The 55,225-nt window shown below is 72.2% G+C and carries 58 protein-coding genes and 2 pseudogenes (1 of these 60 cut by a window edge); 38 read left to right on the top strand and 22 right to left on the bottom strand.

Annotated features, from left to right (window positions below):
* The 5 genes in view from ABD52_RS08825 to ABD52_RS08805 are tightly spaced (at most 36 nt apart) and all read left to right on the top strand, a layout consistent with a single transcriptional unit that may run on beyond the window.
* Positions 1-396, top strand: the 3' portion of a protein-coding gene (locus ABD52_RS08825) for a YbaB/EbfC family nucleoid-associated protein (RefSeq protein ID WP_013283785.1). The gene continues 21 nt to the left of window position 1, outside the view; only the last 396 of its 417 coding nucleotides appear in the window; its start codon lies off the left edge, out of view; it ends in the stop codon at positions 394-396.
* Positions 396-719, top strand: coding sequence for a hypothetical protein (locus ABD52_RS08820; protein ID WP_013473788.1), 324 nt, complete (start codon positions 396-398; stop codon positions 717-719). Before ABD52_RS08825 ends, ABD52_RS08820 begins: the two co-directional genes overlap by 1 nt.
* A gap of 2 nt (positions 720-721) precedes the next feature.
* Positions 722-1,216, top strand: coding sequence for a hypothetical protein (locus tag ABD52_RS08815; RefSeq protein WP_047891481.1), 495 nt, complete (start codon positions 722-724; stop codon positions 1,214-1,216).
* Between the two features lie 36 nt (positions 1,217-1,252).
* Complete coding sequence (locus ABD52_RS08810; RefSeq protein WP_013283788.1) at positions 1,253-1,732, top strand: EndoU domain-containing protein; 480 nt, start codon at positions 1,253-1,255, stop codon at positions 1,730-1,732.
* A 15-nt stretch (positions 1,733-1,747) separates the two neighbouring features.
* Positions 1,748-2,191: a hypothetical protein gene (locus tag ABD52_RS08805; RefSeq protein WP_047891480.1), complete on the top strand. Its 444-nt coding sequence runs from the start codon at positions 1,748-1,750 to the stop codon at positions 2,189-2,191.
* A gap of 10 nt (positions 2,192-2,201) precedes the next feature.
* Here the strand turns inward: ABD52_RS08805 and ABD52_RS08800 are convergent, their stop codons facing one another.
* The 3 genes from ABD52_RS08800 to ABD52_RS08790 form a co-directional block, all read right to left on the bottom strand.
* Positions 2,202-3,461 (bottom strand): RNA polymerase sigma factor, encoded by a 1,260-nt coding sequence (locus tag ABD52_RS08800; protein WP_013283790.1) that lies wholly within the window; start codon positions 3,459-3,461, stop codon positions 2,202-2,204.
* Positions 3,458-3,820 carry a YciI family protein gene (locus ABD52_RS08795; RefSeq protein WP_221489463.1) on the bottom strand — a complete coding sequence of 121 codons (363 nt, stop codon included), beginning with the start codon at positions 3,818-3,820 and terminating at the stop codon, positions 3,458-3,460. The genes ABD52_RS08800 and ABD52_RS08795 overlap by 4 nt, the downstream gene beginning before the upstream one ends.
* Before the next feature lie 101 nt (positions 3,821-3,921).
* A complete protein-coding gene (locus tag ABD52_RS08790; protein WP_047891479.1) occupies positions 3,922-5,112 on the bottom strand; it encodes a DUF2786 domain-containing protein in 1,191 nt (396 codons plus the stop codon).
* Positions 5,113-5,251: 139 nt separating this feature from the next.
* Here ABD52_RS08790 and ABD52_RS08785 point away from each other — a divergent pair, with 139 nt between their 5' ends.
* The gene (locus ABD52_RS08785) at positions 5,252-6,097 is read left to right on the top strand and encodes a DUF3152 domain-containing protein (RefSeq protein WP_047891478.1); all 846 of its coding nucleotides are present in this window, start codon (positions 5,252-5,254) and stop codon (positions 6,095-6,097) included.
* 20 nt (positions 6,098-6,117) lie between these two features.
* Here the strand turns inward: ABD52_RS08785 and ABD52_RS08780 are convergent, their stop codons facing one another.
* Together ABD52_RS08780 and ABD52_RS08775 are read right to left on the bottom strand one after the other, a co-directional pair.
* The gene (locus ABD52_RS08780) at positions 6,118-6,540 is read right to left on the bottom strand and encodes an ATP-binding protein (RefSeq protein WP_047891477.1); all 423 of its coding nucleotides are present in this window, start codon (positions 6,538-6,540) and stop codon (positions 6,118-6,120) included.
* Between the two features lie 38 nt (positions 6,541-6,578).
* Complete coding sequence (locus tag ABD52_RS08775; RefSeq protein ID WP_013473792.1) at positions 6,579-7,334, bottom strand: cyclopropane-fatty-acyl-phospholipid synthase family protein; 756 nt, start codon at positions 7,332-7,334, stop codon at positions 6,579-6,581.
* Positions 7,335-7,418: 84 nt separating this feature from the next.
* On the opposite strand from ABD52_RS08775, the gene ABD52_RS08770 reads away from it, so the two are divergent.
* The gene (locus tag ABD52_RS08770) at positions 7,419-7,637 is read left to right on the top strand and encodes a hypothetical protein (protein WP_013283796.1); all 219 of its coding nucleotides are present in this window, start codon (positions 7,419-7,421) and stop codon (positions 7,635-7,637) included.
* An 8-nt stretch (positions 7,638-7,645) separates the two neighbouring features.
* Here the strand turns inward: ABD52_RS08770 and ABD52_RS08765 are convergent, their stop codons facing one another.
* On the bottom strand, positions 7,646-8,356 hold the full coding sequence (locus ABD52_RS08765; protein ID WP_013283797.1) for a GAF and ANTAR domain-containing protein: 711 nt from the start codon (positions 8,354-8,356) through the stop codon (positions 7,646-7,648).
* A gap of 179 nt (positions 8,357-8,535) precedes the next feature.
* Positions 8,536-8,985 carry an STAS domain-containing protein gene (locus tag ABD52_RS08760; RefSeq protein WP_047891476.1) on the bottom strand — a complete coding sequence of 150 codons (450 nt, stop codon included), beginning with the start codon at positions 8,983-8,985 and terminating at the stop codon, positions 8,536-8,538.
* 197 nt (positions 8,986-9,182) lie between these two features.
* Between ABD52_RS08760 and ABD52_RS08755 the strand changes: the two genes are divergently transcribed.
* The 11 genes from ABD52_RS08755 to ABD52_RS08705 all read left to right on the top strand — a co-directional run bounded on the left by ABD52_RS08755 (position 9,183) and on the right by ABD52_RS08705 (position 21,072).
* Positions 9,183-9,887 carry a GAF and ANTAR domain-containing protein gene (locus ABD52_RS08755; RefSeq protein ID WP_013283799.1) on the top strand — a complete coding sequence of 235 codons (705 nt, stop codon included), beginning with the start codon at positions 9,183-9,185 and terminating at the stop codon, positions 9,885-9,887.
* A 22-nt stretch (positions 9,888-9,909) separates the two neighbouring features.
* Positions 9,910-10,167: a hypothetical protein gene (locus tag ABD52_RS08750; RefSeq protein WP_047891475.1), complete on the top strand. Its 258-nt coding sequence runs from the start codon at positions 9,910-9,912 to the stop codon at positions 10,165-10,167.
* A 184-nt stretch (positions 10,168-10,351) separates the two neighbouring features.
* Entirely contained in the window at positions 10,352-10,441 is a 90-nt protein-coding gene (kdpF, locus tag ABD52_RS08745; RefSeq protein ID WP_036311210.1) for a K(+)-transporting ATPase subunit F, read from the top strand.
* Complete coding sequence (kdpA, locus tag ABD52_RS08740) at positions 10,441-12,096, top strand: potassium-transporting ATPase subunit KdpA (RefSeq protein WP_047891474.1); 1,656 nt, start codon at positions 10,441-10,443, stop codon at positions 12,094-12,096. The genes kdpF and kdpA overlap by 1 nt, the downstream gene beginning before the upstream one ends.
* 20 nt (positions 12,097-12,116) lie before the next feature.
* Positions 12,117-14,291: a potassium-transporting ATPase subunit KdpB gene (gene kdpB, locus ABD52_RS08735; protein ID WP_030272858.1), complete on the top strand. Its 2,175-nt coding sequence runs from the start codon at positions 12,117-12,119 to the stop codon at positions 14,289-14,291.
* Complete coding sequence (locus ABD52_RS08730; RefSeq protein ID WP_047891473.1) at positions 14,291-15,172, top strand: potassium-transporting ATPase subunit C; 882 nt, start codon at positions 14,291-14,293, stop codon at positions 15,170-15,172. Before kdpB ends, ABD52_RS08730 begins: the two co-directional genes overlap by 1 nt.
* 80 nt (positions 15,173-15,252) lie before the next feature.
* Positions 15,253-17,799 (top strand): DUF4118 domain-containing protein, encoded by a 2,547-nt coding sequence (locus ABD52_RS08725; protein ID WP_047891472.1) that lies wholly within the window; start codon positions 15,253-15,255, stop codon positions 17,797-17,799.
* Complete coding sequence (locus ABD52_RS08720) at positions 17,796-18,476, top strand: response regulator (RefSeq protein ID WP_013473798.1); 681 nt, start codon at positions 17,796-17,798, stop codon at positions 18,474-18,476. The genes ABD52_RS08725 and ABD52_RS08720 overlap by 4 nt, the downstream gene beginning before the upstream one ends.
* Before the next feature lie 58 nt (positions 18,477-18,534).
* Positions 18,535-19,641: a magnesium and cobalt transport protein CorA gene (locus tag ABD52_RS08715; RefSeq protein ID WP_013283806.1), complete on the top strand. Its 1,107-nt coding sequence runs from the start codon at positions 18,535-18,537 to the stop codon at positions 19,639-19,641.
* Positions 19,642-19,713: 72 nt separating this feature from the next.
* Positions 19,714-20,691 carry an ion transporter gene (locus ABD52_RS08710; RefSeq protein WP_114919364.1) on the top strand — a complete coding sequence of 326 codons (978 nt, stop codon included), beginning with the start codon at positions 19,714-19,716 and terminating at the stop codon, positions 20,689-20,691.
* 111 nt (positions 20,692-20,802) lie between these two features.
* Complete coding sequence (locus ABD52_RS08705) at positions 20,803-21,072, top strand: GlsB/YeaQ/YmgE family stress response membrane protein (RefSeq protein WP_047891471.1); 270 nt, start codon at positions 20,803-20,805, stop codon at positions 21,070-21,072.
* Between the two features lie 69 nt (positions 21,073-21,141).
* On the opposite strand, the gene ABD52_RS08700 is transcribed toward ABD52_RS08705, so the two are convergent.
* On the bottom strand, positions 21,142-22,710 hold the full coding sequence (locus ABD52_RS08700; RefSeq protein WP_047891470.1) for a mucoidy inhibitor MuiA family protein: 1,569 nt from the start codon (positions 22,708-22,710) through the stop codon (positions 21,142-21,144).
* Positions 22,711-22,911: 201 nt separating this feature from the next.
* Between ABD52_RS08700 and ABD52_RS08695 the strand changes: the two genes are divergently transcribed.
* Entirely contained in the window at positions 22,912-23,253 is a 342-nt protein-coding gene (locus ABD52_RS08695; RefSeq protein ID WP_230651205.1) for an STAS domain-containing protein, read from the top strand.
* Here the strand turns inward: ABD52_RS08695 and ABD52_RS08690 are convergent.
* Positions 23,233-24,501 (bottom strand): PP2C family protein-serine/threonine phosphatase, encoded by a 1,269-nt coding sequence (locus ABD52_RS08690; protein WP_053065333.1) that lies wholly within the window; start codon positions 24,499-24,501, stop codon positions 23,233-23,235. The genes ABD52_RS08695 and ABD52_RS08690 overlap by 21 nt on opposite strands.
* A gap of 203 nt (positions 24,502-24,704) precedes the next feature.
* Between ABD52_RS08690 and ABD52_RS08685 the strand changes: the two genes are divergently transcribed.
* The 5 genes from ABD52_RS08685 to ABD52_RS08665 are packed head-to-tail and all read left to right on the top strand — an operon-like array spanning position 24,705 to position 29,835.
* On the top strand, positions 24,705-26,303 hold the full coding sequence (locus ABD52_RS08685; protein ID WP_047891486.1) for an ABC transporter substrate-binding protein: 1,599 nt from the start codon (positions 24,705-24,707) through the stop codon (positions 26,301-26,303).
* Complete coding sequence (locus ABD52_RS08680) at positions 26,300-27,304, top strand: ABC transporter permease (RefSeq protein ID WP_047891468.1); 1,005 nt, start codon at positions 26,300-26,302, stop codon at positions 27,302-27,304. Before ABD52_RS08685 ends, ABD52_RS08680 begins: the two co-directional genes overlap by 4 nt.
* Positions 27,297-28,163, top strand: coding sequence for an ABC transporter permease (locus ABD52_RS08675; RefSeq protein ID WP_013283814.1), 867 nt, complete (start codon positions 27,297-27,299; stop codon positions 28,161-28,163). Before ABD52_RS08680 ends, ABD52_RS08675 begins: the two co-directional genes overlap by 8 nt.
* Entirely contained in the window at positions 28,160-29,128 is a 969-nt protein-coding gene (locus tag ABD52_RS08670) for an ABC transporter ATP-binding protein (protein ID WP_047891467.1), read from the top strand. Before ABD52_RS08675 ends, ABD52_RS08670 begins: the two co-directional genes overlap by 4 nt.
* Positions 29,125-29,835: an ABC transporter ATP-binding protein gene (locus ABD52_RS08665; protein WP_047891466.1), complete on the top strand. Its 711-nt coding sequence runs from the start codon at positions 29,125-29,127 to the stop codon at positions 29,833-29,835. The genes ABD52_RS08670 and ABD52_RS08665 overlap by 4 nt, the downstream gene beginning before the upstream one ends.
* Positions 29,836-29,842: 7 nt before the next feature.
* On the opposite strand, the gene ABD52_RS08660 is transcribed toward ABD52_RS08665, so the two are convergent.
* From ABD52_RS08660 to ABD52_RS08650, 3 genes are all read right to left on the bottom strand, one after another.
* Positions 29,843-30,283 carry a hypothetical protein gene (locus tag ABD52_RS08660; RefSeq protein WP_047891465.1) on the bottom strand — a complete coding sequence of 147 codons (441 nt, stop codon included), beginning with the start codon at positions 30,281-30,283 and terminating at the stop codon, positions 29,843-29,845.
* Between the two features lie 122 nt (positions 30,284-30,405).
* Entirely contained in the window at positions 30,406-31,203 is a 798-nt protein-coding gene (locus tag ABD52_RS08655; protein ID WP_030272838.1) for a trypsin-like serine protease, read from the bottom strand.
* A 175-nt stretch (positions 31,204-31,378) separates the two neighbouring features.
* Entirely contained in the window at positions 31,379-32,536 is a 1,158-nt protein-coding gene (locus ABD52_RS08650) for a peptidoglycan DD-metalloendopeptidase family protein (protein ID WP_047891464.1), read from the bottom strand.
* Positions 32,537-32,670: 134 nt separating this feature from the next.
* On the opposite strand from ABD52_RS08650, the gene ABD52_RS08645 reads away from it, so the two are divergent.
* Complete coding sequence (locus ABD52_RS08645) at positions 32,671-33,147, top strand: TspO/MBR family protein (protein WP_047891463.1); 477 nt, start codon at positions 32,671-32,673, stop codon at positions 33,145-33,147.
* A gap of 15 nt (positions 33,148-33,162) precedes the next feature.
* Here ABD52_RS08645 and ABD52_RS08640 read toward each other — a convergent pair whose 3' ends face one another.
* A complete protein-coding gene (locus ABD52_RS08640; RefSeq protein WP_047891462.1) occupies positions 33,163-34,041 on the bottom strand; it encodes a helix-turn-helix transcriptional regulator in 879 nt (292 codons plus the stop codon).
* Positions 34,042-34,174: 133 nt separating this feature from the next.
* Between ABD52_RS08640 and ABD52_RS08635 the strand changes: the two genes are divergently transcribed.
* The 3 genes from ABD52_RS08635 (at position 34,175) to ABD52_RS08625 (ending at position 36,570) form a co-directional block, all read left to right on the top strand.
* A complete protein-coding gene (locus tag ABD52_RS08635) occupies positions 34,175-35,080 on the top strand; it encodes an oxidoreductase (protein ID WP_013283822.1) in 906 nt (301 codons plus the stop codon).
* Between the two features lie 86 nt (positions 35,081-35,166).
* Complete coding sequence (locus tag ABD52_RS08630; protein ID WP_047891461.1) at positions 35,167-36,234, top strand: DUF2855 family protein; 1,068 nt, start codon at positions 35,167-35,169, stop codon at positions 36,232-36,234.
* A gap of 138 nt (positions 36,235-36,372) precedes the next feature.
* The gene (locus tag ABD52_RS08625) at positions 36,373-36,570 is read left to right on the top strand and encodes a hypothetical protein (protein ID WP_013283824.1); all 198 of its coding nucleotides are present in this window, start codon (positions 36,373-36,375) and stop codon (positions 36,568-36,570) included.
* Positions 36,571-36,645: 75 nt separating this feature from the next.
* On the opposite strand, the gene ABD52_RS08620 is transcribed toward ABD52_RS08625, so the two are convergent.
* On the bottom strand, positions 36,646-37,938 hold the full coding sequence (locus ABD52_RS08620; protein ID WP_047891460.1) for a GAF domain-containing protein: 1,293 nt from the start codon (positions 37,936-37,938) through the stop codon (positions 36,646-36,648).
* A 156-nt stretch (positions 37,939-38,094) separates the two neighbouring features.
* Between ABD52_RS08620 and ABD52_RS08615 the strand changes: the two genes are divergently transcribed.
* Both ABD52_RS08615 and ABD52_RS08610 read left to right on the top strand, forming a co-directional pair.
* Positions 38,095-39,480, top strand: a complete 1,386-nt coding sequence (locus tag ABD52_RS08615; RefSeq protein WP_013283826.1) for a glycoside hydrolase family 6 protein — start codon at positions 38,095-38,097, stop codon at positions 39,478-39,480.
* A 401-nt stretch (positions 39,481-39,881) separates the two neighbouring features.
* A complete protein-coding gene (locus tag ABD52_RS08610) occupies positions 39,882-40,913 on the top strand; it encodes a sporulation protein (RefSeq protein ID WP_047891459.1) in 1,032 nt (343 codons plus the stop codon).
* 245 nt (positions 40,914-41,158) lie between these two features.
* Here the strand turns inward: ABD52_RS08610 and ABD52_RS40695 are convergent.
* Positions 41,159-41,527, bottom strand: a pseudogene (locus ABD52_RS40695) (transcriptional regulator); the annotation flags it as partial.
* Positions 41,528-42,185: 658 nt separating this feature from the next.
* Here ABD52_RS40695 and ABD52_RS08600 point away from each other — a divergent pair.
* The 3 genes from ABD52_RS08600 (at position 42,186) to ABD52_RS08590 (ending at position 43,539) form a co-directional block, all read left to right on the top strand.
* Entirely contained in the window at positions 42,186-42,482 is a 297-nt protein-coding gene (locus tag ABD52_RS08600; protein WP_013283829.1) for a helix-turn-helix domain-containing protein, read from the top strand.
* A gap of 248 nt (positions 42,483-42,730) precedes the next feature.
* A complete protein-coding gene (locus tag ABD52_RS08595) occupies positions 42,731-43,195 on the top strand; it encodes an ATP-binding protein (protein WP_047891458.1) in 465 nt (154 codons plus the stop codon).
* Positions 43,192-43,539 carry an STAS domain-containing protein gene (locus tag ABD52_RS08590; RefSeq protein ID WP_235437409.1) on the top strand — a complete coding sequence of 116 codons (348 nt, stop codon included), beginning with the start codon at positions 43,192-43,194 and terminating at the stop codon, positions 43,537-43,539. The genes ABD52_RS08595 and ABD52_RS08590 overlap by 4 nt, the downstream gene beginning before the upstream one ends.
* Before the next feature lie 71 nt (positions 43,540-43,610).
* On the opposite strand, the gene ABD52_RS08585 is transcribed toward ABD52_RS08590, so the two are convergent.
* The 5 genes from ABD52_RS08585 to ABD52_RS08570 form a co-directional block, all read right to left on the bottom strand.
* Positions 43,611-44,804, bottom strand: coding sequence for a PP2C family protein-serine/threonine phosphatase (locus ABD52_RS08585; protein WP_047891457.1), 1,194 nt, complete (start codon positions 44,802-44,804; stop codon positions 43,611-43,613).
* Positions 44,805-45,410: 606 nt separating this feature from the next.
* Positions 45,411-46,058, bottom strand: coding sequence for a nucleotidyl transferase AbiEii/AbiGii toxin family protein (locus ABD52_RS08580; protein ID WP_047891456.1), 648 nt, complete (start codon positions 46,056-46,058; stop codon positions 45,411-45,413).
* 2 nt (positions 46,059-46,060) lie between these two features.
* Positions 46,061-46,627 (bottom strand): hypothetical protein, encoded by a 567-nt coding sequence (locus ABD52_RS08575; protein WP_047891455.1) that lies wholly within the window; start codon positions 46,625-46,627, stop codon positions 46,061-46,063.
* 94 nt (positions 46,628-46,721) lie between these two features.
* Positions 46,722-47,123 (bottom strand): DEAD/DEAH box helicase, encoded by a 402-nt coding sequence (locus tag ABD52_RS40690; protein ID WP_235437408.1) that lies wholly within the window; start codon positions 47,121-47,123, stop codon positions 46,722-46,724.
* On the bottom strand, positions 47,005-49,071 hold the full coding sequence (locus ABD52_RS08570) for a DEAD/DEAH box helicase family protein (protein ID WP_235437407.1): 2,067 nt from the start codon (positions 49,069-49,071) through the stop codon (positions 47,005-47,007). The genes ABD52_RS40690 and ABD52_RS08570 overlap by 119 nt, the downstream gene beginning before the upstream one ends.
* 61 nt (positions 49,072-49,132) lie before the next feature.
* Here ABD52_RS08570 and ABD52_RS08565 point away from each other — a divergent pair, with 61 nt between their 5' ends.
* The 4 genes from ABD52_RS08565 (at position 49,133) to ABD52_RS08550 (ending at position 52,155) form a co-directional block, all read left to right on the top strand.
* On the top strand, positions 49,133-49,444 hold the full coding sequence (locus tag ABD52_RS08565; protein ID WP_225319462.1) for a hypothetical protein: 312 nt from the start codon (positions 49,133-49,135) through the stop codon (positions 49,442-49,444).
* 6 nt (positions 49,445-49,450) lie between these two features.
* Entirely contained in the window at positions 49,451-50,602 is a 1,152-nt protein-coding gene (locus ABD52_RS08560) for a hypothetical protein (RefSeq protein WP_047891453.1), read from the top strand.
* 129 nt (positions 50,603-50,731) lie between these two features.
* Positions 50,732-51,313, top strand: coding sequence for an RNA polymerase sigma factor (locus ABD52_RS08555; protein WP_047891452.1), 582 nt, complete (start codon positions 50,732-50,734; stop codon positions 51,311-51,313).
* Positions 51,310-52,155, top strand: a complete 846-nt coding sequence (locus ABD52_RS08550) for a hypothetical protein (RefSeq protein ID WP_047891451.1) — start codon at positions 51,310-51,312, stop codon at positions 52,153-52,155. Before ABD52_RS08555 ends, ABD52_RS08550 begins: the two co-directional genes overlap by 4 nt.
* Before the next feature lie 88 nt (positions 52,156-52,243).
* Here the strand turns inward: ABD52_RS08550 and ABD52_RS40135 are convergent, their stop codons facing one another.
* Entirely contained in the window at positions 52,244-52,804 is a 561-nt protein-coding gene (locus tag ABD52_RS40135) for a hypothetical protein (RefSeq protein WP_181726474.1), read from the bottom strand.
* A 547-nt stretch (positions 52,805-53,351) separates the two neighbouring features.
* Between ABD52_RS40135 and ABD52_RS08540 the strand changes: the two genes are divergently transcribed.
* The gene (locus ABD52_RS08540; RefSeq protein ID WP_047891450.1) at positions 53,352-54,542 is read left to right on the top strand and encodes an IS110 family transposase; all 1,191 of its coding nucleotides are present in this window, start codon (positions 53,352-53,354) and stop codon (positions 54,540-54,542) included.
* Between the two features lie 244 nt (positions 54,543-54,786).
* Here the strand turns inward: ABD52_RS08540 and ABD52_RS08535 are convergent.
* Positions 54,787-55,035 (bottom strand): annotated as a pseudogene (locus tag ABD52_RS08535) (transposase family protein); the annotation flags it as partial.
* Between the last annotated feature and the right edge of the window lie 190 nt (positions 55,036-55,225).

Below are 55,225 nucleotides of genomic sequence, written 5' to 3'. Positions count from 1 at the left end.
TCCGGCTTCGGCCGGGTGCTGTCCGAAACCATGGCCGCGCTCCAGCGGCAGACCGATGCGGGCGAGCAGGTGGCACCGCCGGAAGGCGTCGGTGAGGCCGCAGACGGCCTGATCCGGGTCACCGCCGGCCCACCCGGACAGGTCACCGGGCTGACGCTCGACCCCCGTGTGATGCGGATGGCCAGCGAGGCCCTCGCCGAGGAGATCGAAGCTGCGGTCAACGCCGCGCTCGCCGACCTGCGGGAGCAGGCCGCCACCGCCCCCGGCGAGGTCGACCTGGGCTCGCTCGGTGAGCAACTGCGCCGCATCCAGGCGGACGCGGGGCGCCAGTTCAGCATGTTCACCGACGCTCTGATGCAGGCCCAGGACCGGCTCGCCCGCCAGGACGGGCGCTGATGCCGGTCGAGGTCGATCCGGAGCGGCTGGGTGCCTCCGGGTCGGCGCTGGACGGCGTCGCCACCCGGTTCGGTGCGGCGTTGACCGCCTTCCGGGCCGAGCTGGCCGGCTTCGGCCGTCCCTGGGGGGCCGACGACATCGGCTCACTGATCGGCGCCGCCCACGACGAGGTCTCCGCGTTCGCGTTCGAGTGCTTCGACAGCGCGCTCGACGAGATCGCCGCCGCCGGCGCCGACCTCGGCAGGATGGCCGTCCGCTACGCCGAGACCGAGGCGGCCATCACCCGCAACCTCGACGGCCTGCGGCGGAAGCTGGGAGGCTGAGCATGGGCATGGAGCTACCCGGCGAGTTGCGGTCGCTGCTCGGCGTCCTCGGCTACACCTGGCCCGAGGCGGACGAGACCAAACTCTTCGAGATGGGCAACGCCTGGATCGGGTTCTCCGGCACCCTCTCCGGCGTGGTCACCGAGGCGAACACCGGTGCGGCGACGGTCTGGACCCAGCACACCGGTCAGGACATCACCGCGTTCCAGACCTGGTGGAACAAGGAGGACAGCCCGGCCGACAGCCTGCGCGACGGCGTCACTGCAGCCGTGCTGACCGGGACCGGGCTGATCATCTGCGGCGCGATCGTGCTCGCCCTCAAGGTCGCCGTCATCGTGCAACTGGTCGTCCTGGCCATCCAGATCGCGCAGGCGATCGCCACCGCGGCTGTCACCTTCGGTGCCTCGCTGCTGGAGATCCCGATCTTCCATGCGCTGGCCCGGACCATCGTCGGCAACCTCGTCCAGGAAGCCCTCTGGAAACTCGTCGACGGGTGAGGTGACATGGGCGGGGGTAGAGCAGGCGGCCGGTTGATGCGCGCCGCCTTGCGCTTTCTCAAGCGGACGAAGACGCGTAACCGGCCCGACCGGATGAACCCGCACTTCACCGAGCACGTGATGGGCGGCCACGTGAAGCCGGGCATGCCCAAGGGGTCGGGCTACCACTACCGGCCCGGCGGTGAGGACTTCCCCGGTCGCCGGCTTCAGCCCGGCAGTGTCGTCAAGGATCCCAAGACCGGGGCCTACACCGCCAAACCGGAGTTCTTCGATCCGACGCTGAACCCTCCGCACGGGGCCTGGAAGCCGAAGAAGGGCAACGGCGGGGAAAGCTCGTTCTTCCCCGACGACTGGACGCCGGCCCAGGTCGACAACGCCATCACCGGCGCCTTCCAGAATGCGAAGCCGGTACCCGGCACCAGCATGTGGCGTGGCACTCACAAGGGCCTGGTGATCGAGGGTTTCTACAATGGCTCGGGCGGCTTCACCCACGGATGGCCGGTCGTCATCCCATGATCCAGAGGACTTCCGTTGGCGTTCATCAGTTTCTCCGTCGATGAGTACCGGCTCCCGCTGTTCAACGTGACCGATCAGCGCTATCGGGCTCTCGGCGCGTGGCTGATCACCGACGTCTCCGTCTCCTACTCGGCCTGCCTGGACGCCCTGCAGATGATCGACGACGTGGCGAACGGCCGTCCGCTCGACGAGGGGTGGGACAGCGACAAGTACGAGGTCAGTTTCGCCCCCACCGGCGTCGAGTTCGTCAACGAGTGGGTCGCGGACGACCGGGGCCGCTACTCGCTGGACGAGACCCGCGAGGCGGTCGAGTCCTACTGGCGGTTCCTGGCCGGCCGCCCGGAGAACCGTGAACTGATCCGCGAATACCGGCCCGACCTGCCGCGATGGCAGGCGGAACTGCTCCAGTGGGAGGAGCGGTGGGGCCGGCCGCATCCGTACCGGGGACGGTTGTTCTGATCCGCGCCGGTCAGCCCGGCCGGTCTCCGCTGTCGCCGGCCAGGCGCGCGGCGCGTACCTCTAGATAACGCCGCTCCGGCAGGCTCGTGGTGGCCCGCGCGGCGGCCAGGTACGCGGCCCGGGCCTCCGTACGGTCGCCAGCCATGTCGAGCAGATGCGCGCGGACGGCGGCGAGCCGGTGGTGGCCCGCGGTCCGGTCGTCGGCGTCGAGCGTGGCCAGCAGCGACAGCCCGGCACGCGGGCCGTCCACCATGGCCACGGCGACGGCCTGGTTGAGCGTGACCATCGGGTTCGGCGCGACCCGCGCGAGCACCCGGTAGAGCGCGACGATCTGCCGCCAGTCGGTGTCCTCGGCGGCGGGCGCCTCCGCGTGGACCGCGGCGATGGCCGCCTGCACCTGGTACGGCCCCGGCGCCGACCAGGTGAGCGCCTCGGTCACCAGCGCCACCCCCTCGGCGACGGCGTCCCGGTCCCATCGGCTGCGGTCCTGCTCCGCCAGCGGCACCAGCTCACCGTCCGGCCCGGTACGGGCGGCCCGGTGCGCGTCGGTGAGCAGCATCAGCGCCAGCAACCCGGCCACCTCGCCGTCGTCGGGGAGCAGCCGGCGCAGCTCCCGGGTCAGCCGGATCGCCTCTCCGGTCAGCTCGGCCCGGTGCAGCGCCTCGCCGCTGGACGCGGTGTAACCCTCGTTGAAGACCAGGTAGAGCACCCGCAGCACGGCAGCGAGCCGTTCGTCCCGGTCCGCCGGGGACGGCAGCGTGAAACGCGCGCCGGACGCCTCGATCCGCTGCTTCGCCCTGCGGATCCGCTGGCTCATCGTCGCCTCCGGCACCAGATACGCGCGGGCGATCTCGGCGGTGCTCAACCCGCCCACGGCACGCAGCGTGAGCGCCACCTGCCCGCTGACCGGCAACGCCGGATGGCAGCAGAGGAGCAGCAGCCGCAGCGTGTCGTCCCCGCTGGGCGGATCCTCGTCGGCGGGCGGGGCGACAGTCGCGTACGCGGGCTGCCGGACCGCCACCGCCACCTCGCGTTCCCGGCGGGCGTGCTCGCTGCGCCACTCGTCGGTGAGCCGCCGGGTGGCGACTGTGACCAGCCAGGAGCGGGGACGGTCCGGCAAGCCCTGTTCCGGCCACTGCACGGCGGCGGCGAGCAGCGCCTCCTGCACGGCGTCCTCGCAGGCGTAGAACTGGCCGTGGCGGCGGACGAGCACGCCGAGGACCTGCGGCGCGAGCGTACGCAGCAGGTCCTCGACCACAGTTGCTGTCACATCTCCGTCCCGGCCTGTTCCATCACCGCGCGCACCTCCAGTACGCCGAAACCGTGCCGTACGTCAGGCCAGCGCGCGGCGATCTCGGCGGCCCGCTCCGGGGTCTCGCAGTCGACAGTCAGGTAGCCGGCGAACTGCTCCTTGCTCTCCATGAACGGCCCGTCGGTGACCTCGACGCCGCCACCGGCGGCCGGACGGGCCGTACGGGTCTGCGAGGGGTGAGCGAGCGCCTCGCCGCCGACCAGCTCGCCGGACTCGGTCAGCTCCTTCATGATCTCGTCGACCTCACCGAAGACGGCTGTGCGTTCCGCCTCGGACAGCTCCTCCACGAAGCCGGGCCGGTTCCAGATCAGCAGCATGTACTTCACGGTGCACTCCTCGGGTGCGGGCCACCGGCGGTGGCGCCTCGCAGACGGGTCGGAGCCGGTCCGCCCGATCCGACATCATCCCCCGGGAGAGGTCAGCGGCCCCCGCGCAGCGGACGGCGTGCCGGGCGGCCCGGGTCGAGCGAGGCCCGGTCGGCGGCGCTGGTGCCGGAGACCCAGCCCTGCTCGTCACGCACCTGGAGGCGGTGCCGGGTGGTGCCGGGAAAGAGCTGGTCGACGCGTTCCCGGACGGCATCTGAGCGGGCCGCGAGCACCGGCAGCAGCCGGTCGTCGTCGAGTTCCTCGGCCGCCGCCGCGCTCGCCTCCCGCAGCCGGTCGCCGATGCGCAGCGCGAACGCGTTGAGGAACGACTCGTCGTAGCCCTTGGTGCGCCGCCCGCCGGCCCTGCCGCGCTCGCCCCGGCCGCGCAGCATCGCGGCGGTGGCCTGCACGAGCAGCGAGGTGTGCAGCAGCTCGACAGCCGCCAGGTCGGCCGGGAAACCGAGCACTGTGGCGAAGCCCAGGTCGTCCGACCACACCGACTCGCACCGGTTCGCCGCCGCCACCTCCTGGATCAGCAGTGCCTTCGCGGCCGCGTACGGGGCGTCGACGCCGATCCGCACGCCGCCCGGGCCGCCGGACCGCTCGGCCCCGGCGTCGAGCAGCGCCGCGTCGATGCTGTGCCGGGCCATCAGCTCCTGCGCCTTCGCGGTGAACGCCTCCGCCTCGGCCGGGTAGCCGGTCGACTCGGCCTTCGCCAGCAGTGCGCGTACCCGGTCGAGCATCCGGGAACCGCTCGGTGTCGCGGCGGCGAGTGCGGTGCCCGCCGAGCCGGGCGGCGGCCGGAGCGCCGCGACCGGCGGAAGCCCCGCCACCAGGACGGCCGCGTCGACCGCGTCCCGCAGCGCGGTGATCCGGTCCCCGTCGGCGCGCCGGTCCAGCCAGCCCGCGTCGTCGTCCCAGCGGGCGCCCGTGTCGGTGAGCTGGTCGTCGAACCAGGCCGGTACCGGCGTGGGCAGGGTGCGCCGCTGCGCGGCCATGACGTCGCGCAGCAGCCGGGCGCCGCGCGGCGTGAGCCGCCGGGTGGCGAGCCGGTCCAGGTCGGCGGGCTGCCAGCCCCGCGGCCAGAGCCAGCCCACGTCGCGCGTGAGCCGGGCGAGCAGCGCCGCGTCCACCGCCGCGCCGTCGGCCACGACGAGCCCGTCGAGGGCTCGCTCGGCAGCGCGTACGTCGGTGCCGCGCGCGGTCGCGACGGCGGCGTCGAGCAGTCGCTCGGCTGGTGACACGGGTGGCTCTCCCTGGACTCCGACAGGCGGCAGGTCGCCCACCCCGGCACCGACGGTACCCGGCCCGCCCGTTCAACCGTCCGGGCCCGGCGTCCGTACTCCTGCCCGGAGCGGGGCGGCGCGACGGACGGAGATCGACGTGGGCGGGCACGAGCGGGGGCTGCACCGGCGGCGGAGATCGCGATCAGGGCGGTTCCTGGCGGTGGTCCTGGTCGGGGCCGCGCTCGCCGCCGGCGGGTACGCCGCGCGGCACCCGGACCTGCTGGACCGCATCGAGGTGCGGCGGACCGTGCCGGCGGCGGCACCGGGCGCGCCCGCGCCGGACGCGCGTCCCACGCCGACGGCCGCGCCCACACCGGTCCCGGCGGCCGGCCGGGTGGCCCCCGGCATCGGCTATCCGGCCCGGGGCGACGGCACCTTCCGCACCGCCGACACGGTCGGCGCGGTCGCCGGCCGCTCCGGTGAGCTGCTGCGCTATCGGGTCGCGGTGGAGGACGGCATCCGCAACGTGGACGTGGAGCGGTTCGCCCGGGACGTCGCCGCCACCCTCGCCGACCGGCGCGGCTGGACCGGCGACGGCCGGTGGCGGCTGCAACGGGTGGGCCGCGACGACCTGGCCGACTTCACGGTGCTGCTCACCACGCCTGTCACCCGGGGGCGGCTCTGCGGCGACCCGAGCGACCGCTACACGTCCTGCCGCAACGGCGACCAGGTGGTGATCAACGTGGCCCGCTGGGTGTACGGGGTGCCGCACGTGACCGATCTCTCCCGCTACCGGCAGTACCTGCTCAACCACGAGATCGGCCACCGGCTGGGCCGCGGGCACGAGCGCTGCCCCCGGGCCGGCGGCCCGGCGCCGGTCATGGTGCAGCAGACGCTCGGCCTGCACGGCTGCACCCCGAACCCGTGGCCGCTGGTGGGCGGCGAACCGCTGGCCGGGCCGTCCGGCCAGTACGACGACCCGATCCCGGCCGGGGACCGCTGAGCGACCGGTCGGCCGGGTCGTCACCGGGAGAACGAGGCCCAGAAGTTCTTGGTCTTCTCGGTGCCGTACCAGCCGACGTCGAGCGAGACCGACTGGGCCAGGAACAGCCCTCGCCCGCCCGAGTCCATCGGGTGGATGTCGGTCAGCTCCGGCACCGAACTGACGTCGTGGTCGGCCACGTCGAGCAGGAACCGGTCGTCGGTGGCGAGCAGCGTGATGATGGTGGGCGGGCGACCGTGCCGCAGCGCGTTGCTGGCCAGCTCGGTGGCGACCAGCACGACCAGGTGCGGCACCTCGTCGAGGTCCGCACCCTGCACCAGGCCGTGCCGGTTCAGCGCGTCGCGTAGGGAGGCGCGCAGGCCGCGCAGATCCTCGGGACTGTCCAGCACCCACCGCTCCAGCTCTGTGGCCTGCGGCGGCGGCGAGGTGCGCAACTGTCCCATGATCTGTCTTTACCCTGCGTAGCCGTTCGCTAAGCAGGTCAGCGCCGCAGCAGTGCGAACACGCCCCACCCCAGATACTCGCGCTGGAAACGGACGTACCGCACCGGGTCCTCGGTCAGCTCCCGCCGCAGCTCCGGGGCCAGTTCGTCGTCCGGATTGGCGTCCAGCCAGCGGCGTAGGTTCAGCCAGTGCGAGGCGGCGTACCGGTCCCAGCTGTCCTGGTCGGCGAGGACCATCTCGACCAGGTCCCAGCCGCACTCTCCGAACGACTCGACCAGGCCGGGCAGATCCTTGAACTCGTCGCGGGACCGGGCGTGCGAGCCCGTGACGGCCTCGTCGTCGGGCGGGTCACGCCGCCAGTAGGGCTCGCCGACGATCGCCATGCCGCCCGGCCGCAGCGCCCGGTCGAGCAGTTCCAGCGTCCCGGGCACCCCGCCGCCGATCCAGGTCGCGCCGACGCAGGCGGCCACGTCGACCGGCCGCTCCGGGGTGTACGCCGCGGCGTCGCCGTGCACGAAACGCACCCGGCCGGCGACGCCGAGTTCGGCGGCGCGCTGCCGGGCGGCGGCGGTGAAGGCGGTGCTGATGTCGACCCCGGTGCCGGTGATCCCGTGGTCACGGGCCCAGGTGCAGAGCAATTCGCCCTTTCCGCTGCACAGGTCGAGCAGCTCGTCGCCGGGCCGCAGCCGGATCGCCCGGCCCAGCGTGGCCAGCTTGACGTCGTCGAACGGGTTGAGGATGCGCAGCTCGCCTTCGCGAATGGTGAACTGGCGCGGCAGGTCCGGTGAGGTCATTCGTGGAGGGTGCGCCGCCCGGTCACGCGGAGCAACGGAATTCCGGTCTGGGCCGGTCCGGGTCTCCTGAGGTACGGTCACCGCATGGTGGTCGAGGAACACTGGTGGAACGGCGTCAGCAACCCTCGCGGACGGCGCGACGTCTACATCCGTACCGACGGAAGCCAGTGGCAGGTCCAGGCGCAGATCGGCGGGGCGAGCGGCCGGTCCCGGATCCAGCAGTGCCCGAGCCGCGGCTCGGCGACGATCCTGGCCGGGGCGTGGCGCGCGAGCGGTTCCGGCTGGCGCGAGATGCCGCGCTGACCTCACGCTCAGTCACGAGGCCCGTGCACCGCGCGATCGACGAGTGACTCGGCGACCTCACGCAGCTTGCGGTTGGAGTCCTGGGACACCCGGGCCAGGATGGCGAACGCCTCGTCGGCCGAGCAGCGCCGCTGCCCCATGATGATGCCCTTCGCCTGCTCGATCACGGCCCGGCTCTGCATCGCCTCCTGCATCTGCTGCGCCAGCGTCGCCGTGCTCTCGTAGAGGTGGACGTTGGCGAGCGCGATGGCGGCGTACCCGGCCAGCGTCTGCGCCAGCTCGACCTGGCGGTCCAGGACGCCGGGCGATGCGCCATAGATGTTCAGCGCGCCGACCATCGCCTCCTGGATGGGCAGGCCGATCGACAGCGAACTGGCCGCGCCCGCCGCGTGCGCCCGGGCCGCCCACTCCGGCCAGCGGCTCTCCGCCGCCATGTCCGGCACCAGCATGGCGGTGCCGGTGGTGGCGGCGTCCAGGCACGGGCCGCGGCCCTGCGCGTACTGCCACTCGTCGAGCGTCAGCGCCAGCTCGCCGGTGTACGCGGCGGTGTGCGCCTCCGTGCCCTGGACCAGGGTGACCGACACCTCGGCGGTACCGGGCAGGGTGTCCTTGGCGACCTGGGCGATGGTCGACAACACCACGTCGAGGTCGACTTCGTCGTACTTGATCCGGCCGAGTCTGATCAAGGCAGCGGCGAGGTCGGGGTGGGCCTGCGGCATGAGCTGTGACGTCCTTGTGCGAAGCGACGCCGTCGGCCCGGTAGGCCGGGACGGCTGGTGACGGGGATCGGCCCGTGGTGACGGACCAGCATCCCGATTCCGGCATGGATCGGGACCTGCGCCGCTTCTTGACGCTCGTTCGTGACGCCCCCGACGGGACGTCGACTACCGGGACAACTCTACGACCCGGAGCGGGTGGGTACGACGGGACGTGCCGACCCGTCGTCGGCGGCCGGCAACGCGGGCCGATCGACGACCTCGAACGCGGTGAGCGTGCCGGTGACGCCGAGGACGCGCCGGACCACCGGGGAGGGCCGGTGCAGGACCAGCCGACGGCCGTGCCCGGTGAGCACCCGCTGCGCCAGCACCAGCGCGTTCGTCCCGTACGCGCCGAAGAAGCTGACCTCCGCGAGGTCGATCACCACGAGCGGGGCGGGCGCGGCGACAGCGGACTCCACGAGTTCGGTGAGCAGGTGCGCGTTGCTGAGGTCCACCTCGCCGGCCACCGAGATCCATGTCATGTCCACGCCTGCGTCGCAGCTCAGCCACATGATCGGCTCGTCCCGGCGGAACGCCCCGGACGCCGTGGGGACGTCATGACAGCCGAAGACCGGCCGTTCGTCCGACATGTCACCTCCGACCTCACCGATTGAGGAAGCCCGCGGCGAGGCACGCCGCGAGCAGGGAGGGCACATGTCTTGACCCGTACCCGACGATACGTCGACCGGGTGGACATCGCAGCGTGGGAGGCGTTCGGACCCGCCCGTGCCGGGTACCGTCAGCGGAACGACAGACGCCGATGACCCCGCCAGGACAGGACACGAGGATGGAATCCGCCAGCATGGAACCCGCCGACGCCCTCGCGGAGCTGAGCCGGATCCGGCTCGACGAGGTGGCGCTCGACGACGTCCTGGCACGTGTCGCCGAACTGGCGAACCGGGCGGTCCCGGGCAGCGCGCACGTGTCCGTCTCCCTGGTGCAGGCGGGCGCGAACCGGGCCATCGCCTACACCAGCGACCTGGCCCGCAGCCTCGACGAGTGGCAGTACGCGCACGACGACGGCCCCTGCCTGGACGCCTCGATGAGCGCGGTGAGCATCTGCCTGCCCGATCTGGCCGACGAGCCGCGCTGGCCGGGCTGGGCCGCACGGGCCCGGGCGGCGGGCGTGCAGAGCTCGCTGTCGATCGGGTTGCCGATCCAGGAGGCGGTCACCGGGGCACTGAACATCCACGGCGGCGCGCCGCGCGCGTTCGACAAGTCGTCGATCGAGCTGGCGGAGGAGTTCGCGGCGTACGCGGCGGTGGCGCTCGCCAACGCCCACCTCTACGAGAGCACCGCGACACTGGCCCGGCAGATGCAGGAGGCGATGCGCAGCCGGGCGGTGATCGAGCAGGCCAAGGGCATCATCATGGGCCAGCGGCGCTGCTCGGCCGAGGAGGCGTTCACGCTGCTCGCCAAGCTCTCCCAGGACTCCAACCGCAAGCTGCGCGAGGTGGCCGAGGCGCTCGTCTCCCGCGCCGCCGCCCGCTGAGGTCCGCGCCTCGCCGCTCGCGGTGGCCGACCTGCGCGCGGTCGCGGCGGTGGCCGCGCTGGGTGCGGCGATCTTCGTCGGGTTCCTCGCGCACCGCCACGGCGAGCTGACCGGCCCGGGTGACGCCTGGTCCCGGGCCGTGCCGATCGGGTTCGCCGCGGTGCTCGGCGCCGGCTACCGGCACCTCCGGTCGATCGGCGTCGAGGCCCGTCCGGTGACCCGGATCACCGGCCGCGGAGGCGGCGTGAAAAGCGCGTCAAGAAACCGCGGCCGCGCGTGATGGTCGCGTCAAGACCCCTGTCCGTCCGGCGGATACGGCGCTGTGATTGCCCGGCGCGGCCGGGAGGCGGTCGCGAGGACATCTTCCGCTAGGAGAGATCAGCCGTGTCTGACGTGCTGTTCGTGTTGCTGACGGTGGGGCTGTTCGCGGCTCTCGCCCTCGTGGTGAGGGGCGTGGAGAAGCTGTGAACGCCGTCAACGCCGTCGGCCTGGTGCTGGCGATCGGCCTGGGCGTGTTCCTGGTCGCCGCCCTGCTGTTCCCGGAGCGCTTCTGATGAGCATGACGACAGCCGGCGTGCTCTTCGTCCTGTCGCTGGTGGCGGCGCTCGTCGCCGTGCACCGGCCGTTCGGCGACTACATGCACCGCGTGGTCGCCGGAACCCGGTCGTCCCGGGTCGAGCGGGGGATCTACCGCCTGGTCGGGGTCAATCCGGCCGCCGAGCAGACCTGGGGCGTGTACGCGCGCTCGGTGCTGGCCTTCTCGGCCGTCTCCCTGCTGTTCCTGTACGCGTTGCAGCGCCTGCAGAACCACCTGTGGCTCTCGCTCGGACTCGACCCGGTGGTGCCGCACGGCGCCTGGAACACCGCTGTGTCGTTCGTGACCAACACGAACTGGCAGTGGTACTCGGGCGAGTCGACGATGGGCCACCTGGTGCAGATGGCCGGCCTGGCGGTGCAGAACTTCGTCTCGGCCGCCGTCGGCATCGCCGTGGCGGTGGCGCTGGTCCGGGGCTTCGCCCGCAGCCGCACCGGCGAGCTGGGCAACTTCTGGGTCGACCTGACCCGGGTCACGCTGCGGATCCTGCTGCCGATCGCGGTGCTCGGCGCGCTCGCGCTGATGCTCGGCGGCGTGGTGCAGAACCTGTCCGGCGGCACCGACGTGACCACGCTGACCGGCGGCACCCAGACCGTCACCGGCGGGCCGGTGGCGAGCCAGGAGGTCATCAAGGAGCTGGGCACCAACGGCGGCGGCTTCTACAACGTCAACAGCGCCCACCCGTTCGAGAACCCGACCGCGTGGACGAACTGGCTGGAGATCTTCCTGATCCTGGTGATCCCGTTCAGCCTGCCCCGGGTCTTCGGCCGGATGGTGGGGCAGAAGCGGCAGGGCTACGCGATCGTCGCCGTGATGGCGATCCTGGCGCTCGCCGGCATCACCCTCACCAACGTGTTCGAGCTGGCCGGCGACGGCACGGTGCCGCAGGCGGTCGGCGCGGCGCTGGAGGGCAAGGAGGTGCGCTTCGACGTGTCGAACTCGGCCACGTTCGCGGCGGCCACCACGCTCACCTCGACCGGCGCCGTCAACTCGTTCCACGACTCGTACACCGCGCTGGGCGGGATGATGACGCTCGGCAACATGATGCTCGGCGAGGTCGCCCCCGGTGGGGTCGGCGCCGGTCTGTACGGGCTGCTGATCCTCGCGGTGATCACGGTGTTCGTGGCCGGGCTGATGGTCGGGCGCACCCCGGAGTACCTGGGCAAGAAGATCGGCTCGCGCGAGATCAAGTTCGCCTCGATGTACTTCCTGATCACCCCGGCGCTGGTGCTCACCGGCACCGCCGCCGCGTTCGCCACCGGCAACGACTCGACGGCGCTCAACGTCGGGCCGCATGGACTGTCCGAAGTGCTCTACGCATTCACCTCGGCCAGCAACAACAACGGCTCCGCGTTCGCCGGCATCACCGTGAACACACAGTGGTGGAACACCGCGCTCGGGCTCTGCATGCTGCTCGGCCGGTTCCTGCCGATCATCTTCGTGCTCGCGCTGGCCGGCTCGCTGGCCCGCCAGCAACCCACACCCGCCTCCGAGGGCACCCTGCCGACCCACCGGCCGCTGTTCGTCGGCATGGTCGTCGGCGTCACAGTCGTCCTCGTCGCGCTCACCTTCCTTCCCGCACTCGCGCTCGGCCCGCTGGCCGAAGGGCTGTGACAACCATGAGAGACAAGGACATGACCGCGCCTGCTCAGACTGCCGACGCGCCGACTCCCGGCACGCCGGGCCGCCGGGAGGACCGGGTCGGCGGCGGACTGCTCGACCCTCGCCAGTTGCTCCGGTCGTTGCCGGACGCGCTGCGCAAGCTCGACCCGCGCACCCTGTGGCACAACCCGGTGATGCTGATCGTGGAGATCGGCGCGCTGTTCACCACTGTGCTCGCGGTCGCCGACCCGTCGGTCTTCGCGGTCGCGATCACCGTCTGGCTCTGGCTGACCGTGATCTTCGCGAACCTGGCCGAGGCGGTCGCCGAGGGACGCGGCAAGGCCCAGGCCGACACGCTGCGCCGGGCCAAGCAGGACACCATCGCCACCCGCCTGGTCGGCTGGACGCCCGGTGCCGCCGCGAACGCGTACCGGGACGAGGCGGTGCCCGCCCCGCAACTGCGGCAGGGTGACGTCGTCCTGGTCGAGGCCGGGCAGGTCATCCCCGGTGACGGCGACGTGGTGGAGGGAATCGCCAGCGTCGACGAGTCGGCGATCACCGGCGAGTCCGCCCCGGTGATCCGGGAGTCCGGCGGCGACCGCAGCGCGGTCACCGGCGGCACCCGGGTCCTCTCCGACCGGATCGTCGTCCGGATCACCCAGAAGCCGGGCGAGAGCTTCATCGACCGGATGATCGCGCTGGTCGAGGGCGCCAACCGGCAGAAGACGCCGAACGAGATCGCGCTGAACATCCTGCTGGCCGCGCTGACGATCATCTTCCTGCTCGCCGTCGTCACGCTCCAGCCCATGGCGATCTTCGCCAAGGGTTACCAGGCCGCCGCGCCCGACACCGCGGCGATCACCGACTCCGGCGTCACCGGCGTCGTCCTCGTGTCCCTGCTGGTCTGTCTCATCCCGACCACCATCGGCGCGCTGCTGTCCGCGATCGGCATCGCCGGCATGGACCGGCTCGTGCAGCGCAACGTGCTGGCGATGAGCGGCCGGGCGGTCGAGGCGGCGGGCGACGTCAACACGCTGCTGCTGGACAAGACCGGCACGATCACGCTCGGCAACCGGCAGGCCGCCGAGTTCCTGCCGGTGACCGGCGTGGACGCGGCCACGCTCGCCGACGCGGCGCAGCTGTCCAGCCTGGCCGACGAGACCCCCGAGGGCCGCTCGGTGGTGGTGCTCGCGAAGAACGAGTACGGGCTGCGCGAGCGCGAGCCCGGTCTCATCCCGCACGCCACGTTCGTGCCGTTCACCGCGCAGACCCGGATGAGCGGCGTCGACCTCGACGCCGACGGGGGCGTCCGGCACGTCCGCAAGGGCGCGGCCGCCGCGGTGATGAAGTGGGTACGCGACAACGGCGGCCACCCGACCGAGCAGGTCGGTGAACTGGTCGACGGGATCAGCGGCACCGGCGGCACGCCGCTCGTGGTGGCCGAGCACGTGACCGGGGAACCGGCCCGGGCGCTCGGCGTCATCCACCTCAAGGACGTGGTGAAGGCCGGGATGCGGGAGCGCTTCGACGAGATGCGCCGGATGGGCATCCGCACCGTGATGATCACCGGTGACAACCCGCATACCGCGAAGGCGATCGCCGACGAGGCGGGCGTGGACGACTTCCTCGCCGAGGCCACGCCGGAGGACAAGCTCGCGCTGATCAAGAAGGAGCAGGAGGGCGGCCGGCTCGTCGCCATGACCGGCGACGGCACCAACGACGCGCCCGCGCTGGCCCAGGCGGACGTCGGCGTCGCCATGAACACCGGCACGTCGGCCGCGAAGGAGGCCGGCAACATGGTCGACCTCGACTCCGACCCGACCAAGCTGATCGAGATCGTGGAGATCGGCAAGCAGTTGCTGATCACCCGGGGTGCGCTGACGACGTTCAGCATCGCCAACGACATCGCGAAGTACTTCGCGATCATCCCGGCCATGTTCGCCGGCATCTACCCGTCGCTGGACCGGCTCAACATCATGCGCCTGGCCGGCCCCGAGTCGGCGATCCTCTCCGCCGTCGTCTTCAACGCGATGGTCATCGTGGCGTTGATCCCGCTGGCCCTGCGCGGCGTGCGCTATCGCCCGGCCAGCGCCTCGACGCTGCTGCGCCGCAACCTGTGGCTCTACGGCCTCGGCGGCATCGTGGTGCCGTTCGTCGGCATCAAGCTCATCGACCTGCTCGTCCAGTTCGTCCCGGGGATCTCGTGATGCGCCTTCCCAGTTGGCTCTCCCAGCACCTGGCCGCCCTGCGCGCGGTGCTCGTCTTCACCGTGCTGCTCGGCCTGGTCTACCCGCTCGCCCTGGTCGCCGTCGGCCGGCTCCCAGGCCTCGACGGCAGGGCGGACGGTTCACTGCTCACCGCCGGCGGCCGGACCGTCGGCAGCTCGCTGATCGGCCAGTCGTTCACCGACGCGGACGGCAACCCGGTCCCGCGCTACTTCCAGTCCCGCCCGTCGGCCGCCGGGGACGGCTACGACCCGACCGCCACCGCGGCGGGCAACCTCGGCCCGGAGAGCGTGGTGGACACGCTCACCGGCGATGAGGAGACCTCCGCGCAGAGCCTGCTCACCCAGGTCTGCGCCCGCAGCAAGGCGGTCGGGGAACTCGACGGCGTGGACGGGCGGCGCCCGTACTGCACGCCGGACGGGGTGGGCGCGGTGCTCGCCGTGTTCCGCGCCGACGGCCTCACCGGCCGGGTCACCCGCGTGGTGAGCGTCAACCAGGCCGCGCCCGCGACGCCGTTCGTCGCCACCTGGCAGGGCGTACCGGTGGAGGCGGCGCAGCCCGGCCACGACTACGTGGCCGAGGGCGGCATCGTCACCCCGGTACGCGGGGACGGCCCGGCGCGCCCGGCCGTGCCGGCCGACGCGGTCACCGCCAGTGGCAGCGGCCTCGACCCGCACATCTCCCCGGCGTACGCGGAGATTCAGGTGGCCCGGGTGGCGCGGGAGCGCGGCGCGGACCCGGCGGCGGTACGGCGGCTGGTCGCCGAGCACACCACCGGCCGGGCGCTGGGCTTCATGGGCGAGCCCGGTGTGAACGTGCTGGAACTCAACCTGGCGCTGGACGAGGCGTTCCCGGCGCGCTGACGGAAGTGTTAAGAAGGGCCCCCTTCACCTCGCGAGGCGTTAACAGGGGGCCCTTCCTTCCACTCGGGGAGGATGGGGGCGTGGGCAGGGGTGAACTGCGGATCTATCTCGGTGCCGCTCCGGGCGTCGGGAAGACGTACGCCGTGCTCGAGGAGGCCCAGCGCCGGGCCGAGCGCGGCACCGACGTGGTGATCGGCCTGGTCGAGACGCACGGCCGCCGGCACACCGCCGAGATGATCGGCGACCTGGAGGTGGTGCCGCGCCGGTCGATGACGTACCGGGGCGTCGAGTTCACCGAGATGGACCTGGACGCGGTGCTGGCCCGGCGGCCCGAGGTCGTCGTGGTGGACGAGCTGGCTCACACGAACGTGCCCGGCTCCCGCCACGAGAAGCGCTGGCAGGACGTGCAGGAGCTGCTCGACGCCGGGATCAGCGTGCTCTCCACTGTCAACGTGCAGCACCTGGAGTCACTGAACGACGTGGTCGCGCAGATCACCGGCACCACCCAGCGGGAGACGGTGCCGGACCAGGTGGTCCGGGCCGCGGAGCAGGTCGAGCTGGTGGACATGACGCCGGAGGCGCTGCGCCGCCGGATGGCGCACGGCAACATCTACCGGCCCGACAAGATCGACGCCGCGCTCGGCAACTACTTCCGGGTCGGCAACCTCACCGCGCTGCGCGAACTGGCGCTGCTCTGGCTGGCCGACAAGGTCGACGAGCAGCTCGACGCGTACCGGGCCCAGCAGGGCATCTCCGACACCTGGGAGGCGCGGGAACGGGTGGTGGTCGCGCTGACCGGCGGCCCCGAGGGCGAGACGCTGATCCGCCGGGCAGCCCGGATCGCCGCCCGCAGCAAGGGCGCCGACCTGCTCGCCGTGCACGTGGCCCGCAGCGACGGGCTCGCCGGCGCCGACCCGGCCCAGCTCGCCCGGCAGCGGGTGCTGGTGGAGAGCCTCGGCGGCACGTACCACCAGGTGCTCGGCACCGACATCCCGGCGGCGCTGCTGGACTTCGCCCGGGGCGTCAACGCCACCCAGCTCGTGCTCGGCGCGAGCCGCCGGGGCCGGTTCGCGCAGGTGTTCGCCCGGGGCGTCGGGGTGACCACCACCGCGCTGTCCGGCCCGATCGACGTGCACCTGGTCACCCACCCGGAGGCGGGGCGCGGGCGCCGGGGCACGTCGGTGCCCGCCGCGCTGTCCCGACGCCGGCGCCTGATCGGGTACGCGCTCGCGGTGCTCGGCATGCCGCTGCTCACGCTCGTGCTGCGGACGCTGCCCGACCTCACCCTGACGAACGACATCCTGCTGTTCCTCGCCGGTGTGGTGGGCGTGGCGCTGGTCGGCGGGCTGTGGCCCGCGCTGGTCGCCGCGCTCGGCGGTTCGCTGCTGCTCAACTGGTTCTTCACCCCGCCGTACCGGACGCTCACCATCGCCGAGGCGGACAACCTGCTCGCCCTGGGCGTGTTCGTCGGCGTCGCCATTGCGGTGAGCTGGGTGGTCGACGTGGCCGCCCGGCGTACCCGGGAGGCGGCCCGGGCCTCCGCCGACGCGCAGACCCTGGCCACCGTGGCGGGCAGCGTGCTGCGCGGCGAGCGACCGCTGCCCGCGCTGCTGGACCGGCTGCGGGAGACGTTCGGGCTGCGCGCGGTGAGCGTGCTGGAGCTGACCGACGAGGCCGGCGGACGCCCGGCGCGCGCCCGGGGCGCGGACGCCTGGCGGGTGGTGGCGAGCGTCGGCGAGCGACCGCCCGGTAGCCCTGGAGCGGGCGAGACGGTGGTGCCGGTGGACGACCGGCTCAGCGTGGTGCTCGCCGGCCGGCGGCTGGAGGCGGCCGACCGTCGGGTGGTCGAGGCGTTCGCCGCGCAGGCCGCCGTCGCGCTGCGCCAGGAGCGGCTGGCCGAGGAGGCCGCCACCGCCCGTCCGCTCGCCGCCGCCGACCGGATGCGGACCGCGCTGCTCGCGGCGGTCAGCCACGACCTGCGTACGCCGCTGGCGTCGGCCAAGGCGGCGGTGAGCAGCCTGCGCAGCCACGACGTCGAGTTCGACGCGGACGACCGGGAGGAACTGCTCGCCACCGCCGACGAGTCGCTGGACCGGCTGGGCCGGCTGGTGGCGAACCTGCTCGACATGAGCCGGTTGCAGGCCGGGGCGCTGGGCGTGAGCGCCACCGCGATCGGGCTGGAGGACGCCGTACCCCTGGCCCTCGACGAACTGGGCCCGGCGGCGGCCGAGGTGACCACGGACATCCCGGCCGACCTGCCGGCGGCGCTCGCCGACCCGGGCCTGCTGGAGCGGGTGCTCGTCAACATCGTGGCGAACGCGCTGCGGCACAGCCCGCCCGGCCGACCGCCGACGATCACCGGCAGCGCGCACGCCGGACAGGTCGAGCTGCGGGTGATCGACACCGGGCCGGGCATCCCGGAGGACCAGTGGGAGCACGTCTTCCTGCCGTTCCAGCGTCTCGGCGACCGGGACAACCAGACCGGGGTGGGCCTGGGGCTGGCGCTGTCCCGGGGACTGGCCGAGGCGATGGGTGGCAGTATCACCCCGGAGACCACGCCCGGTGGCGGTCTCACCATGGTGCTGCGGCTGCCGGCCGCCACCCAGCCGGAGGGGCCGCAGGAATGACCCGGATCCTGGTCGTCGACGACGAGCCGCAGATCCTGCGCGCGCTGCGGATCAACCTGCGTGCCCGGGGCTACGACGTCGAGGTCGCCGACAGCGGCGCCGCCGCGCTCAAGGCCGCCGCCGGGCACCCACCGGACCTGGTGGTGCTCGACCTCGGCCTGCCCGACCTGGACGGCACCGACGTCATCCGGGGCCTGCGCGGCTGGACCGCCGTGCCGATCATCGTGCTGTCCGGACGGGCCGGCAGCGAGGACAAGGTGGCCGCGCTCGACGCGGGCGCCGACGACTACGTGACCAAGCCGTTCGGGGTGGACGAGCTACTCGCCCGCATCCGCGCGGTGACCCGGCGGCTCGCCCCGGCCACGCCCGCCGTGCCCGCGCTGCGGATCGGCCGCAACACCGTCGACCTGGCCGACCGGACCGTCACCCGGGACGACGGCGTCGAGGTCAAGCTCACCCCCACCCAGTGGGCCATGCTGGAGAAGCTGTTGCGCAACCCGGGCAAGCTGGTCAGCCAGCGCCAGTTGCTGCACGACGTGTGGGGGCCGGAGTACCACCACGAGACGAACTACCTGCGGCAGTACATGGCCCAGTTGCGCCGCAAGCTGGAGGACGACCCGGCCCGGCCCCGCCACCTGATCACCGAACCGGGCATGGGCTACCGCTACCGCCCCTGACGTTTGCGCGAGCGCGGGCGGGGGACTCGGCGACCCGGCCGAGCAGCGGGGGAGGGGCATGGCGGACAACCGGTCCTCGGAGGGGTTCGGCCGCCGCCTCGACGAGCACGCCATCGACGCGGGCGCGGCCGAGCCGGAGCGACCCGACGGGCTGGTCGACAGCGGCGTCTACGTCGGCGGCGTACGCCGGGCGTCGCCGGTCACCCTCGCCGACACGTTCCGCTGCCTGCAACACCTCGACGACGCGATGGCCTGGATCGGGCTGCGCCGCCCGGGCCGGGAGGAGGTCGCCTCGCTCGCCGCCGAGTTCCAGCTCCCCGACCTGGCCGTCGAGGACGCGATCAACGCCCACCAGCGCCCCAAGCTGGAACGCTACGGCGACACCCTGTTCGTGGTGCTGCGCGCCGCCCGCTACCTGGACGCCCGGGAGGCGGTCGAGTTCGCCGAGCTGCACCTGTTCCTCGGCCCCGGTTTCGTGATCACCGTGCGGCACGGCGGCACGCCGGACCTGGCCGGGGTACGGCGGCGGCTGGAGGCCGAACCCGAGGTGCTCGCGCTCGGCCCGGAGGCGGTGCTCTACGCCGTGCTCGACCGGGTGGTGGACGGCTACGCGCCGGTGGTGGCCGGGCTGGAGAACGACATCGACGAGATCGAGACCGAGGTGTTCGGCGGCGACCCGAACGCCAGCCGCCGCATCTACGAGCTGAGCCGCGAGGTGATCCAGTTCCAGCGGGCCGCCCGGCCGCTGCTGAAGGTGGTCGACGCGCTCACGCACGGCTTCGACAGGTACGGCACGGACGAGGAACTACGCCGCCGGCTGCGCGACGTGGCCGACCACCTGACCCAGGTGGTGGAGCGGGTGGACGGGTTCCGGCACCTGCTCCAGAACATCCTCACAGTCAACGCCACACTGGTGTCGCAGGCGCAGAACGAGGAGATGCGCAGCCTGACCGCTGCGAGCTTCGAGCAGAACGAGGAGATCAAACGGGTCTCCGCGTGGGCGGCCATCCTGTTCGCGCCCACCCTGATCGGCACCGTCTACGGGATGAACTTCACCCACATGCCGGAGCTGGACTGGCGGTACGGCTACCTGTTCGCGGTCACCCTGATGCTCGCCGTCTGCGGCGCGCTCTACCTGCTGTTCAAGCGCCGCGGCTGGCTGTGAGCCGGCCGGGCGCCGGAGCAGTTCGCCGTCGGTGATCCACTAAAGTGTCCGGGTGGCTACCCCCTGTCGTCCGTGCGTCGTCCGGCTCTCGTGTGCCGGAGGGGAACGCTGATCGGGGACACGGTTCCGGCACCGCGCGGCGGGCGCCGGACCAGTGACGGAAAGCGCGGGCTGGCCGGCCACTGTGCCCGGATCGTCGCGTCCCGGCCGTTCGAGGTGGCCATCGTGGTGCTCATCATGGCCAACGGCGTGGTGCTGGGCATCGAGACGTACCCGAACCTCGGGGCCGCCGGGCCGGTGCTGCGGTGGACGGAGTGGATGTTCCGGGCGGTGTTCGTCGTGGAGATCACCATCCGGGTGCTCGCGTACGGCCGCCGCCCGCAGGACTTCTTCCGGCACGGCTGGAACGTCTTCGACCTGCTGGTGACAGCAGCCATATTCGTCCCGGGCCTGCACGGCGACTCGGCTGTGCTGCGGTTCATCCGGGTCGCCCGGGTGCTGCGCCTCGTGCGCTTCTCACCCGGCCTGCGGACCATCGTCGCGGCGCTGTGGCGCAGCCTCCCAGGCGTCGCGGGTTTCCTCGCGCTCGCCGCCGTCACGCTCTACGTGTACGGCATGGCGGGCTGGCTGATCTTCGGCGACCGCTACCCCGAGCAGTACGGCGACATCGGTCGCTCGCTCGTCACGCTGTTCGTGCTGCTGTCCCTGGAGACGCTGCCGGACCTGCTGGAACAGGGTCTGGAGGTGTCGCCGTGGACGCTGCTCTACTACGTCAGCTTCGTGATGATCGCGGTCAACCTCCTGCTGAACATCCTCATCGCCGTCATCGTCAACTCGATGGAGGAGGCGCGCCGGCTGGAGATGACCGAGGGGCTGGCCTCCGACTACGACTCCGACGGGGACGGGATACCGGACGAGGTGGACCGGATCGCGATCAGCCAGCGACTGGACGACCTGCGCATGGTGATCGCCGAGTTGGAGCGGGAACTGCGCATCGACCGGGAGGAGCCGCCCGGCGCGCCGCGCCGCCGCCAGCCCTCGGACCACTGATCAGGGACGGTCATGACAGTTCCGTGACGAACGCGGCTCCCGGGTTTGGCCGGCTGGTTGATCGGGGCAACCAGCCAGACGCCAACACATCTGAGGGAAGGGACGCCTCTCGTGGAGATCACGGGCTTCTTCACCGCGCTCATCATCGGTCTCGTCATCGGTGCGCTCGGGCGCCTGGTGGTGCCGGGCAAGCAGAACATCCCGATCTGGCTGACCCTGCTCATCGGTGTGGTCGCCGCGTTCGTCGGCACGCTGGTGGCCGGCGCGTTCGGCGTCGACGACACCCCCGGCATCGACTGGATCGAGCTGGTGCTCCAGGTGGCCTTCGCCGCGATCGGCGTCGCCATCTTCGCCGGCGTCTACGGCCGCCGCCGCATCTGAGGACCGAAGGAAGGGCCCCTTCTTAACGCATCGCGCATGAGAAGGGGCCCTTCTTAACGTGTGTGCCGGCTACTCCCGCCAGCCGGTCAGCTCGACACCCTTGGCCAGCTCCACCCGGAAGCCGAGGGCGATCTCGCCGCTCTCACCAGGCGCCAGCGACAGCCGCCAGGTCAGCTCACCCAGCTCCGTACGCTCGGCCGGCGGCGGCGTCAGCGCGGTCTCGCGTACCACCACCGCCTCGTCCCGGGACACCGGCAGCTGGTCCTGGACCTCCACAGTGGCCGGCCGGGGCGTGTGGTTCGCCACAGTGATCCGGTACTCCACCTCCCGCCGCCGCGTCGACCCGAGCGTGGCCTTGCTCTCGGTGCGCCGGGACAGCTTCCGCTCCACCCGCAGCCGGTCGTCCACCCCGAGCGCCAGCTCGGTCTCCTCGCCCGGCGCCCACGTCTTCAGCCGCGTCGCCGCCACGAAATCGGCGCCGTGGAAGACCGACGCCGGGCCGGGCAGCAGCGTGTGGTCCGACGTGTTGCGGACCGTGGCCCGCAGGTGCGCCTCGGCGGCACGCACCGGCACGCTCACGTGGTCCAGCCGGGCCGGCAGCTCCAGCACCGCGATCGTCACCCGGTGCGCGCTGCCGTCCGCGGGCACCGCCACCGGCCGCGCGGGACGGTAGGTAGCCGCCGTCACGCCCTGCTCCACCTCGGCGACGCTCTCCCGCACCGCCGGCGCCGCGGCCCGTGCCGCGCGGGGACGGCCCGCCGGTGCCGCGCCGGGCGCCGGGGGCGGGACCACGCCACCGAACGACGCGGCCGACACGGCCATCGGCGGCTTCGGCCGGAGCCGGTCGAGATACCAGGGCGACAATTCGGGTACGCCGCTCGCCGCCGCCGGACGGGCCGTGGAGAGCTGGAGTTCGCACTCCGGCCAGTCCTCCCCGGTGCCCTGGCTGACCAGCCCGAACCAGGTGACAGTCATGGTGTCCTCGACCAGCCGCAGGTCGTAGGAGGGCGTCCAGCGGGCGCCGTCCACCAGATATGTCAGCTCCAGCTCCACCTCGGTGTCGTCGGCGTCCACCGAGACGGACACCTCGGCGGCCAGCCGGTCCGGCTCCCGCTTGCCGCGCGCCGCGTCCAGTTCCCGGTCGACGGCGGCCAGTTCCTCGGCCAGCTCGGTGCGCCGCCGGGCCAGCCCGCGCCGCCGGGCCCGCGACTCGGTGAGCTGACCGGACACCGAGTCGGTGAAGGCCGCGACGTCGCCCGCGGCCAGCGCCCGGGCGTACGTGCCACCGGCCCGCTCGGCGAGCCGGGTGAGGAACTCGCCGCGCTGTTCCTCGACCGCGTCGGTGTCACCGACCTCGGCCAGCTCGTCCGCCAGTTCCCGCCGCCGCCGTTCCAGCTCGACCACCTGGGCGTCGGTGCTGCGGGGTTGCCGCCACGTGGTCACGTCCACCCCGAGTACGGTCACCGCTCCCCGGCCACCCACCCGGATCGAGTCCCGGCGCAGGCCCAGCGGGAGCGGGGCGACGCGTACCCGGTGGTCGCCCGCGGCCAGCCGGACGCCGCCGCGGCGGGTGACCCGGGCGCGGTCCGGGTAGACGGTCACGCCGACGACGGGCGCATCGATCTCCACAGTGTCCACGGCGGCGAGGGTAGTTCAGGCGCGCCCGCGGCGGGGCTGCCGCAGAGCGGATACGCGGTGGCGCGCACTGAGGTGTCCTCCACCACTTCGCGGGTAGGCCGCTGAACCGCCGCGCACCTACGGGAGGCGATCAGGGCGGATTTCTGGCACGGTGTCGGGTAGCGACGGGTGTGCGGTGGAGGGGGAGTTGTGGAGTTCTCGGTGACGACCAGGCAGGGGCGTGTCGGCCCGGTGATCGAGGTCGCCGGCGACCTGGACATGGCCAGCGCACCGACGTTGCGTGACCGGTTGCTCGAGGTGGTGGAGACCGGCGCCCGGACGGTGGTCGTCGACCTGACCCAGGTCGGATTCGTGGACTCCAGCGGCCTTGGCGCGCTCGTGCTCGTCTACAAGAACCTGCGGGAGCGCGACGGCTGGCTCGGTCTGGCCGTCGTCCGCCAGTCGATCCGCAACGTCTTCTCGATCACCTCGGTGGACCGCGTCATCCCGCTCTTCGGCACGGTGCGTGACGCCGAGGACGGTTCACCGGCGGCGGTGCGCTGAGCGCTCCTCGTCCGGGCTGACGCGGGCGGTGTCGGCACCGGCGGTGCTGCGCCGCGGCCCGTGGTCGCCGTACCAGTCGACGACGAGCAGCGTGGCGTCGTCGGTCAGAGCCGGCCCGGCGATCTCCAGCACCGCGTCGGACAGCGCCCGGACCGCCTCACGGGGATGCAGGTGGGAGAGGCGGAGCAGGGCGGCGGGCAGGTCGAGGTCGGCGGCGTTGCGGTCGCGCATGCCGTCGGTGACCACCACCAGCCGGTCGCCGGGTAGCAGTGGCAGCTCCCCGCTGCGGTAGCTCTCGCCGGGGAACATCCCGAACGGGAAGTTGCCCGGCAGGTCCACCGGTACGACCCGGCCGTCCCGGACCAGCATCGGTGGGACGTGCCCGGCGTTCACCAGTTCGCAGCGTCCCGTGGTCAGGTCGATGCGGCCCAGCACGGCGGTGACGTACGCGCCGCGTACGTTCGCGTTCTCCGCGACGGCCCGGTTGGCCTCCTCGGCCTGGGCGACCAGGCCGGCGCCACGGCGGCGGCTGTTGCGCAGGCTGCCCACGCCGAGGGTGGCGGTGAGCGCGCTCGCCACGCCGTGGCCCATCGCGTCGGTGACGCTGAGGTGCAGCAGGTCCCGGGCCAGGCTGTAGTCGAAGGTGTCGCCGCCGACGCTCGCGGCGGGTTCCAGCCAGCCGGAGAGGGCGAAGGCGCCGGCCTCGCAGGTGAACGAGGCGGGCAGCAGGCGACGCTGGATCTCGGCGGAGAGGCTGAACGGGGTGGTGCGCTGTCCCCACTCGAACAGGTCGGTGTGCCTGCGGTTGGCGATGACCACGAACGCCAGCGCGTGCGCGGTACGGGCGACCCAGTTCACCACGTCGCCGTCCGGGTCGTCGGGCAGTTCGATCTCCAGCAGGCCGATCGCCTCACCGCGGTCGGTGACCGGCGCCAGTACGGTCCAGGCGCCGTCGCCGGGGACGACCACCGGGGCCTGCTGACGGAGCGCCTGCTCGTAGGGCCCGCCGTCGAAGGGGAGGACCTCGGCGTCCTCCTCGCCGTGACGCCGGCCGGTACCGCCGCCGGCCGGCTGGTGCGTCAGCCGGACCAGCGCACGGCCGCTGAGGTCGGCGATCAGCAGCGAGACGCCGCGCGCGTTCAGCGCCGTGGCGATGACGCCGGTGACGGCCTCGACCGCCTGCACCGGGGCGGCGTCCTCGGCCGACTGCAACATCCCGGCCAGCACCGCCTGCTCGCTGTCCTTCACCCCCCGAGCATATTCAGCGCGCCGGACGTCCGCCTGGCGAGCGACACCGGGGGCGGCGGGTCGCCGTCATCGACCAGAAGTTATTGCATATAGTTGGCAACTACCGAATAGTGGCGGTAGCGGGCGCTCCGGCACGCGATGATCGATCCTCGCCGGAGCGCCCGCCCACTGCCACCCGCAGACGAGTGTTCGAGGAGTTGCCGGTGGCGATCAGGCCCAAGCCCGTACGCGTGGCCGCGGTGCTCGCCGCCGCCCTGCTCGCCGCCGCCGGTTGCTCGTCGCCCACGGCGTCGACAGGCGGCCCGAAGGGCGCGGACACGCTCGTGGTCGCCACCGCGGGCGAGCCGGACACGCTCAACCCGGTGCTCAACTACGGCGTCGACGGCGCATCGCTGATCTTCGACGGGCTGGTCGCCCGGGACGCCCGCAACGAGCTGGTGCCCGCACTGGCCCGTGAACTGCCTGCCGTCTCGGCGGACGGGAAGACAGTCACCGCGAAGCTGCGCGAGGGTGTGCTGTTCCACGACGGCAGCCCGCTGACCGCCCAGGACGTGGTGTTCACCTACCAGGCGGTGCTCGACCCGGGAGTCGACTCCACGCTGCGGTCCGATCTGGACATGCTCGCCTCCGTCACCGCGCCCGACCCGGCGACGGTCGTGTTCACCCTGAAGTACGCGTACGCGCCGTTCCTGCAACGGCTGGCGCTGGGGATCGTCCCGGCGAAGGCGTTCGCCGGGCAGGACGTCAACAAGGCGTCGTTCAACCGCAAGCCGGTCGGCACCGGCCCGTACCGGTTCACGTCCTGGACCCCGGGTGACCGGCTCGTGCTCGCGGCGAACGAGACGTACTGGGGCGGCAAGCCGGCGAACTCCGGCGTCGTGGTGGCGTTCGTCGCCGACGACAACGTCCGGGCCCAGCGGATGCGGGCCGGCGAGTTCGACGCGGCGGAGCTGGCGCCGAAGCTCGCGTCCGGGTTCGAGGGCCGGGACGGCTACCGGGTGCAGAAGGTGCCGACCGCCGACTACCGGGGCGTCATGCTGCCGATGGGCAACCCGGTCACCGGCGACCTCGCGATCCGGAAGGCGCTGAACGTCGCGGTGGACCGGCAGGCCATGGTGACAGGCGTGCTCGGCGGTGCGGGCGAACCCGCGTTCGGCCCGGTGCCGCCCACGTCGGAATACGCCGAGCCGTCGATCGCCGGCAGGCCCGCCGCCGACACCGCCGCGGCGACCGCCGCGCTGGACGCCGCCGGGTGGAAGCCCGGCCCGGACGGCATCCGGGTGAAGGACGGGCGGCCGGCCGCGTTCGCGCTCATGTACCCGGCCACCGACAGCCTGCGCAAGGAACTGGCCCTGGCCGTCACCGCCGACGCGAAGAAGGTCGGCATCAAAGTCACGCCGGAGGGCCTGACCTGGGACGCGATCACCCCGCGGATGGGTGACGACGCGCTGATGATGGGCTACGGCACGCCGTACGACCCGGACTTCGTCTCGTACAAGCTGTTCAGCTCGGCCTTCGCCGGGCAGGGCTTCTTCAACCCCGGTTCGTACCGCTCGGCTGTCACCGACGCCGCGTTGCAGGAGGGCCGGGACAACGCCGACCCGGCCGCCCGTAAGGCCGCGTACGCCACGTTCCAGAAGCAGCTCGCCACCGACGTGCCGTGGGTGTTCCTCACCTATCTCCGGCACACCTACGTGCTGAAGGACGCCGTGACCGGGGTGACGCCGCGGGTCGAGCCGCACGAGCACGACGTCGCCAACAGCATCTGGTGGAACGTGCACACCTGGACGAAGAAGCCGTGACGGCAGCCGTGACCGGTCGGCGGCGGCCGGCCGGGGCCGGCACCGTGGTCCGGCGCCGGCTGCTGGTGGCGCTACCGGTGCTGGCCGCCACCAGCATGGGCATGTTCGCCCTCGGCGCCGCCTCCCCGATCGACCCGGCCCAGCAGTACGCGGGCGCGGCGGCGTTCACCACCAGCGAGGAGAACCTCGCGCAGATCCGCGCCAACTGGGGCGTCGACGATCCGCTGCCGGTGCAGTACGCCCGCTGGATCGGCAACCTGCTACGCGGCGACCTGGGCTGGTCGACGAGCCGGCACGAGCCGGTCACCTCGGTGCTCGCGGCCCGGGCCGGCTGGACGCTGCTGCTCGTCGGCACCGCGCTGGCCCTGGTGCTGGTGGCGAGCGTGCTGCTGGGCACGCTGGCCGCGTACCGGCGCGGCGGCTGGTTCGACAGGGCGCTGCGCGCCGTCGCGTACGCCGTGCAGTCCATGCCGGTTTTCTGGATCGGCCTCGCGGCGATCGCCGTGTTCGCCCTCAGCCTCGGGTGGCTGCCCGCCGGCGGGCTCACCGACATCACCGCCACCGGCACCGACCCGGCCGACGTGGCCCGGCACCTGGTGCTCCCGGTGACGGTGCTGGCGATCTCCCAGGCGCCGTGGTTCGTGCTGTTCGTCCGCGACGCGGTCGCCGAGAGCCTGCGCGACGACCACGTCCTGGCCGCCCGCGCCCGAGGGCTCCCCGGCCGGGTCGTCCTGTTCGGACACGCGCTGCGGACCGCGCTGCTGCCGTTCCTCACCCTGGTCGGCACGCACCTGCCCGAACTCGTCGGCGGCGCGGTCCTGGTGGAGACCGTGTTCTCCCTGCCCGGCCTCGGCGCGGTCACCGTCGAGGCCGCGCTGGGTGCCGACTTCCCGCTGCTCGCGGCCACGACGCTGGCCACCACCGTCGTGGTGCTGACCGCGAACCTGGTCACCGACCTCGCCTACGCCGCCGCCGACCCCCGGGTACGCCTCGATGACTGACCTCGCCCTCCCTGCGCGCGTCCGGCGCCTGCGCCTCCCCGGCGGCGTCGGCACGACCGTCGCCGTCGTCGTGCTCGCCGGTGTCGTCGCCGCCGCGCTTCTCGCCCCGGTCCTGTGGCCGCTCGACCAGAGCGCCGTCGACCTCTCCCGTACCCGGCTCGCGCCCTCGCCGGAGAACCTGGCCGGCACCGACGACCTCGGCCGCGACGTGGCTCTGCGCAGCCTCTACGGCCTGCGCGTCTCGCTGCTCGTCGGCGCGGTCGCCGCGCTCGTCGCGGCGGTCATCGGCGGCCTGGTCGGCGCCGTCGCCGGCAGCGTCGGCGGCTGGGTCGACCGGGCGCTCATGCGCGTCGTGGACACCGTCGCCGCGCTGCCGCACCTGCTGCTGGGCATCTTCATCGTGGCGATGCTGCGTCCCAGCCTGGGCGCGGTGATCGCGTCCATCGCGTTGACGCACTGGCTGTCCACCGCCCGGATCGTCCGCTCCGAGCTGCTCAGCCTGCGCAACCGGCCGTTCGTGGACGCCGCGATCTCCGGCGGCGCGGGGCGCGTCCGGGTGCTCACCCGGCACCTGCTGCCGCACGTGCTGCCGCGCCTGGCGCTGGCGACCACGCTCATGGTGCCGCACGCCGTCTGGCACGAGACCGCGCTGTCGTTCCTCGGCCTCGGCCTGCCCCCGCACCTCGCCTCGATCGGCAACATGATCAACGACGGGCAGCGGTCGCTGCTCACCGGCGCCTGGTGGGCCAGCATCGTCCCCGGCCTCCTGCTCGTGGCGGCCACGCTGGCGCTCGCCGTGCTCACCGGCCGCTGGCGTGACCGCCTCGACCCGCGCGTACGAGCGGAGCTGCACCTGTGACCGCCCCGGCGCTGCTGACCGTCGACGGGCTGACCGTCCGTTTCCGGCTGCGCGACGCGGTCGTGCACGCCGTCACCGACCTGAGCCTCACGCTGCGGCCCGGCGAGCTGCTCGCAGTGGTCGGTGAGTCCGGGTGCGGCAAGTCCGTCCTCGCGCACGCCCTGCTCGGCCTGCTGCCGCGCAACGCCACCGTCACCGGGCAGGCCCGCCTGCACGCGCCGGGACGCGAGGAGGCCGACCTGATCGGCGCGGGGGAGCGGCACCTCGCCCGGCACGTACGCGGCCGGGGCGTGGGCCTCGTCCCGCAGAGCCCCGCCACCGCGCTCACCCCGGTGCGTACCGGGCGGAAGCTGCTGGAGGAGACGCTGCGCGCCCACGGACACAGCCGCCGCGACGCGCCGGCCGCCGCCGCCCGGATAGCCGCCGACGTGGGTCTCGACCCGGCCGACCTGAACCGGTACCCGCACGAGCTGTCCGGCGGCATGGCCCAGCGGCTCGCCACCGCGCTCGCCCTCGCGCCCGACCCGCCGGTGCTGCTCGCCGACGAACCCACCACCGGCCTGGACCGGCCGCTCGTCGACCACACGCTGGATCTGCTGCGCCGCCGCTGCGACACCGGTGCCGCCGTCCTGCTCATCACGCACGACCTGACCGCCGCGCGCCGCGTCGCGGACACCGTCGCCGTGATGTACGCCAGCCGCATCGTCGAACACCGCCCCACCGAGGCGCTGTTCGACGGCCCGGCCCACCCGTACACCGCCGGTCTGCTCGATGCGCTGCCCGACCGCGCCTTCGTTCCGGTACCCGGCCACCCGCCGGCGCTCACCGACCTGCCGGGCGGCTGCGCCTTCGCCCCGCGCTGCGCCCGCGCCACCGGCACCTGCGACGCCCTGCCCCGCCTCGCCGCCGACGGCGAGGGCCGGGTCGCCTGCCACCACCCGCTGCGCGAGGAGGTACCGGCATGACGCTCACGGTTCCCGGCGCCACCGACGCCGCCGCCCCGGGCGCCGCGCCGGCCGCCGGGCTCGCCGCGCACCAGGTCTCCGTCGCGTACGGCGGGCAGCGCGTCCTCGACCGGGTCGACCTGCACGTCGCCCCGGGCGAGACGGTCGGACTGCGCGGCCCCTCGGGCAGCGGCAAGTCCACTCTGGCCCGCGTCCTCGCCCTGCTGCACGCCCCGGACGGCGGTCACGTCACGATCGACGGTCAACCGCTCGGCGGCGTCCGCCACCGCCTGCCGGCGCACCTGCGCACCCGCGTCGCGATCCTGTTCCAGAGCCCGCGCGCCGCCACCGACCCGCGGCTCAGCCTCGCCGACATCATCGCCGAGCCGCTACGCGCCACCGGCACATCACGCGAGCAGGGGGCCGCCCGTACGGCGGAACTGGCCGACCTGGTCGGCCTCACCGCCGACCTGCTGACCCGCCGGCCGCACGCGGTGAGCGACGGGCAACTGCAACGCGCATGCCTGGCCCGCGCCCTGGTGCATCGGCCGGACTACCTGCTCTGCGACGAGGCGACCGCGATGCTCGACGCCTCCACCCAGGCGCACGTCGCCGCCGTCGTCACCGACTACCAGCGCCGGCAGGGAGCCGGGGTCCTGGTCATCACCCACGACCCGGCGCTGATGGCCCGCTGGGCCACCCGGGTGGTGGACCTGCCGGCGGCGTGACGTCGCGTCACTCCTGCACCGGGCGGCGTACGACGCCCAGCGCCCCGGCGACGACGGCCCCGAATCCGACGGCCATGAGCGGCATCCCCATCCCGAAGGGCAGCTCACCGACCCAGTTGATGCTGTCGCGCTCCGGCAGCGCGCCCAGGCTCACCGCGACCACCGCACCGGCGAGGAACATCCCGGCCACCGCCGCGCCGACCGCGAGCTTGGCGCACGCCACGCTCCGCCCGGCCCAGAGACCGGCGAGGACGGCGATCACCAGGGACACCACGACCAGCCAGGTCCAACCGCCCTCGGCCTCCAGGTAGGTCCAGCCCGAGTACGACCACTGATGGAGGCGGCTGGCGCGGAACCAAGGGATCAGGTAGCCGAGCAGCGCGGTGGCGCTGCCGACCAGGAGCAGCGCGTCGGGGGCGGGGCGGTACCAGCGAGGGGAGTCGTCCATGCGTCCGGAAGGTAGCAGTCACCCCCATCCACGTGCACAGGCGACGGTGCCGCGGACCGGCCGTACGGACGTGGCGGTGACCCGGCCGCTGCGCCGCGACCGGGCCACCGCGCCCCGCGCTGTCAGCCGCCCAGACTCGCGGCGGCGGACTGGATCGCCGAGGCGAACGTGCTGACCTGGGTGTAGACGCCGGGGTAGTTGGGGCGGGCGCAGCCGTTGCCCCAGCTCACGATGCCCACCTGAATCCAGGCGTTGGCGGCGTCCCGGCGGAACATCGGGCCACCCGAGTCACCCTGGCAGGTGTCGACACCGCCGCTGGCGTACCCGGCGCAGATCTCCTCGCCGGGAATGACGTCACCGCCGTAGTAGCGGTTGCAGGTGGTGTCGTCGACGAACGGCACGCTGGCCTTGAGCAGGTAGCGCTGCTGTGCGCCGCCCTCCCGCGCGGCGCCCCAGCCGGCCACCGTGAAGGTGCCGTTGTCGTACGCCGTGCTGGTCGCGATCTTGAGCGTGGCGAGCGAGGTGACCGGGGAGGCGAGCCGGATCAGCGCCCAGTCGTCGCCGTTGCCGTTGTAACCGGGGGCGCGGTAGACGTAGTTGGAGCGGACCTGGATCCGGCTGGAGGACTGGAGGTCCACCACGCCCAGGGTGGCGGTGATGCTGGTGTTGGCGCCGGTGCGGCCGACGCAGTGCGCGGCGGTGAGGACCAGTCGCGGGCTGTAGAGCGCTCCGCCGCAGCCCATCGAGAGCCGGACCATGAACGGGAACTCGCCCTGCGCGGCCCGGGTGCCGCCGACGACGTACGGCGTCATGTCCCCGGCCGGGGCCGCTCCGGCCGGCGCCACCATCGTGACCGCTCCCGCGGTGACCACTGCCAACACGGCCGCCATCCGGCCGAGGAATCTACGCCAACGGACCATGGTCCCTCCCGACATCGACTGTGTGCCGCCCGGCCAGGCCGCACTCGAGGTGGCAGGAGCTTATGGACGTTCATCGATGAACTGCAATGGATGTGGGCATCCCGTCTGTGTCATACGCCGCGCGCGCCGGCGCCGTGCTCGGCACCGGCGCGCGCCGGACGACGGGAGTCCGGGGTCAGCACCAGCCGTTGATCGGCCCGTTGACACCGGTGGACAGGTAGGCGTCGGACACCCAGCTGCCGTCGCTGAGCCGGTCCCACAACGCGGTGGTGCCGTACCGGCCGGTGTGCGAGGTGCCGTTGGCGGAGCAGGAGACGGTGGCCGTGGCGCCGTCCGCGAGCGATCCGAGGACGCCGTACCCGGTTCCGGGACCGGAGCGCCGGGTCAGCGTGCCGCCGCCGTTCGCGTCGACGACTCCCTGGTTGAAGCCGAGCGCGCCGTAGTTGTAGACGGCGCCGCCCACGCCCGCGAAGGCGGATCCGTGCCGGGCGCCACCCTGGTACTCGCCGGCGCCGTTGACGAAGTCCCACTTGCCGATGCCGTGCCCGGCGATCGGGACGTAGACCGAGTTCTGCCGCAGCCCGAAGTGCACGTGCCGGCCGGTGGCGGAGCCGCCGCAGGTGACGTCGGTGCCGGTGTAGCCGAGGTACGCGCCCTGCCCGACGGCGGCGCCGTTCACCGAGATGCTGCTCCACAGGTGGTAGTAGTCGGTCGAGTAGCCCCGGTCGTGGATGACCCGGATCCACCCGGTGCACATCGTGTACGCGGTTCCGGCCCGCGCGGCCCGGACCACCTGGTCGCCGCCGGCGAGGTCGACGGAACTCCACGGCGCGCCGCCGCCCCAGCCGTGCGGCCCGCCGGTGAGCGTCCACGTCTGCCCGACCGCGAAGGGCAGCGCCATGCCGGTCCGGAAGTCGCTCCCCGCGTACATCGGTGCGACGGGCGTGGTGAACACCGCCTTCTCGTCCTTGCTCACCAGCGGTGACGCGGCGGCCAGGTCACCGAACGACGCCTCGCCGTCGAAGGCGACGGTCCAGCCCTTGCCCTCGGCCCGCGCGAGGAAGACCGACCCGGTGGGGTGCGCGTCCCGGGACCGGTCCGCCAGCAGCACCGCGGTGCCGAAGGCCCATCCGCCGCTCGCCCGGGTGACGGTGACCCGGGTCCGCTGCGGCCCGGCGGTCCGGGTCGCGGCGTCGGCCTGGCCGAGGAGTTTCGCGGTCACCGCGTCGGTGACGGGCGCGGGTGCCGGGCGGGGCGCGGCCGAGGCCGGGGCCGGCACCACGGCCCAGGCGCCGATCGCCGCCAGCGTGAAGGAGAGCACGAGCCGTCGCATGGGGACTCCTATCGACAAGCGTCACTGAATGGCGAGGCTATCGAAGGGCATGAAAATTGTCTACGAGTTCCGCATGCTCCGGTGAAGGATCTGTGCGTCGGGTTGATTCGCGGCTGGCCGGGTAGCTGAGCGGTATGCGAGTACCGACCCTGGTCAAGACCGCGGCAGCAGTCACCGCGACCGCCGCCGCGGGCGCCGCCGCCACCTCCACCGGCACCTCGTCGCGCTGGTACCGCCATCTGCGCAAGCCCGCCTGGCAGCCGCCGTCGGCCGCGTTCCCCCTCGTCTGGACCCCGCTGTACGGGCTGATCGCGGTCGCCGGTGCGCGGGCGCTGGACCGCTCCGAGGGGCCCGAGCGCGCCGCGTTCGCCCGCGGCTACGCGCTCAACCTGGCGCTCAACGCCGGCTGGACCGCCCTGTTCTTCGGCGCCCGCAAGCCTGGCGCCGCGCTGGCCGAGATCGCCGCGCTCAACGCGTCCAACCTGGTGCTGCTGCGCCGCGCGGCGCGCACCGACCGTCCCGCCGGGGCGGCGCTCGCCCCGTACGTCGCGTGGACCCTCTTCGCCACCGCGCTCAACGGCGCGATCGTCGGCCTCAACCGGGGACGGTGACCGGCGTTCCGCTGATCAAGGTCGGCCGTCGGCGGACGCCGGGCGGGTCGCGCGCCACGACGCCAGGAGCCGCAGCCGATCCGCGTCCGGGCTGCCCGGCTCGGCGGTGAAGACGAGCATGACCGGGCCGGGACTGCCCGGCAGCGGATAGGTGTCCCAGTCCAGGACGATGTCGCCCAGTCCTGGTACCCGGAACGTCTTCGTGCCGCTCACCGAGGCGCGGACGTCGTGCCGTGCCCACAGCCGCCGGAACTCCGCGCTGCGGATGCTCAGCTCGCCGACGATCGCGGTGGCGCGGGGATGGGTCGGGTCGTCGGCGACGGCGGCGCGGAGCATGCCGATGTAGTCGAGCGCCTGCCGCTCCCAGTCCGGGCAGCTCCGTCCCCCGGTCAGCGCGTCGTCGAACAGCAGCAGGAGCATGTTGAGCCGGCCGGGCGGGTGGTCCGCCGGGTCGCCGAGCAGCGCCTGCGCCATCGGGTTCCAGTCGAGCAGGTCCAGATGCCGGCCGAGGACGACAGCCGGCGTGTCCATCACCCGCAGCAGCCGCCGGGTGCCGTCCGGCACCCGCTCCGGCTCCCGGTCGACGCGGGCGGGCACCGGCCGCCGGGCGGCCCGGGCCAGCGTGAACAGGTGCCGGCGTTCGGTGTCGTCCAAGCCGAGGGCGCCGGCGAGCGCGTCCAGGACGTCGTCCGAGGGGCGTACCTCCCGGCCCTGCTCCATCCGCTGGTAGTAGTCGGTGCTCAGCCCGGCCAGCAGGGCCAGTTCCTCCCGCCGCAGGCCGGTCACCTTGCGCCGGCCGCCCGGCTCCAGGCCGACGTCGCGCGGGCGCAGTCGGCCGCGCCGGGCGCGCAGGAAGGCGCCCAGCTCGCGTGCGTACGGATGCGGGCTGCTCATGCCGCCAGTCTGCCGCGACGCCGCCCGCCCAGGGTAGGTCCCGCGGACCTAGGCAACCGCGAACGACCGAGCCGGGCCGGAACGCTCCTAGCGTCATCGCTCGACACGAACCGCCGTACCCGAGGAGCAGCAGATGACCGGATGGACCGCCGACCGCATCCCCGACCAGCGCGGCCGGGTCGCCGTCGTGACCGGAGCGAACTCGGGCCTCGGCCTGGTCACCGCCACCGAACTGGCCCGCCGTGGCGCCCACGTCGTGCTGGCCGTGCGGAACACCGCCGCCGGCCGGCAGGCCGCCGGCCGGATCGGCGGCGACACCGAGGTACGCGAGCTGGACCTGGCCCGCCTCGAATCGGTACGCGCGTTCGCCGCGAAGCTGACCGCCGACCACCCGACGATCGACCTGCTGGTGAACAACGCCGGTGTGGTGCTGCTCGGCCCGCGCCGTACCTCCGCCGACGGCTTCGAGCTCCAGTTCGCCACCAACATGCTGGGCCCGTATGCGCTGACCGGCCTGCTGCTGGACGCCCTCGCCGGGGCACGGGCGGCGCGGGTGGTGAGCCTCAGCTCGCTCACCCACCGCAACGCGCGGCTCGACTTCGGCGACCTGATGTCCGAGCGCGACTACCGGGCCTCCGCCGCGTACGGCCGCTCGAAGCTCGCCACCACCGTCTTCGGCGTCGAGCTGGACCGTCGCGTGCGCGCGGCCGGATTGCCGATCGTCAGCGCGCTGGCGCATCCCGGTCTCACCCGCAGCAACCTCACGCCGCGGGCCTGGGAACACCGGGGCCGGCTGGGACGAATGATCGGGCGGCTGGGCCTGCTCGCCACCCAGCCGGTCGAGCAGGGCGCCCTGCCGCAGTTGCGGGCGGCGACCGACCCGGAGGTACGCGGCGGCCAGTTCTTCGGCCCGTCCCGGCTCTTCGAGACCTGGGGTCCGGTGGCCGAGGCGCGGCTGAACCGGCAGGCCGCCGACCCGGCTGTCGGTCAGCGCCTCTGGGCTGCGGCGGCGGAGCTGACGGGTGTTCGTTACCTCTGAACCGGCGGTGCGCAACGATGCGTCGAGTGGGATTTTGCACTCCCAGTGCACTTGTCTCCGGTTTCCCGGCTGCCTAGCGTCAGGCCATGGCTGACTCGTGGACGTTCGCTGTGGCCCGTGACGACCTCGCTCGCACCACACTCGTCGACGGCGCTGTGTCCGACCTCGCCGACGGGGAGGCGCTGCTGCGCGTGGACCGCGTCGGCCTGACCGCCAACAACGTGACGTATGCGGTGCTCGGTGAGGCGATGCGCTACTGGGAGTTCTTCCCGCCGCAGCCCCGAGGACTCGACGACCGGTGGGGCCTCCCGCCGCTGTGGGGCTTCGCCGAGGTGGTCGCGTCCACAGTGTCCGGCGTCGAGCCGGGACACCGGGTCTACGGCTACCTGCCGCCCGCGGGCCACCTGGTGGTACGCCCGGACCGGGTGGACGGGTCCGGGTTCCGCGACGCGAGCGCGCACCGGGCCGGCCTGCCGTCGCCGTACAACTCCTACCGGTCGACCACCGGCGACCCCGCCTACCGGGCGGAGCAGGAGGACCTGCTGATCCTGTTCCGGCCGCTGTTCTTCACCTCGTTCATGCTCGCCGACCAGGTGATCGACGAGGACGCCTACGGCGCGCGGTCGCTGGTGCTGTCGTCCGCGTCGAGCAAGACGGCGTACGCCACCGCGTTCGAACTGTACGGCCGCGGCCCACGCCTGATCGGGCTCACCTCGCGGGGCAACCTCGCCTTCACCAGGTCGCTGGGCTGCTACGACGAGGTCCTCTCCTACGACGAGATCGGCGCGCTCGACGCCGTACCGACCGTCTATCTCGACCTGTCCGGTTCACCCGCCACCCGCGCCGCCCTGCGTGCGCACCTCGGCGACCTGCTGGTCCGGGACATCGCCGTCGGACTCACCCAGCAGACGCCCAACGCGGGTGCCGCCGGGGAGGTCTTCTTCGCGCCGGTGCGCATCCGCAAGCGGAGCCAGGACTGGGGTCGCGACGGCCTCGACGAGCGGTTCGCCGACGCCTGGCAGCGGTTCTCCCGGGTGGTGAACGGATGGCTCGACGTGCGGGTCGGCGCCGGTCCGGAGGCGCTGCGGGACGCGTGGCTCGACGTCCTCGCGGGCCGCACACCGCCCCGGGTGGGGCACGTCGTCCAGCTCTGAGCCCGTCGCCGATTCCGGCCGTGGCGCGCCCGCCCGGCCGATGCGCGCTAGGCTGACGACGCGGGGTACCGATGACTGATCGCCACCCCCTGCTTCTCCCACGGTTTCCCAGCCGCGACGACTGAGTCGAGCGCTGCCGTGCAGATTCCCTTGGAGCACTTCGTGCCCGACAACACGTTCGCCCTGAACCCCTTCCGTGTGGAGGGGGTCGGAGCCACCGACGACGAGCGCAGTCCGATCGCGGACGTCAGCGCCGAATCCATGACCCGTCTGCGGAGCCCGTTCGCCGCGGCGCAACCCGCTCGCGAGCCGGCCGGCGCGCCCGACGGGCGCTAGGCCGTCAGCCGGGCGTGACGGCCCCGGCCGTGCGCACCGGTCCCCTTGATGGTGTCGCCGGGCGCGGTCGAGTGGTCAGCGGTTCAGGTAGGCGGCCAGGCCGCCGAGTTCCTCGTTGGCGATGAAGACCGAACGCACGTTGATGATTGCCTCCTCGACGTGGAGCGGGCAGCCCCACGCCGAGTCACCCCACGAGTCAGCGATCTTGATCTCGGCGGGTGCCGTGCAGCCGTCGCCGCCGCCGAGCTGACACCGTTCGGGGCGGGGAGTGGCGGCCTGCGCGGCTGCGGCGGCGCGCAGCCGGGCGGTGAGTTCCGCCGCCGCGGCGGCACGCTGTTCCGCCTCGGCCCGTAGTTCCCGTTCCGCCCGCACCACCCGTGCCAGCTCGTCGTGGGCGGCCCGGGCGCGGGCGTCCGCTTCGGCCTTCGCCTGTTCGATGTGGTGGCGTTCGATGGCCAGGGCGGCGGTGCCGGTGAAGACCCGGGCGAGCGCCAGGTCGGCGTCGCGCGGGACGCGCGGGGTGCGGTGGTACATGGCGAAGGTGCCGAGCAGGCTGCCGTCGCGGGCGAGGATCGGCGTGGACCAGCAGGCGGCGAGCCCGGCCCGCTCGGCCAGGTCGCGGAAGTCGGCCCAGAACGGGTCGGTGGCGATGTCGGTGACGATGACCGGCTCGCGCCGGTGCGCGGCGGTGCCGCACGAGCCGACACCCTCGCCGGTGGCGATCCCGTCGATGGCCTGGTTGTAGAAGTCGGGCAGGCTGGGCGCGGCGCCGTGGCGCAGGTGCAGGCCGTCGGCGTCGGCGAGCAGGACGGAGACGAGCACCTCCTGCGGCGCGAGGTTCTCGATGCAGCGGGCCATCCCGTCGAGCACCTCGGCCAGCGGCGCCTGCCGGGCGATCTGCTCCAGCATCGCGCGGTGTTCGGCCATCAGCCGTTGCGCGTGCTTGACCTGCGTGGTCTCCACCCCGATCACGCGGATCCCGGTCACCGTGCCGTCGGCGTCGCGGCGCGCCTCGTAGGTGAAGTCGAAGAACGCCTCCCGCGCCTGCGACCCGGTGCCGAGCATGATCCGGGCGTCGTGGCCGGTGTAGGACTCGCCCGTGCGGTAGACCTCGTCCAGCAGGGCGATGAAGCCCTGGCCGTCCAGTTCCGGCATCAGCTCGGCGAGCGCGACCCCGGTGCGGGCGCGTTCCTCGCCGATGGCGGTGAAGAACGCCGGGTTCGCCGCCTCCACCACGTGTGTCGGCCCGGCGAGCGCCGCGAAGACGGCGATGGACTTGCCGAACAGCGTCCGCAGATCCTCGTCCGCGGGCCGCCCGGTGACCGACGGATCCGCCGTGGGCAGATGCTGGCCTGGTAGCGCCGTCATGCCTGGTCTTCCTCCCACGCAGGCTTCGTCGACCGTCGCCAGATTACGGGGCAGTGGCCGACGTTCACATCTTGGCATCGACGCCCGCCTCCGCTACCGTCGTGGGAACGCTCCCATGAACTTAGATACGTCTATGTGATCAGGAGGAAACACGACGTGGCTATCCTCTCGTCCCGCCGCAGATCAGCGGCCATCAGCGTGGCCGCCGTCGCGGGCCTCGCCGCGGCCGGCGTCGGTTTCGCCGTCGGTGGCGCATCCGCCGGCACGGTGTCCGGATCGCTCTACCGCGACCCGTCCTCGGCGGTCGTCCGCTGGGTCGCCGCCAACCCCGGCGACTCGCGCGCCGCCGTCATCCGCGACAAGATCGCCAGCCAGCCGCAGGCGCGCTGGTACGCCAACTTCAACCCGTCGACCATCCAGTCCGAGGTTTCCAGCTTCATCGGCGCCGCCAACGCGGCGCAGCAGATCCCGGTGCTGTCGGTGTACGAGATCACCAACCGGGACTGCGGCGGCGCCAGCGCCGGCGGGGCGCCGGACCTCAACCAGTACCAGACCTGGGTGTCCAACTTCGCCCGCGGACTCGGCAACCAGACCGTCCTGATCATCCTGGAGACCGACTCGCTCGCGCTCCAGACCTGCCTGAGCACCGGCGAGCTGAACGCCCGCAACCAGGCGCTCACCACGGCCACCCAGACCATCAAGTCGGCCAACCCCAACGCCAAGGTGTACCTCGACGGCGGCCACTCGACCTGGAACAGCGCCAACGACACTGCCAACCGGCTCCGCGCGGCCGGCGTGCAGTACGCCGACGGCTTCTTCACCAACGTGTCGAACTTCAACCCCACCTCCAGTGAGGCGAACTTCGGCCGGGCCGTCATCTCCGCGCTCAACGGCATGGGCATCTCCGGCAAGCGGCAGGTCATCGACACCAGCCGCAACGGGGGAGCCGCCGGGGACTGGTGCGCCGACGACAACACCGACCGGCGCATCGGGCAGTACCCGACGACGAACACCGGCGACGCCAACATCGACGCGTACCTCTGGGTGAAGCCCCCGGGTGAGGCGGACGGCTGCCGCTACACGGCCGGTTCGTTCCAGCCGGACCTGGCCTTCAGCCTGGCCAACGGCGCGCCCAACCCGCCCACGACCGCGCCGCCGACGACCAACCCGCCGACGACCGCGCCGCCGACCACGGCTCCGCCGACGACCGCGCCGCCCACCACGGCGCCGCCGACCACGCCGCCGCCGGCCGGTAACGGCTGCTCCGCGGCGGTCGCGATCAACCAGTGGAACGGCGGCTTCACCGCGAGCGTGAACGTCACCGCGGGCTCCGCGGCCATCAACGGCTGGACCGTCACCGTCGCGCTGCCCGGCGGCGCCGCGATCACCGGCACCTGGAACGCCCAGGCCAGCGGCACCAGCGGCACCGTCCGGTTCACGAACGTGGGCTACAACGGGCAGGTCGGCGCCGGCCAGACGACCAACTTCGGCTTCCAGGGCACCGGCACCGGCCAGGGCGCCACCGCCACCTGCGCCGCCTGACCGGAACCGACCCCGGGGCCCGGCGCGGAGGATCGTTCTCCGCGCCGGGCCTCTCACTTCGCCGCTGCTGTCCGCAACGGATTCACGAACCGCCGTGCCCGCCTCAGGTTGCGGGCCAGCTCCTCGCGGTTCTGGTACGCGTGTCGGATCCACGCCGGCGCGAGCCGCGAGGACCTTCAGGCCTCCGTCGACGTCGCCATGCGAGCCGTGGCGGCACTCCACCCCGGTGCCGGAGGGTAACCGACTGGATTCACTCAGCTACTTCTCAGGTGGCGTTGGTAGCTTCCCCGCTCAACGGCTTCCATTATGGACGCCGTTGATCTCGTTGTGGCACAAGGGTTTCACGTGAAAGTTTCACGGTCCTCGTGTCGCGCGTACGGCGGTCGTCGAGGGAGAGGTTCGTGGTGTTCAAGAAGATGCTGGGCGCGTTCGGGGTGGGCGGCCCCAGCGTCGATACGGTCCTGTCCAATCCGAGCACCCGCCCGGGACTGATGCTGGGCGGGCAGGTGAACCTGACCGGCGGCAGTCATGACGTGGAGATCGACCACATCACCGTCGGGCTGGTCACCCGGGTGGAGATCGACGGCGCGGAGGAGGAGTACGACGCCCTCGTCGAGTTCCACCGCGTACAGGTCGCGGGTGGTCTGCACCTGCGCGAGGGTCAGCAGTTGTCGCTGCCGTTCCAGGTGGCGATGCCGTGGGAGACCCCGGTGACCGACCTGTATGGGCAGCATCTGCACGGTATGACCATGGGCCTGCGCACCGAGGTGGCGATCCGCGGCGCGATCGACAAGGGCGACCTGGACCCGGTGTACGTGCACCCGCTGCCGGTGCAGGAGCGCATCCTCGAGGCGTTCGGCCGGCTCGGCTTCGGGTTCAAGGGCGCCGACCTGGAACGCGGGCACATCTCCGGGCTGCACCAGAGCCTGCCGTTCTACCAGGAGATCGAGTACTACGCCGCCGCGCAGTACGCCCACGGCGTCAACGAGGTCGAGCTGACCTTCGTCGCGAGCGAGCACGGCGTCGACGTGGTGCTGGAGTTCGACAAGCGCGGTGGCCTGTTCACCGGCGGCCACGACTCGTACGGCCGCTACCACGCCGCGCACGCCGACGCCGACCGCGTCGACTGGGCCGCGCAGGTCGACACCTGGGTCCGCCAGGCCCTCGACGGCTACCAGAGCCTGCACACCGGCCACGGCTACGCCCCGCCCGCCCAGGGCTACGGCGCGCCCGGCTACGGGCACGCCGCGTACGGTCACCCCGGCGGGCACTACAAGGAGGAGCACCACCAGGAGCGTCACGGTGGTCCCGGCATGGGCGCGGTCGCCGCGGGCGTGGTCGGCGGCGCCGCTCTCGGCTTCGCCGGCGGCATGGTCGCCGACGAGGTCTTCGACTCCTTCGGCGACGACGAGGGCGGCGACGAAGAGGCGTGAACCACTCCTCCTCACGGACGCCTTCCACCATCACCACCGTCGGCGACCTGGGCCGTAACCCGTGCTTCCGGACCGCCAACGCCCTGGCCGCCCTGACCGGCATCAAGTAGCCCACCGTCCGGCGGCCCGGAAACCTCTCCGGGCCGCCGGACGTCGGCTCCGGCCGGTGTGGTGTCACCGCGATCCACACCGAGCTGGTCTCCACCGGCGACCGCCTGGGTGCCGACGACAGTGAGCAGGGCCAGGCGGTCGGCATCCTCGGTGCCCGGCTCGGCCGTGTAGATCATGATGCGCAGGTCGCTGCCCGCCACGGTGAGCACGTCGCAGTCCAGGGTCAGCGGACCCACGTACGGATGATCGATTGTCTTGCGGGCGGCCTCGTGCCGGCCGACGGCGCCGGACTCCCACAGCTCGGCGAAGCGGTCACTGGTCGCCCGCAGTTCCGCGACCAGCCGCGGAGCCGTTCGTCGGCCGGATGCCGGCCGCCTGCCGCGCGCAGGTCCGCGACGAGCGCGTACCCGCCGGCGAGGGCCTCCGGAGGGCTGCGTCGTGGGCGGTGAACGCGACCAACGCGGCCGGCCCTGGTACGTCGTCGACCGCGCGGCGGTCTTCATCGCCGGTAGGTGGCATCGGCGTCGGGTCGTGTCGCCATGGCGCGCGCCCTGCTTGCTCGGCGGGCCAGTCATCCTGATGACCGTCGACCAGGAAATCTAGGTTGGAAATGCTAGACATCTTCTGCGGTACGGCATACTCTTCTTCAAGTCGAGAGGAAAGATCCGTCAAGACGCAGACGGGCCGTCCGGCCGTGAGGACACGACGGGCGGATAGAAGAGGAACATGCTTCACCGTTCCTCTTGAGAGGCAGTAAGAGCACGTCAGTTCCGGCGTGACACACGCCGGGGTGCAGGTGGGGCCAAGGTCCTTTCAGGGCTCCGGCTGATGTTCGCTGCACGTGTCGGGGCTGTGAAGTCGCGTGGGCTCCGGCGCCGGCGGACCGTACGACAGCAAGGGAAACGTGTACGCAGAGGAAAGGGAGGGCCTTACACCGTTGGATCGCCCGCCGTCGGCCGTCATGTCAGGCCGGGCGGACACCGCAGTTTCCATCGAACGAGAGGTGGTCTCCGGTCACGCATATGCGATCCTCGCACCCGAAGCCGTCAATGACGGCTGGTGCGGATACGACAAGCCGACGTTCCGGTCGGTAGATGGTGTTCTGACCCGTAACCCTGGGCCCCGGCGCTTGTGCGCCGGGGCCCTCGACGTGGAGGTGACATGGGGCAAAACCCCGAAGACATGTTCGGCGATGAGAACTACCCGGCCTACACCATCGGGCAGGCCGCGGAGATGCTCGGCACCACGCAGGACTTCCTGCGTCGCCTGGACGAGACAAAATTGATCAATCCGCAGCGCTCCAGCGGCGGGCACCGCCGCTACTCCCGCTACCAGCTGCGCCTGGCTGCCCGGGCCCGGGAAATGGTCGACGACGGCACCGCCCTGGAGGCCGCCTGCCGGATCATCATTCTGGAAGACCAACTCGAGGAAGCCCTCCGGCAGAACGAGAAGCAGTAGCGGGGGCTGCGGCGACAGGACTGACCAGCCCACCCTTCGTGCGATGTCGTCGGCGGGCGATGAGCCGGCCGGCCCACCAGGCGAACGCCCGGGTTCCCGCCTCGGACGGTCAGCCCCGCTCGTCGCACCTCTTCACACCCCGGCCGGCGACCGGGATGCTGTGCGTGACCGGCGGTCCGAGGGGTCGCCGTCTTACGCCTGGCCGGCGTGCCCGGGCGCGGCGGATCGGCTGCGTGTAGCGTCCGATCATGGGCAGCGGCGGAACGGACGACGTGGGTGCCAGGTGGAGCACCGCTCGCGGCGCCGGCGACGTGGCGTTGTTGTCGGAAGAGATCACCGCTGCGCGGGTTACGGCGCTGCGTCACGCGGTCGCCGCGGCAGCCCGTTCGGCGGGTCTGGTCGGCGACGGGCTGGAGGACTTCGTATTGGCGGTGCACGAGTTGGTCACCAACGTGGTGCGCCACGGCGGGGGCAGCGGCGAGGTGCGTCTGTGGCAGCACCACGACCTGCTGACCTGCCAGGTCAGCGACAACGGGCCCGGGCTGGGTGAGATTGCCGTCGCCCTGCCGTCGCCCGGGGAGGTCGGCCACCGGGGACTGTGGCTGGCACAGCAGCTCACCGAAGGATTGATGATCGACAACTCCGGACAGGGAACGACCGCCTCGGTGACAGCGCAGCTGCGCCCCCGATCGACCGTGTACGAGGAAGGGTGACAGTGGCCACGGAGCAGACCTGGCACTGGCATGTCGACGTCGGTGCTGATCGTCGTGTCCTGGCGCTGTCCGGTGAGATCGACATGTCGGGCGCCGATCGGCTCGATGACCTGCTGCACGAGACCGTCGCCCAGGCCGGGACGGTGGAGATCGACCTGGCAGGGTTGACCTTCATCGATTCGACCGTACTCAGCATCCTGGTCGGAGCGCACCACCACGCGGTCGACCGGGGAGTGGATCTCACCCTGCTCAACGCCACCGGGCAGGTCCGCCGGATCCTCGACCTGACCGGCATCATGCAGCTGTTCGGCCGGGTGGCAGATCCGCCACCCACCGCGGTCTGAGTGCGCGAGGCGGGGAATCTCGTCGCGGCGGGCGGCGGAACAGCCGTTGCGACGCTGGGACTGCGGGGCGGTCAGGCCCTGCCTGCCGTGGGCTCACGGAAGCGGACCATGAGTACGGTGGCGTCGTCCTGCAGCCGGTCATCCTGGTAGGCGAGGATCGCGTGAACGAGACGCCGCGCGGTCTCTGGTAGCGGCAGCCCGTCGGCCAGTGCCCGGACGGTGAAGTCGACCAGCCGCTCGGTGCCGAACCGTTCCCCGTCGGCCGAGCGGGCCTCGATGATGCCGTCGGTGTAGAAGAGCACGTCGTCGCCGGGTTCGAGGGCTTCCTCGACCACCATCGGAGGACGCCGGTCGCCCAGGGCCACCGGCAGGGCGGTGGGCGTGGGCAGGACGGCGGCGACCCTGCCGCGACGGAGCACCAGCCCGCCCGGGTGTCCGGCGGAGATGACCCGCAGCCGGCCGGTGCGCTGGTCGAGTTCGGCCAGCACCCCCGTGATCAGTCCGCGCCGGTCGTGGTCACGCGCCGCAGTGTCGATGTGATGGTAGGTCTCGACCAGGTCGAACCCGCCCCGACGGGCATTGCGGTACGCGGCCAGGGCCAGGCTGGCGAGCATCACGGCGCGCATCCCGCCACCGGAGCCGTGCCCGACGGCGTCGAACAGGGCGAGGTGGGCGATGTCGCCGTTGACCGCATAGTCGAAGGCGTCGCCACCCACGTCGTAGCAGGGCTCCAGGATCCCACTGATGATCACGCCGCCGGTGGAGAAGGTGAGCGGCGGAAGTTGGGCGCGCAGCATCTCGGCGGGCAGGCGCATCGGCTCGCGGCGGCGGACCGACTCGATCGTGTCGCTGTGCTGCGATCGGGTGATCACCAGCTCGGCGAGCAGGGAGGCCACCGCCTCGAACGCGGCCACCGCGGAGTCAGGCACGGCAGCCGCGGCGACCACCTCCGCGACGCCCACGCGCTCCAGACCGTTGAGCAGCGGCAACCACAACCGCGCACCGTCGTCCACCGGGCCGCCGAACGGGCGCAACATGCTGAACGCCCGGCCGGCCAGGGTTCCCTCGATGGCCAGCGAGACTCGATGCGGTGCGTCCGGACCGGGCAGCGCGAGCAGCTGACGCTGCTCGTGGTCGACCACATAGAGGATCATGTCGTCGGCGCCGAGCTGCCGGGCGGCCCGCCGTGCCATCCCCGGCAGGTCCTCGGGCCGGGCGTGGTGCGACTGCCGCAGCAGACCTCGCAGTGCGTCCCGCTCGCTCATGCCCACCGACCTTCGCCCCCGCCCGCACGGGGCTGCCCGAGCGATCAGAGTACGCGGGCGCTCCACCCATCACGCGCTGGTGCGCGACGGTGGCCTCGCCCGATCGGGCAGTGGCGGCGGGTGTGGAACGTGGCAAGCCTGTCAGCAGGTCGGCGCGGTCGGTGCCGGTTGCGGTGGACTGGATCCTGTTACGTCCGCCATGTCACCCCGTGGTAAAGATTGCCGCCGCGATGGCTGTTCAATCGGCGGGCATTCGGGTGGAGAGAGGGCTCCCCGTCTTACACGGAGGCTCCTGCCCCGGATGAGCGAGGNCAGCGCTCACATGATCTTCGGTGATGTGCGCGGTGTGTGCTCTCCAGCGGATGCCAACCAGGGTGAACCGGTGCCAACGCGGGTCACCGGGGCCGACCGCCGGTCGCAAACCGGGTTCGTGTGCTCCTAAGACGACGGTCTGCCGGTGTCCACAGGCCGACGACCTGCTTTCTCCTGCTGTCCCTCGTGGCGTGCCGGTCGCTTCGCGGGCTCGCTGCGATCGCTTGCCGAAGACCAGCTGGACGTTCTGGGCCCTGCGTGTGCAGGCTTACGCTGCCGGGAGTCGGGACCGAGTCACCCTTCCTCGCCGTCGAGCAGGTCGCGGCGCCACTCCGCGAATCGGCTACGGAGATCGTCCAGCGCTGGGCCGGTGATGCCGTACTGGGTGAAGTCGTCGGAGTCGAGCTGGGCGGCTTGTCCGAGGGCGTCGGCGAAGATGCGCGGGTCGAAGCCGCGGTCGGCGCGCTGCGCGAGGGTGAGGAGGGCTTCGCGGGTGTAGCGGCCTGACCGCAGGGTGGCGTCGATGTCGATGAAGTCCCGGGCGAACGCTCGCCCGTAGAGGGCGCTCATCTTGTTCGCTACCGCGTCGTCAGGGTGGAGGACGGGTCCGATCGCCATGAGGATTGGTTCGTTGGCGCGCCAGTCCACGCCGAGTTCGACCTTGGAAACCCGGGTGCCGTCGGTGACGGCCAGCCGGGCGAACGTGTCGTATTGCCGCTCGGTCTCGACGGTGAGGCCGTCGTTCCGGTAGGCGTGCACGACGGCGGTGACCGCGGCGGTGAACTCGTCGCGGCGGTCCCAAGCGGTGAACAGGTCGACGTCCTCACTGGGCCGCTCCAGCAGCCCGGCCGCCTGCACCGCGTAACCGCCGGCCAGTGCGAAGCCGTATCGATTGGCAGCCGCGAGCCCGGTACGGGCGAGGCGTTCGTGGAACGGGTCCACCGCTATGCCGCGTTGCTGCGGGTCGCGGCGAGTTCGGGGAAGGCGTCCTCCCAGCGCTGGCGAAGCTGGGGCGGCAGCCAGAGGGTGGGCCAGAGCTGCCGGAGGAGGTCGGCGTCGAGCCAGGTGTTCAGATCCTCGACGGTACTGGCTTCGGTGAGGACCACCTTGTACATGCTGGCCAGGCGTGCGGGCCGGTTGAGGTCGTACTCGGCGTGCCCGGACCAGTCGAGATAACGCGGAAGCGTCACCGTGCCCGCGGTCGGGCCATGCAGATCGGCGAGAGTCGCGGCCACCACGTAGGGCTTCCGGTCGCCGTAGGGCCGGTAGTCCGCCGGCGGCTGGGGTGACGTCCTGCGTCGGCTGAGATTGGTCGCCCGCCGGACTTCCGGTCGTAGCGCCTGGCGGATCGTCTCCCGGCTGTACCCGGTGACCCGTTGCAGATCCACCGGCCGCCAGCCGGCGGCGTGGAACGCCCGCAGCTGCTCGTCCCGCTCGGTCAGCGCGGCGGCCCGCGTCGCCTCATACCGGGAGACGACCGCCTGCAGCTCATCCTCGGAGAACCGGCCCATGGCCCGTAAGCCTACCAGGCTAGGCCCAGCGCGCTTGGCTTACGTCGTAGCTCTGTAGCCGGCGGACCAGTCATGATGATCGCGATTGATGCGCTCATGTTCTGGTGAAGCCGAGGGCCCGGTATCCGGGCATGCGGCGTGGGAGTGAGGCGGCGAGGATTGGTGTGGCCGGGTCGTGGTAGTCGTGCACCTCGGCGAGGTCCTTGCCGGGCGCGGCGCGGATAACGCGGCCGGCGCATTGGACGAGTAGGCCGTCGTAGGAGATCGGGCCGGCGAGGAAGAGGGTGTCGAGGGCGGGGGCGTCGAAGCCTTCACCGATGAACGGTGTGGTGCCGACGACAAGGAGGCCGTCGCCGGCCTTGGCGCCGTCGAGCCGGTCAACGATGGCCCGCCGTTCGCGGGTGCTCATCGCGCCTTGGAGCACAAGCGCCTGATGTCCGCGTGCGGCGAGTAGGGCGGTGAGTGCCTCGACCTGGGCGACCCGGCGGGTCAGCACGAGACAGTTGCGACCGCGGGTCAGGGCCGCGGCGACATCGTCGGCGATCTGGGTGTTGCGGGGCTCGTCGAGGGCCAGCCTTCGGTGCACCTCGGCGAGCGCGCCGGGCGCGTCCAGGTCGACGTCGCCGGGTTGGAATGTGGTCTCGTGGATGAACAGCGCTCGACGGGGTCCGGCGTCGGTGTGCATCGCGGCCGCGAGGGTGCCTTGTTCCTCGTCGGTCAGGGTGTGGCGGACGGGTCCGAGTTGCCAGGTGACGAGTTGGCCGAGGCCGTCGCGTCGGGTGGGGGGTGGCGGTGAGGCCGAGCCAGAACTGCGCAGCGATCCGTTTGACCGAGTGCTCGTAGGCTGCGGCGCCGAGGTGGTGGCATTCGTCGACGATGACGTGCCCGTACCCCTGGGTCAGGGTGGCGACGTCGTCGCGCCGGGCGAGGGAGGGCAGCAGCGCGATGTCCACGGTGCCGGTGAGCTTGCGTCGGCCGCCACCGAGTTGACCGGGCTTGATGCTGAGGAACTGCTCGACGCGGGTGCGCCACTGGTCGGCTAGGGCTTTGCGGTCGACGAGAACCAGGGTGGAGGTGCTGCGTTCGGCGATCACGGCGCAGGCCATGACGGTCTTGCCGGAGCCGGGTGGAGCGACCAGGATCCCGTCGTCGTGGGCGAGCAGAGCGCCGACCGCGTTGGCTTGCCTGCTGGTGAGTTCGGCGGTGAACGCGGCGTCGATCTCGGTCCCGGAGTTTCGTACGTCCGTGACGGCCAGCCGTGACCCGGCGCGCTCGACGATCGTGGCGATGGTGTGCCGCAGGCCCCTGGGTAGGACCAGGCGGTCATCGAGGGTGAGGTCGTAGCCCTGGATGAAGCGTGGGGTGTCCCAGGTGGACTTACGTAGCCGCTGCAGCTCGTAGAACTTCGGGTTGGTCATGGCGGCGGCGTGCTTGAACGTCGCCAGCGCGGCGGGCGTGAGCTGCCTGGCGTCGATGCTCAGCCCGGCACCGGCCTCCGCGTGGACCACCGCAGGGAGCGGAGGGTGGACCTGGGTCGCGGTGGACCGGCTCATCGTCGCGACGTCCGCGCCGGTGAGGGCGTGTTTGGCCTGCCGGGCGACGTGTTCGGCTTCGCCGGGGCTGAGCCGATCCAGCGTTGACAGGAACGCCCACTGGTCGGCGTGCGGCTCAAGGGTGCCGAGGTCGAGGAAGGTGGTCAGTCCGTCCTTGCGGCGGCGACCCTGTAGCGGCGCGGCGATGAGGTTGCCGAAGCCACCCTCGGGCAGCACGTCCTGGTTGGGGAAGAGACGGTCGTACGACCGCAGGTCCATCGACCCGCGCAGCACCATCGCCTCACGCAACAGGACCGTGCCGACGGCCCGCGCGGTGGCCGAGGGAACAGCGCCGGTGAAGAAGACCCACACGTGGGCTCCGCGGCCCGACTGGGAGATCTCCAACGCGGCGGGCACCGCGCTGGCCCGTGCCGCCTTCACGTACGCGAGGGCGTCGAGCACCGCCGTCGGCCCGTCGAAGTCGGCCACGACGAAGTGGCAGGTGTTGCCGGGCATCAGCGGATACAGGCCCATGAACACGTCGCCGACCAGATGCGCCGCGACGACCTCCGTCGTGCGGGGCAGGTAGGTGGCACCCCGCCGGTCCATACCCTTACGCCAACCGCCCGCGACCGCGGGCATCCAGCCGGCAGCGCCGGTACGGGCGTTGTCCCACCGCACGGCGTACACGTCGGCCCGGGCCCGGAACCGGTCGGCGAACAACGTCAGCTTGTCCCGGGTCGGCGAAGCCATGGTGACCAGCCCTGGCGGCTCCATCGGCGCGGACAACTGCTCCGGCGCCGCAGACGTGTCCTGGCCGCGCAACTCCAGCAGACGCGCCAGCCGGGCGTTCTCCGCCCGTACCCGCTCCACCTCCCGCCGAAGATCGACGAACTCGGCTACCGAACCCATGCCGACCATCCTCGCGTATCAGGCTCCGAACACCTCGACACCGGTCCGCTATCCTCCGCCGATGGCATCGAAGGGGACCGCCGCGTTGGAGGCGATGATCGAGGAAGCCACCGTCGACACGGACGGTCACGAGGACGAGCGTGCCGGCCTGTTCGCCATGATCGAGGAGCATCTGGCGGTGCCGTTCACCACCACCGTCCTCGGCGTCGAGGTCACCATAGGCAAGATCGAGCTGGCCGCGGACAGCATCGTCGCGGTCTGCGCCCGAGGCCGCCACCGGCAACGTGTCGGTCTTCTCGACCTTCCGCTACCCACCCCTATGCCGGACGGTGCCGCGTGGATCGACGCCTACCGGCACTGGGCCGGGAGGTAGGCCACGGTGAGCGAGTACCAGTACTACGAATTCACCGCCGTCGACCGTCCCCTCACCGGCCGGGAGCGGGCCGAGCTGCGGTCGCTGTCCACCCGGGCCGACATCACCGCCACCAGCTTCGTCAACACCTACGAGTGGGGCGACTTCAAGGGCGACCCTCGCAAGCTGATGGAACGGTACTTCGACGCGCACCTGTACCTGGCGAACTGGGGCACCCGCCAGCTCATGCTCCGGCTACCGAAACAAGTGCTCGACCCCGCCACGGTCGCCCAGTACTGCCAAGGTGACAGCGCATCCGCCTGGACGGCCGGCACGCACGTCATCATCGACCTGCACGACGAGGACGAGGACGGCGCCGACGAGTGGGACCTCGACGGCCACGGCCTGCTCACCTCCATCATCCCGGTCCGGGCCGACCTCTCTGCCGGCGACCTGCGCCTGCTCTACCTCGCCTGGCTGCGCTGCGTACAGTCCGCCGAGATCGCCGACGACGAGCCCGAACCGCCCGTCCCCGCCAAGCTGGACACCCTCGACGCGCCGCTCACCGCCGTCGCCGAGTTCCTGCGCATCGACCCCGACCTGATCGCGGCCGCGGCGGCTGGGTCGTCGCCGGCCGCCTCCGGCGAACCGACCGCCGCACAACTACGGAAGTGGGTCGTCGGGCTACACGCCCGGGACAAGGACGCCATCCTGACCGACCTAATCACCAGCGGCGAAAGCCACCTGCGCAACCGACTGCTGCGCCGCTACCGCGACGCGCATCCCGTCGACGCGTCCACTCCGACGGCCGTCCGTACTGCCGGTCAACTGCTCGCAGCCGCTGCGGACCTGCGTGCCGTGCGGGAACGACGGGATGCCGAGTTGCGCGAACACGACCGGGTCCGCCGGGAACGCTCCGCCGCAGCAGCCCGGCAACGGCACCTCGACACCCTCGCAGTCGACCAACCCACCGCCTGGCAACGGGTCAACGAACTCATCGCCACAAAGAAGCCCCGCGAGTACGACACCGCCGTACAACTCCTCGTCGACCTGCGCGACCTCGGCGAACGCGACGGAGACAGCGCATCGTTCCAACACCGGCTGGCCGAGCTGCGGGCGGCGCACGCCCGCAAGCCCAGCCTGCTCGAACGCCTCAACCTCGCAGGCCTCGACACCTGACGCCTGGTCCGCCGCCCGGTGAGCTGGCCACCATCGCCTTCACGCGCTGCGGCTCTCGCGCCGGCGCCACGACCTCAGACGTCGACCGTCGGCCTGCAACAAGGTCGGCGTGGGCGGCCATAGTGTGGTGTGAGGCATCAAGTATGGCCGCCGGACGAGGAACTGTGGTCCTCGATCACCGCCGGCGACGAGGCGGCGTTCGGTCGGCTCTTCGACCGATACTCCCGCCCGGTCTACAACCACGCGTTCCGGCTGACCGGGTCGTGGTCGACGGCTGAGGACGTCACTCAGGCGACGTTCCTCGTCGCGTGGCGCCGCCGGCACGACGCCCGCCTGGTGGACGGTTCGGCGCTGCCGTGGCTGCTGGTCGTCGCCACCAACACGGTCCGCTCGGAGTGGCGGTCCGCGCGCCGGTGGCTGGCGCTGCTACGGCGTCTACCGGGTGAGCGGTACGCCGATGGTGACCTCGCAGACGAGGTTTCCGCTCGGCTCGACGACGAAAGGCGGATGACCGAGGTCCTCTCGGTGGTCCGCGGATTGCCGCCTGCCGAGCGGGAGGCGGTGGCGTTGTGCCTGTGGTCCGGCGTGTCGTACCCGGACGCGGCAGCCGTGTTGGGCATCAGCGAGGTGGCGGTGCGGTCGAGGGTGAGTCGTGCGCGCAGCCGCCTGGCCCGTCTGATGCCGCAGGAGATCCAGGAGGGGGAACAGTGAACGACATTCTCGACCTGCCGGCGGAGCGGGACCTGCCGCCGGATGCGGCACACGCGATGCGGGCCCGGATCCTCGGCTTCGTGAGGCCGCGTCCGGCGCGTACGCCGCGACTGCGGATCGCCGTGGCCGGGATGGCGCTGCTGGCCGCGGCATCCGGGGCCGCGGTGGCGGGGTGGGACCGATCGGAGCGATCGACCGTACAGGTGCTGGCCATGGGGGCCGGTGAGCTGTCGCCGACGCTGCGGGACGCGGCGCAGCGGTGCCTGCAGTGGAACTCCCCGCAACGACAGACCCGCCAGGCACCAGGGGAGCGACCCGTTCCGGTGGCCCTGGCTGACCTGGCGGTGGCCACGGAGCGAGGTGACCGTGCGCTGGTGTTGTTCATGAACGACGTCGGCTACGCCACCTGCGACGTGGACGGGGCGGGGACTCCCCGCGAGTCCGGCGGGGGCGCCACTGAGCCGTGGCCGCACGGTGACCTGCTGCCCGGGCCGGTGCAGCGGCTGCTGCTGACCTCCACCGAGCACGACGGCGGGGACGTCAGCGTCAGCGGCCGGGTCAGCAGCCGCGTCCACCGGCTCGTGCTCGACCACGGCGACGGCCACACCACCACAGCACGACTGTCCGAAGGCGCGTTCGGCCTGATGACCAACGACGCCCGACTCAAGGCCGGCAACGACCCTGAACTGGTCAGCTACGACGCCCGCGGGACGGAGATCGACAGGCGTCCGCTGTTCCAGGCCGAAGACCAACTCGAGCACTGCTACGCGGACCCGGACGGGAAGCGGATCTACGGCAAACCGACCAGCGACTGCCGTCCCGCCGAGACGTGGGGGCGTTAGCCATGATCGGAGGCTGCCCGCTGCCCGCTGCCCGCTGCCCGCTGCCCGCTGCCCGCTGCCCGCTGCCCGGGGCGTGGGGCGTGGGTCGTCACTCGCGGGTCAGCCCCGGTGGCAGCGCGTCCTCGCCAGGTCGGACCTGGCGGGCACTGGCCACCGGGTCATGTTCCAGGGTGTGGATCAGTGGTGCCGGGCCGCCGACGCAGGTCCAGGTGTCGTCCCAGAGAGCGGAGACCAGCCATGACAGGTCGGCGGGGAAGAACATGTCCGGCAGCGCGCCGTGCGGGCGGCGGATATGACCACCGGTCCGCCAGGTGAGGGCCTGTTCGGGGCCGGCCTGGACCAGCACGTACGGCCAGTTCCAGTAGAGGCACACCCTCGGGGCGTGGGGGAAGACGACGTCGTGGGCGCCGGTGTCGAGGTAGGCGAGCCACCACGGCTGGTCGGGGGTATGCGTGGTGAGGTCCTCGATCAGGGCGTGCTCGTAGGCGGTGGCGGTGACGTCGTCGGTCTGGTACGTGGTGGCGTAGGCGTCGAAGATCGGCGGGATGGCGGTGGTGATCGAGACGCCGGCAGTGGTGTGCCCGGCGATCCAGCCCACGTCGGCGGCAGTGCCGACGCACCAGCCCCGCCCGTCCTTGCTGACCTGCACACCACCATTCAAGCCGCTGCGGCGACGGTTGGCGTGGCAATCGGGCCGGTCGCGGAGCGGCGGCCGGCGACCAGCCGTCGTGGGCCACGATGCCCAACGCCTGCCCCGCGCTCGGTGGAGCGCTGATGCTCGCAGGTCCCGCACATCGTGTCCGGGGTGCCGGCCGGAGACGGCGGCAGGCTCAGGGTTGCCGCGCCCGCGGGGTCCGAGGGTGGGGAGGGCTGAAGTGTGTTCCGCCGTGATCGTGGCTGAGCCTCGAGGTGCCACCCACTTCTCGCTCCGCGGGCGGGCCGGGTTGAACGGGCGCGGCCCTGGCGGCCGTAGACCCGGAGATGCCCGAGAGCGGTGGGTATGGCTGCGTGTGTTTCGTCGAGATCGCTTGGCTCACGGTAGGAGATGCCACCCGCCGCTTCGTCGTCTGTGAGATTCGGTAGACCGCTGATGGAGATCCGCGACCTGCGTTCGCATCGTTAGAAGATGCCGGCAAACCCGAACCCCAGACGAGGCGCATTCGAGAAAAAGCCGACCGACGAAGGAGAGCACGACGGTGGCGAAGCTGTGGATCGGCGTGGACATCGGCAAGACCCACCACCACGTCGCCGCTGTCGACGGTGACGGCCGGCTCGTCTACTCCCGTCGAGTAGCCAACGACGAGACCGCGCTCCTGACAGTGATGGCCGAGGTGTCAACGCACGGCCGTGGGGTCTGCTGGGCGGTCGACGTCACGACCGGCCTGTCGGCGCTGCTGCTGACCCTGCTGTGGCGGCGGCAGGTGCAGGTTCGTTACGTCTCCGGCACCGTCGCGTTCCACATGGCCGCCGCGTTCGCCGGGGAGAACAAGACCGACGCCCGCGACGCGGTCGTCATCGCCCAGACCATCCGCCTGCGCCCCGACATTCCGATCCTGGAACCCTCCGACCGGCTCCTGGCCGAACTCAGCGTGCTCACCGGCTACCGCGCCGACCTCGTCGGCCAGCGCGTCGCCACCCTGTTCCGGCTGCAGGAACTCCTCACCGGCATCAGCCCCGCCCTGGAACGCGCTGTGGACCTGAACCGGAAGGCCCCGATGATGGTCCTCGCCTGTTGGCAGACCCCGGCCGCAATCCGGCACGCCGGCGTCGACCGGATCACCGCCCTACTCCGACGCGGTCACGTGAAAAACGCCGTCCAGGTCGCCGAGGCGATGGTGGCCGCCGCCCGCCAGCAGACCGTCACGCTCCCCGGCCAACGTGCCGCGGCCGTGGTGGTGGGGCAGATGGCCACCGAGATCCTCGCCATCGACCAACGCATCGCCGCCGTCGACGACCTCATCGCCGAACAGCTCGACCAGCACCCCCTCGCGCCGATCATCGGGAGCCTGCCCGGCATGGGCCCACTACTGACCGCCGAACTACTCGTCCACACCGCCGGCATGACCGAATACGACAGCCCCACCAAACTCGCCGCCCACGCCGGCCTGGCCCCCGTTTCTCGCGACTCTGGAACGGTTGCCGGAAACCATCGGCAGCCCCGCCGCTACCACCGCAGACTGCGGCACATTCTGTGGATGGCCGCCTTCACCGCCGCCAGGGAATGCCCGACCTCCCGCGCCTACTACGAAAAGAAACGCGCCGAAGGTAAGAACCACCGGCAAGCCATTCTCGCCCTCGCGCGACGACGCGTCGACGTCCCCTGGGCACTCATCCGCGACCGCAAGACCTTCAGTCGACCGGCAGTAACCGTCCGAGCCGCAGCCTGAAGCGGCTCGCTCTCCGCCGGCGCGACCCCATCGCGCCGGCCGCTTCACCCTGCCCACCAAGATCAAACCGGAGTCACATGGAGACTCCTAAACCGACGCCCCGTTTGTATCCGCAGGCTGATGACCTGCGGCTTTTTTGGTTTTTCTGGCAGCGTATGCCGGTCGCAGCGGGGCCTTGCTGTGATCGCTTGATAAAGATCAGCCAGGCGGGGTGCGTCTTCGGTCGCCTCCTAATGAGCCATTTTCATCCTGCGTAGCGGTCGGCTTCGACGCGGTGCAGGACGAGGATGGCCTGCACGATCGCGGTCGCTCGGCGTGGGCAGCAGCGCAGCTTGACCAGGATTTTCCAGGTCTTGAGGGTGGCGATCGCGCGTTCGCCGCGGGCGCGGATCTTCGCGTGCGCTCGGTTGACGGCCTTCTGCCGGCGTGACAGCTTCGGCCGGAAGCGGCGCCGCTTGAACGGGGTGCGCACGCTGCCGGGGGCGCCTTGATACAGATCTTGAATGGCCAGGTTCGTCCGATGTGGTTGGTGTGTTGGCCTCGTGTTGGGGTAGTGCGATGGGATGAGGTATCCCGATGGAGGTGGGTTGTCCGCGCGGGGGCGGGCGAAGCGTGAGGCGGTGCGGCGGCAGGCGGCCGGGTGGTTCGCCGAGGATGTGTCGGTGCCGGAGATCGCGCGTCGG

The sequence above is a fragment of the Micromonospora sp. RV43 genome, from assembly GCF_001029515.1.
GTDB classification, from domain to species: Bacteria; Actinomycetota; Actinomycetes; order Mycobacteriales; family Micromonosporaceae; genus Micromonospora; species Micromonospora aurantiaca.
The sequence above is the reverse complement of the archived record's forward strand: the minus strand, read 5'-3'. Positions and strand labels throughout refer to the sequence as shown.

Bases quoted from the DNA above. Each gene is read 5' to 3' on its own strand.
- ABD52_RS08820 (WP_013473788.1), top strand. From the start codon at position 396: ATGCCGGTCGAGGTCGATCCGGAGCGGCTGGGTGCCTCCGGGTCGGCG.
- ABD52_RS08815 (WP_047891481.1), top strand. From the start codon at position 722: ATGGGCATGGAGCTACCCGGCGAGTTGCGGTCGCTGCTCGGCGTCCTC.
- ABD52_RS08810 (WP_013283788.1), top strand. From the start codon at position 1,253: ATGCGCGCCGCCTTGCGCTTTCTCAAGCGGACGAAGACGCGTAACCGG.
- ABD52_RS08795 (WP_221489463.1), bottom strand. From the start codon at position 3,820: ATGCTGCTGATCTGGAACCGGCCCGGCTTCGTGGAGGAGCTGTCCGAG.
- ABD52_RS08780 (WP_047891477.1), bottom strand. From the start codon at position 6,540: ATGGGACAGTTGCGCACCTCGCCGCCGCCGCAGGCCACAGAGCTGGAG.
- ABD52_RS08775 (WP_013473792.1), bottom strand. From the start codon at position 7,334: ATGACCTCACCGGACCTGCCGCGCCAGTTCACCATTCGCGAAGGCGAG.
- ABD52_RS08770 (WP_013283796.1), top strand. From the start codon at position 7,419: ATGGTGGTCGAGGAACACTGGTGGAACGGCGTCAGCAACCCTCGCGGA.
- ABD52_RS08765 (WP_013283797.1), bottom strand. From the start codon at position 8,356: ATGCCGCAGGCCCACCCCGACCTCGCCGCTGCCTTGATCAGACTCGGC.
- ABD52_RS08760 (WP_047891476.1), bottom strand. From the start codon at position 8,985: ATGTCGGACGAACGGCCGGTCTTCGGCTGTCATGACGTCCCCACGGCG.
- ABD52_RS08755 (WP_013283799.1), top strand. From the start codon at position 9,183: ATGGAATCCGCCAGCATGGAACCCGCCGACGCCCTCGCGGAGCTGAGC.
- kdpA (WP_047891474.1), top strand. From the start codon at position 10,441: ATGAGCATGACGACAGCCGGCGTGCTCTTCGTCCTGTCGCTGGTGGCG.
- kdpB (WP_030272858.1), top strand. From the start codon at position 12,117: ATGACCGCGCCTGCTCAGACTGCCGACGCGCCGACTCCCGGCACGCCG.
- ABD52_RS08730 (WP_047891473.1), top strand. From the start codon at position 14,291: ATGCGCCTTCCCAGTTGGCTCTCCCAGCACCTGGCCGCCCTGCGCGCG.
- ABD52_RS08720 (WP_013473798.1), top strand. From the start codon at position 17,796: ATGACCCGGATCCTGGTCGTCGACGACGAGCCGCAGATCCTGCGCGCG.
- ABD52_RS08715 (WP_013283806.1), top strand. From the start codon at position 18,535: ATGGCGGACAACCGGTCCTCGGAGGGGTTCGGCCGCCGCCTCGACGAG.
- ABD52_RS08675 (WP_013283814.1), top strand. From the start codon at position 27,297: ATGACTGACCTCGCCCTCCCTGCGCGCGTCCGGCGCCTGCGCCTCCCC.
- ABD52_RS08665 (WP_047891466.1), top strand. From the start codon at position 29,125: ATGACGCTCACGGTTCCCGGCGCCACCGACGCCGCCGCCCCGGGCGCC.
- ABD52_RS08660 (WP_047891465.1), bottom strand. From the start codon at position 30,283: ATGGACGACTCCCCTCGCTGGTACCGCCCCGCCCCCGACGCGCTGCTC.
- ABD52_RS08655 (WP_030272838.1), bottom strand. From the start codon at position 31,203: ATGGTCCGTTGGCGTAGATTCCTCGGCCGGATGGCGGCCGTGTTGGCA.
- ABD52_RS08650 (WP_047891464.1), bottom strand. From the start codon at position 32,536: ATGCGACGGCTCGTGCTCTCCTTCACGCTGGCGGCGATCGGCGCCTGG.
- ABD52_RS08645 (WP_047891463.1), top strand. From the start codon at position 32,671: ATGCGAGTACCGACCCTGGTCAAGACCGCGGCAGCAGTCACCGCGACC.
- ABD52_RS08640 (WP_047891462.1), bottom strand. From the start codon at position 34,041: ATGAGCAGCCCGCATCCGTACGCACGCGAGCTGGGCGCCTTCCTGCGC.
- ABD52_RS08635 (WP_013283822.1), top strand. From the start codon at position 34,175: ATGACCGGATGGACCGCCGACCGCATCCCCGACCAGCGCGGCCGGGTC.
- ABD52_RS08630 (WP_047891461.1), top strand. From the start codon at position 35,167: ATGGCTGACTCGTGGACGTTCGCTGTGGCCCGTGACGACCTCGCTCGC.
- ABD52_RS08620 (WP_047891460.1), bottom strand. From the start codon at position 37,938: ATGACGGCGCTACCAGGCCAGCATCTGCCCACGGCGGATCCGTCGGTC.
- ABD52_RS08600 (WP_013283829.1), top strand. From the start codon at position 42,186: ATGGGGCAAAACCCCGAAGACATGTTCGGCGATGAGAACTACCCGGCC.
- ABD52_RS08595 (WP_047891458.1), top strand. From the start codon at position 42,731: ATGGGCAGCGGCGGAACGGACGACGTGGGTGCCAGGTGGAGCACCGCT.
- ABD52_RS08585 (WP_047891457.1), bottom strand. From the start codon at position 44,804: ATGAGCGAGCGGGACGCACTGCGAGGTCTGCTGCGGCAGTCGCACCAC.
- ABD52_RS08575 (WP_047891455.1), bottom strand. From the start codon at position 46,627: ATGGGCCGGTTCTCCGAGGATGAGCTGCAGGCGGTCGTCTCCCGGTAT.
- ABD52_RS08570 (WP_235437407.1), bottom strand. From the start codon at position 49,071: ATGGGTTCGGTAGCCGAGTTCGTCGATCTTCGGCGGGAGGTGGAGCGG.
- ABD52_RS08565 (WP_225319462.1), top strand. From the start codon at position 49,133: ATGGCATCGAAGGGGACCGCCGCGTTGGAGGCGATGATCGAGGAAGCC.